This window comes from Streptomyces litchfieldiae (genome assembly GCF_031845365.1).
Classification (GTDB): Bacteria; Actinomycetota; Actinomycetes; order Streptomycetales; family Streptomycetaceae; genus Streptomyces; species Streptomyces litchfieldiae.
This window is the reverse complement of the sequence record NZ_JAVREL010000023.1, coordinates 56,366-111,390: the sequence shown is the minus strand read 5'-3', so window position 1 is coordinate 111,390 and position 55,025 is coordinate 56,366. Positions and strand designations below refer to the sequence as shown.

Annotated in this window: 63 protein-coding genes and 1 tRNA gene (1 of these 64 cut by a window edge); 43 read left to right on the top strand and 21 right to left on the bottom strand. The window is 71.2% G+C overall.

What is annotated here, in order from left to right:
- Nucleotides 1-276 precede the first annotated feature (276 nt).
- The 20 genes from RM590_RS29940 (at nt 277) to RM590_RS29845 (ending at nt 18,287) form a co-directional block, all read left to right on the top strand.
- Nucleotides 277-726 (top strand): helix-turn-helix domain-containing protein, encoded by a 450-nt coding sequence (locus tag RM590_RS29940; protein WP_311707888.1) that lies wholly within the window; start codon nt 277-279, stop codon nt 724-726.
- 2 nt (nt 727-728) lie between these two features.
- Complete coding sequence (locus RM590_RS29935) at nt 729-2,000, top strand: PBSX family phage terminase large subunit (protein ID WP_311707887.1); 1,272 nt, start codon at nt 729-731, stop codon at nt 1,998-2,000.
- Nucleotides 1,987-3,465, top strand: coding sequence for a phage portal protein (locus RM590_RS29930; protein WP_311707886.1), 1,479 nt, complete (start codon nt 1,987-1,989; stop codon nt 3,463-3,465). The genes RM590_RS29935 and RM590_RS29930 overlap by 14 nt, the downstream gene beginning before the upstream one ends.
- A gap of 61 nt (nt 3,466-3,526) precedes the next feature.
- The gene (locus RM590_RS29925) at nt 3,527-4,342 is read left to right on the top strand and encodes an alpha/beta fold hydrolase (protein WP_311707885.1); all 816 of its coding nucleotides are present in this window, start codon (nt 3,527-3,529) and stop codon (nt 4,340-4,342) included.
- Nucleotides 4,343-4,791: 449 nt separating this feature from the next.
- Nucleotides 4,792-7,083 (top strand): phage minor capsid protein, encoded by a 2,292-nt coding sequence (locus RM590_RS29920; protein WP_311707884.1) that lies wholly within the window; start codon nt 4,792-4,794, stop codon nt 7,081-7,083.
- 13 nt (nt 7,084-7,096) lie between these two features.
- Nucleotides 7,097-7,324 carry an Rmf/CrpP fold protein gene (locus tag RM590_RS29915; RefSeq protein WP_311707883.1) on the top strand — a complete coding sequence of 76 codons (228 nt, stop codon included), beginning with the start codon at nt 7,097-7,099 and terminating at the stop codon, nt 7,322-7,324.
- A 632-nt stretch (nt 7,325-7,956) separates the two neighbouring features.
- Entirely contained in the window at nt 7,957-8,559 is a 603-nt protein-coding gene (locus RM590_RS29910; protein WP_311707882.1) for a hypothetical protein, read from the top strand.
- Between the two features lie 24 nt (nt 8,560-8,583).
- A complete protein-coding gene (locus tag RM590_RS29905; protein WP_311707881.1) occupies nt 8,584-9,582 on the top strand; it encodes a major capsid protein in 999 nt (332 codons plus the stop codon).
- Between the two features lie 5 nt (nt 9,583-9,587).
- The gene (locus RM590_RS29900; protein WP_311707880.1) at nt 9,588-9,836 is read left to right on the top strand and encodes a hypothetical protein; all 249 of its coding nucleotides are present in this window, start codon (nt 9,588-9,590) and stop codon (nt 9,834-9,836) included.
- Between the two features lie 3 nt (nt 9,837-9,839).
- A complete protein-coding gene (locus tag RM590_RS29895; RefSeq protein WP_311707879.1) occupies nt 9,840-10,244 on the top strand; it encodes a hypothetical protein in 405 nt (134 codons plus the stop codon).
- A complete protein-coding gene (locus RM590_RS29890) occupies nt 10,238-10,561 on the top strand; it encodes a hypothetical protein (RefSeq protein WP_311707878.1) in 324 nt (107 codons plus the stop codon). Before RM590_RS29895 ends, RM590_RS29890 begins: the two co-directional genes overlap by 7 nt.
- The gene (locus RM590_RS29885) at nt 10,558-10,914 is read left to right on the top strand and encodes a hypothetical protein (RefSeq protein ID WP_311707877.1); all 357 of its coding nucleotides are present in this window, start codon (nt 10,558-10,560) and stop codon (nt 10,912-10,914) included. Before RM590_RS29890 ends, RM590_RS29885 begins: the two co-directional genes overlap by 4 nt.
- The gene (locus tag RM590_RS29880; protein ID WP_311707876.1) at nt 10,911-11,342 is read left to right on the top strand and encodes a minor capsid protein; all 432 of its coding nucleotides are present in this window, start codon (nt 10,911-10,913) and stop codon (nt 11,340-11,342) included. Before RM590_RS29885 ends, RM590_RS29880 begins: the two co-directional genes overlap by 4 nt.
- A gap of 14 nt (nt 11,343-11,356) precedes the next feature.
- On the top strand, nt 11,357-11,959 hold the full coding sequence (locus RM590_RS29875; protein ID WP_311707875.1) for a phage tail tube protein: 603 nt from the start codon (nt 11,357-11,359) through the stop codon (nt 11,957-11,959).
- Nucleotides 11,959-12,453, top strand: coding sequence for a DUF7426 family protein (locus RM590_RS29870; RefSeq protein ID WP_311707874.1), 495 nt, complete (start codon nt 11,959-11,961; stop codon nt 12,451-12,453). Before RM590_RS29875 ends, RM590_RS29870 begins: the two co-directional genes overlap by 1 nt.
- Before the next feature lie 237 nt (nt 12,454-12,690).
- Complete coding sequence (locus RM590_RS29865) at nt 12,691-15,117, top strand: phage tail tape measure protein (protein ID WP_311707873.1); 2,427 nt, start codon at nt 12,691-12,693, stop codon at nt 15,115-15,117.
- Nucleotide 15,118: 1 nt separating this feature from the next.
- On the top strand, nt 15,119-16,027 hold the full coding sequence (locus RM590_RS29860; protein ID WP_311707872.1) for a phage distal tail protein: 909 nt from the start codon (nt 15,119-15,121) through the stop codon (nt 16,025-16,027).
- A 14-nt stretch (nt 16,028-16,041) separates the two neighbouring features.
- Complete coding sequence (locus tag RM590_RS29855) at nt 16,042-17,163, top strand: hypothetical protein (RefSeq protein ID WP_311707871.1); 1,122 nt, start codon at nt 16,042-16,044, stop codon at nt 17,161-17,163.
- Nucleotides 17,144-17,986, top strand: coding sequence for a hypothetical protein (locus RM590_RS29850; RefSeq protein ID WP_311707870.1), 843 nt, complete (start codon nt 17,144-17,146; stop codon nt 17,984-17,986). The genes RM590_RS29855 and RM590_RS29850 overlap by 20 nt, the downstream gene beginning before the upstream one ends.
- 22 nt (nt 17,987-18,008) lie before the next feature.
- Entirely contained in the window at nt 18,009-18,287 is a 279-nt protein-coding gene (locus RM590_RS29845; protein WP_311707869.1) for a hypothetical protein, read from the top strand.
- A gap of 83 nt (nt 18,288-18,370) precedes the next feature.
- On the opposite strand, the gene RM590_RS29840 is transcribed toward RM590_RS29845, so the two are convergent.
- Both RM590_RS29840 and RM590_RS29835 read right to left on the bottom strand, forming a co-directional pair.
- Entirely contained in the window at nt 18,371-18,628 is a 258-nt protein-coding gene (locus RM590_RS29840; RefSeq protein WP_311707868.1) for a DUF397 domain-containing protein, read from the bottom strand.
- On the bottom strand, nt 18,615-19,502 hold the full coding sequence (locus RM590_RS29835) for a helix-turn-helix domain-containing protein (protein WP_311707867.1): 888 nt from the start codon (nt 19,500-19,502) through the stop codon (nt 18,615-18,617). Before RM590_RS29835 ends, RM590_RS29840 begins: the two co-directional genes overlap by 14 nt.
- 274 nt (nt 19,503-19,776) lie before the next feature.
- Between RM590_RS29835 and RM590_RS29830 the strand changes: the two genes are divergently transcribed.
- The 6 genes from RM590_RS29830 to RM590_RS29805 all read left to right on the top strand — a co-directional run bounded on the left by RM590_RS29830 (nt 19,777) and on the right by RM590_RS29805 (nt 23,938).
- Entirely contained in the window at nt 19,777-19,920 is a 144-nt protein-coding gene (locus RM590_RS29830) for a hypothetical protein (RefSeq protein ID WP_311707866.1), read from the top strand.
- Nucleotides 19,917-20,177, top strand: coding sequence for a hypothetical protein (locus RM590_RS29825; RefSeq protein WP_311707865.1), 261 nt, complete (start codon nt 19,917-19,919; stop codon nt 20,175-20,177). Before RM590_RS29830 ends, RM590_RS29825 begins: the two co-directional genes overlap by 4 nt.
- Entirely contained in the window at nt 20,174-20,608 is a 435-nt protein-coding gene (locus RM590_RS29820; RefSeq protein WP_311707864.1) for a hypothetical protein, read from the top strand. The genes RM590_RS29825 and RM590_RS29820 overlap by 4 nt, the downstream gene beginning before the upstream one ends.
- Nucleotides 20,609-20,835: 227 nt before the next feature.
- Nucleotides 20,836-21,735: an endonuclease/exonuclease/phosphatase family protein gene (locus RM590_RS29815; RefSeq protein WP_311707903.1), complete on the top strand. Its 900-nt coding sequence runs from the start codon at nt 20,836-20,838 to the stop codon at nt 21,733-21,735.
- A gap of 170 nt (nt 21,736-21,905) precedes the next feature.
- Nucleotides 21,906-22,802: a radical SAM protein gene (locus tag RM590_RS29810; protein WP_311707863.1), complete on the top strand. Its 897-nt coding sequence runs from the start codon at nt 21,906-21,908 to the stop codon at nt 22,800-22,802.
- Nucleotides 22,799-23,938, top strand: a complete 1,140-nt coding sequence (locus RM590_RS29805; protein WP_311707862.1) for a methyltransferase domain-containing protein — start codon at nt 22,799-22,801, stop codon at nt 23,936-23,938. Before RM590_RS29810 ends, RM590_RS29805 begins: the two co-directional genes overlap by 4 nt.
- 45 nt (nt 23,939-23,983) lie before the next feature.
- On the opposite strand, the gene RM590_RS29800 is transcribed toward RM590_RS29805, so the two are convergent.
- Nucleotides 23,984-24,268: a winged helix-turn-helix domain-containing protein gene (locus RM590_RS29800; protein WP_311707861.1), complete on the bottom strand. Its 285-nt coding sequence runs from the start codon at nt 24,266-24,268 to the stop codon at nt 23,984-23,986.
- A gap of 335 nt (nt 24,269-24,603) precedes the next feature.
- Between RM590_RS29800 and RM590_RS29795 the strand changes: the two genes are divergently transcribed.
- On the top strand, nt 24,604-24,843 hold the full coding sequence (locus tag RM590_RS29795) for a hypothetical protein (protein ID WP_311707860.1): 240 nt from the start codon (nt 24,604-24,606) through the stop codon (nt 24,841-24,843).
- Nucleotides 24,840-25,013: a hypothetical protein gene (locus RM590_RS29790; RefSeq protein ID WP_311707859.1), complete on the top strand. Its 174-nt coding sequence runs from the start codon at nt 24,840-24,842 to the stop codon at nt 25,011-25,013. The genes RM590_RS29795 and RM590_RS29790 overlap by 4 nt, the downstream gene beginning before the upstream one ends.
- Before the next feature lie 376 nt (nt 25,014-25,389).
- Here RM590_RS29790 and RM590_RS29785 read toward each other — a convergent pair whose 3' ends face one another.
- A complete protein-coding gene (locus RM590_RS29785; RefSeq protein WP_311707858.1) occupies nt 25,390-25,653 on the bottom strand; it encodes an integrase in 264 nt (87 codons plus the stop codon).
- Nucleotides 25,654-25,919: 266 nt separating this feature from the next.
- Here RM590_RS29785 and RM590_RS29780 point away from each other — a divergent pair, with 266 nt between their 5' ends.
- Nucleotides 25,920-26,471: a hypothetical protein gene (locus RM590_RS29780; RefSeq protein ID WP_311707857.1), complete on the top strand. Its 552-nt coding sequence runs from the start codon at nt 25,920-25,922 to the stop codon at nt 26,469-26,471.
- Nucleotides 26,468-28,096: a tyrosine-type recombinase/integrase gene (locus RM590_RS29775; protein ID WP_311707856.1), complete on the top strand. Its 1,629-nt coding sequence runs from the start codon at nt 26,468-26,470 to the stop codon at nt 28,094-28,096. Before RM590_RS29780 ends, RM590_RS29775 begins: the two co-directional genes overlap by 4 nt.
- A gap of 9 nt (nt 28,097-28,105) precedes the next feature.
- Here RM590_RS29775 and RM590_RS29770 read toward each other — a convergent pair.
- Nucleotides 28,106-28,187 (bottom strand) — tRNA-Tyr (locus RM590_RS29770).
- A gap of 135 nt (nt 28,188-28,322) precedes the next feature.
- Between RM590_RS29770 and RM590_RS29765 the strand changes: the two genes are divergently transcribed.
- The 3 genes from RM590_RS29765 to RM590_RS29755 all read left to right on the top strand — a co-directional run bounded on the left by RM590_RS29765 (nt 28,323) and on the right by RM590_RS29755 (nt 30,708).
- Nucleotides 28,323-28,811, top strand: coding sequence for a YajQ family cyclic di-GMP-binding protein (locus tag RM590_RS29765; RefSeq protein WP_311707855.1), 489 nt, complete (start codon nt 28,323-28,325; stop codon nt 28,809-28,811).
- 22 nt (nt 28,812-28,833) lie between these two features.
- Nucleotides 28,834-29,964, top strand: a complete 1,131-nt coding sequence (locus RM590_RS29760; protein WP_311707902.1) for a magnesium and cobalt transport protein CorA — start codon at nt 28,834-28,836, stop codon at nt 29,962-29,964.
- Nucleotides 29,965-30,078: 114 nt separating this feature from the next.
- Nucleotides 30,079-30,708, top strand: coding sequence for a DedA family protein (locus tag RM590_RS29755; RefSeq protein ID WP_311707854.1), 630 nt, complete (start codon nt 30,079-30,081; stop codon nt 30,706-30,708).
- Nucleotides 30,709-30,826: 118 nt separating this feature from the next.
- Here RM590_RS29755 and RM590_RS29750 read toward each other — a convergent pair whose 3' ends face one another.
- The 12 genes from RM590_RS29750 to RM590_RS29695 form a co-directional block, all read right to left on the bottom strand.
- Entirely contained in the window at nt 30,827-31,228 is a 402-nt protein-coding gene (locus tag RM590_RS29750; RefSeq protein ID WP_311707853.1) for a YccF domain-containing protein, read from the bottom strand.
- A 133-nt stretch (nt 31,229-31,361) separates the two neighbouring features.
- The gene (gene htpX, locus RM590_RS29745; protein ID WP_311707852.1) at nt 31,362-32,225 is read right to left on the bottom strand and encodes a zinc metalloprotease HtpX; all 864 of its coding nucleotides are present in this window, start codon (nt 32,223-32,225) and stop codon (nt 31,362-31,364) included.
- A 149-nt stretch (nt 32,226-32,374) separates the two neighbouring features.
- On the bottom strand, nt 32,375-33,943 hold the full coding sequence (locus RM590_RS29740) for an NADH-quinone oxidoreductase subunit N (RefSeq protein WP_311707851.1): 1,569 nt from the start codon (nt 33,941-33,943) through the stop codon (nt 32,375-32,377).
- A complete protein-coding gene (locus tag RM590_RS29735; protein ID WP_311707850.1) occupies nt 33,940-35,493 on the bottom strand; it encodes a complex I subunit 4 family protein in 1,554 nt (517 codons plus the stop codon). The genes RM590_RS29740 and RM590_RS29735 overlap by 4 nt, the downstream gene beginning before the upstream one ends.
- Nucleotides 35,494-35,496: 3 nt before the next feature.
- Complete coding sequence (locus RM590_RS29730) at nt 35,497-37,401, bottom strand: NADH-quinone oxidoreductase subunit 5 family protein (protein WP_311707849.1); 1,905 nt, start codon at nt 37,399-37,401, stop codon at nt 35,497-35,499.
- A complete protein-coding gene (gene nuoK, locus RM590_RS29725; RefSeq protein WP_311707848.1) occupies nt 37,398-37,742 on the bottom strand; it encodes an NADH-quinone oxidoreductase subunit NuoK in 345 nt (114 codons plus the stop codon). Before nuoK ends, RM590_RS29730 begins: the two co-directional genes overlap by 4 nt.
- Entirely contained in the window at nt 37,742-38,275 is a 534-nt protein-coding gene (locus RM590_RS29720; protein ID WP_311707847.1) for an NADH-quinone oxidoreductase subunit J family protein, read from the bottom strand. The genes nuoK and RM590_RS29720 overlap by 1 nt, the downstream gene beginning before the upstream one ends.
- Complete coding sequence (locus RM590_RS29715) at nt 38,272-38,787, bottom strand: NuoI/complex I 23 kDa subunit family protein (RefSeq protein ID WP_311707846.1); 516 nt, start codon at nt 38,785-38,787, stop codon at nt 38,272-38,274. Before RM590_RS29715 ends, RM590_RS29720 begins: the two co-directional genes overlap by 4 nt.
- Nucleotides 38,784-39,743, bottom strand: a complete 960-nt coding sequence (locus RM590_RS29710) for a complex I subunit 1/NuoH family protein (protein ID WP_311707845.1) — start codon at nt 39,741-39,743, stop codon at nt 38,784-38,786. The genes RM590_RS29715 and RM590_RS29710 overlap by 4 nt, the downstream gene beginning before the upstream one ends.
- Entirely contained in the window at nt 39,743-40,552 is an 810-nt protein-coding gene (locus RM590_RS29705) for an NADH-quinone oxidoreductase subunit C (protein ID WP_311707844.1), read from the bottom strand. Before RM590_RS29705 ends, RM590_RS29710 begins: the two co-directional genes overlap by 1 nt.
- Nucleotides 40,549-41,091, bottom strand: coding sequence for an NADH-quinone oxidoreductase subunit B (locus tag RM590_RS29700; RefSeq protein ID WP_311707843.1), 543 nt, complete (start codon nt 41,089-41,091; stop codon nt 40,549-40,551). The genes RM590_RS29705 and RM590_RS29700 overlap by 4 nt, the downstream gene beginning before the upstream one ends.
- Entirely contained in the window at nt 41,082-41,453 is a 372-nt protein-coding gene (locus RM590_RS29695; protein ID WP_311707842.1) for an NADH-quinone oxidoreductase subunit A, read from the bottom strand. The genes RM590_RS29700 and RM590_RS29695 overlap by 10 nt, the downstream gene beginning before the upstream one ends.
- A gap of 185 nt (nt 41,454-41,638) precedes the next feature.
- Here RM590_RS29695 and RM590_RS29690 point away from each other — a divergent pair, with 185 nt between their 5' ends.
- From RM590_RS29690 to RM590_RS29650, 9 genes are all read left to right on the top strand, one after another.
- Nucleotides 41,639-42,817, top strand: coding sequence for a sensor histidine kinase (locus RM590_RS29690; protein WP_311707841.1), 1,179 nt, complete (start codon nt 41,639-41,641; stop codon nt 42,815-42,817).
- Nucleotides 42,814-44,121: a sensor histidine kinase gene (locus tag RM590_RS29685; RefSeq protein ID WP_311707840.1), complete on the top strand. Its 1,308-nt coding sequence runs from the start codon at nt 42,814-42,816 to the stop codon at nt 44,119-44,121. Before RM590_RS29690 ends, RM590_RS29685 begins: the two co-directional genes overlap by 4 nt.
- 54 nt (nt 44,122-44,175) lie before the next feature.
- Complete coding sequence (locus RM590_RS29680; RefSeq protein ID WP_311707901.1) at nt 44,176-44,835, top strand: response regulator transcription factor; 660 nt, start codon at nt 44,176-44,178, stop codon at nt 44,833-44,835.
- 195 nt (nt 44,836-45,030) lie between these two features.
- Nucleotides 45,031-46,926, top strand: a complete 1,896-nt coding sequence (locus RM590_RS29675; RefSeq protein ID WP_311707839.1) for a 2-oxoacid:acceptor oxidoreductase subunit alpha — start codon at nt 45,031-45,033, stop codon at nt 46,924-46,926.
- Complete coding sequence (locus tag RM590_RS29670) at nt 46,916-48,004, top strand: 2-oxoacid:ferredoxin oxidoreductase subunit beta (RefSeq protein ID WP_311707838.1); 1,089 nt, start codon at nt 46,916-46,918, stop codon at nt 48,002-48,004. Before RM590_RS29675 ends, RM590_RS29670 begins: the two co-directional genes overlap by 11 nt.
- Nucleotides 48,005-48,090: 86 nt before the next feature.
- Nucleotides 48,091-49,047: an EamA family transporter RarD gene (gene rarD, locus RM590_RS29665; protein WP_311707837.1), complete on the top strand. Its 957-nt coding sequence runs from the start codon at nt 48,091-48,093 to the stop codon at nt 49,045-49,047.
- 156 nt (nt 49,048-49,203) lie between these two features.
- Complete coding sequence (locus RM590_RS29660) at nt 49,204-49,785, top strand: TetR/AcrR family transcriptional regulator (RefSeq protein ID WP_311707836.1); 582 nt, start codon at nt 49,204-49,206, stop codon at nt 49,783-49,785.
- A 15-nt stretch (nt 49,786-49,800) separates the two neighbouring features.
- Entirely contained in the window at nt 49,801-51,312 is a 1,512-nt protein-coding gene (locus RM590_RS29655) for an MFS transporter (protein ID WP_311707835.1), read from the top strand.
- 71 nt (nt 51,313-51,383) lie between these two features.
- Complete coding sequence (locus RM590_RS29650; RefSeq protein WP_311707834.1) at nt 51,384-51,794, top strand: four-helix bundle copper-binding protein; 411 nt, start codon at nt 51,384-51,386, stop codon at nt 51,792-51,794.
- Between the two features lie 12 nt (nt 51,795-51,806).
- Here RM590_RS29650 and RM590_RS29645 read toward each other — a convergent pair whose 3' ends face one another.
- Both RM590_RS29645 and RM590_RS29640 read right to left on the bottom strand, forming a co-directional pair.
- Entirely contained in the window at nt 51,807-52,196 is a 390-nt protein-coding gene (locus tag RM590_RS29645; protein ID WP_311707833.1) for an SRPBCC family protein, read from the bottom strand.
- A gap of 2 nt (nt 52,197-52,198) precedes the next feature.
- Nucleotides 52,199-52,801 carry a CGNR zinc finger domain-containing protein gene (locus tag RM590_RS29640; protein WP_311707832.1) on the bottom strand — a complete coding sequence of 201 codons (603 nt, stop codon included), beginning with the start codon at nt 52,799-52,801 and terminating at the stop codon, nt 52,199-52,201.
- Nucleotides 52,802-52,822: 21 nt separating this feature from the next.
- Between RM590_RS29640 and RM590_RS29635 the strand changes: the two genes are divergently transcribed.
- Nucleotides 52,823-53,275, top strand: coding sequence for a VOC family protein (locus tag RM590_RS29635; protein WP_311707831.1), 453 nt, complete (start codon nt 52,823-52,825; stop codon nt 53,273-53,275).
- Between the two features lie 102 nt (nt 53,276-53,377).
- On the opposite strand, the gene RM590_RS29630 is transcribed toward RM590_RS29635, so the two are convergent.
- Together RM590_RS29630 and RM590_RS29625 are read right to left on the bottom strand one after the other, a co-directional pair.
- A complete protein-coding gene (locus RM590_RS29630; protein ID WP_311707830.1) occupies nt 53,378-54,247 on the bottom strand; it encodes a LolA family protein in 870 nt (289 codons plus the stop codon).
- Between the two features lie 174 nt (nt 54,248-54,421).
- Nucleotides 54,422-55,025, bottom strand: the 3' portion of a protein-coding gene (locus tag RM590_RS29625; RefSeq protein ID WP_311707829.1) for a polyprenyl synthetase family protein. The gene runs 407 nt beyond the window's last position; only the last 604 of its 1,011 coding nucleotides appear in the window; its start codon lies beyond the right edge, outside the window — the gene reads right to left on this strand; it ends in the stop codon at nt 54,422-54,424.

Here is a 55,025-nt window from a genome sequence, read left to right as displayed (position 1 = left end):
GTACTGCATGGACTTGCGAGCTACTCAAGCGAATGCAGCACCACTCCTGCGTCTAGGCGACCGATGTACTGAGCATCGGTCGCCCGCGCTCAGCAGTATGTACCGAGATGGGGGAGGCCACAAAACGAGACTTGCCTCGTTACCGTTTCGTGATCTAAAGTGGTTGGCGCCTCCGGCGTGCCCGGAGCACCACGACGAACAACCCCCGCGCGCCCCGCGGCCGAATCCCCCTCGGCCGCGGGGCGCTTGCTATGCCCGCCGCCGGGAGGTGAGATCGTGGCCGACCCGATCACCCCCGCGGAACGGGCCGAGGTGCGCCACCGGCACGCCGCCGGCGAGAGCCGCAACGCCATTGCCCGCGCCATCGGCCGCGCGCCGGCGAGCGTGTCGAAGATCGCCACGCAGGAAGGCTTGCGGTTCGAGGGCGGCGCGCGCGTCGCGCCGGCCACCGAGGCGCGCCGCGCCGATGCCGCCGCCCGCCGCGAGCAGCTCGCCGCCGACGCCCTCGACGCCGCCCTCGCCCAGGTCGCCCGCGCCGATGGGTCCGACACGGCGCGCGATGCGCGCGACCACGCCACGGCCGCCCGCGCGCTCACGGAGGTGCACGCGCGCGTCACGGAGCTCGCCCGCGGCACCGGCCACGGCAGCCGCGGCGCGTCGATGCTCGACCGCCTCGCCGATGCGCTGCTCGGCCCGAACGGCGAGGAGACCAGCGGGGAGGGGTGAGCATGACGGCCGCGCCCCCGCTGTCCGAGAAGCAGATCCGTTCGATTCGCGAGGCGGCCGACGCGCGTATCTCCGTGTGGCACGGCGCCGTACGTTCCGGCAAAACCATTGCATCCCTGGTTGGGTTCCTGCTGGCCGTGCGGCGCGCGCCGGCGTCCGGGCTGCTGCTCGTCTGTGGCCGCAGCCTTCAGACGATCGAGCGCAACGTGCTTGAGCCGTTGCAAGACCCGTCTCTGTTCGGGGACGTGGCCGAGGAGGTGCACCACACCCGCGGCGCCACGGTCGCAACCGTGCTCGGCCGGACCGTCCATCTGATCGGCGCCTCGGATGCGCGGGCGGAGGGCAGGCTGCGCGGGCTCACGGCGTCGCTCGCGTACGTGGATGAGCTGACGTTGTTGCCCGAGGCGTTCTTCGTGCAGCTCCTCGCCCGCCTGTCTGTTCCGGGCGCTCGCGTGTTGGCGACCACGAACCCCGACGGCCCGCGGCACTGGCTCAAGGCGAGCTACCTCGACCGCGCCGAGCAGCTCGACCTGGCCGCGTTCCACTTCCGCCTGGACGACAACCCCAGCCTTTCGCCGGCGTACGTTTCCGCGCTGCGCGCCGAGTACGTCGGGCTATGGCGCCGGAGGTTCATTGACGGGGCGTGGGTGGCCGCGGAGGGCGCCGTCTACGACATGTACGACGAGGCACGGCACGTCGTCGGCGACCTCCCACCGATGCGCCGTTACTGGCTGGGGATCGACTACGGCACCACCAACGCCACCTCGGCCGTACTGCTCGGACTCGGCGATGACGACCACCTGTACGCCGCGGCCGAATGGCGCTGGGACTCCCGCACGAGGCACCAGCAACTCACCGACGCGCAGTACAGCGCCCGTATCCGGGCATGGCTCGACGCCCTCGACATCGTGCCCGCATGGACGTTCGTAGACCCCTCGGCCGCGAGCTTCATCACGCAACTGTGGGCCGACGGACACCCCAACATCGCCCGCGCCCGCTCCGACGTCCTCGACGGCATCCGCACCGTGTCAACCGCGCTCGGCGCCGGCGTGCTGCGCGTGCACCGCTCCTGTACCGGGCTGCTCGACGAACTACCCGGCTACGCAGGGGACCCGAAAGCCAGCGAAGCCGGCGAAGACCGGCCGCTCAAGCGCGACGACCACTCATGCGACGCACTGCGCTACGCCCTCCACTCCACCGCACACGAGTGGCGCCACCTGATCCCCGCACCCACCGCCGATACCGCCGAGGGGGTGAGCCGTGCCCCTGCCTGACAACGGCACCCCGTGGCCACCACCGGCGTTCGCACCCGAGTACCGCGACATGCGCCGTGATGACGCTTGGTACGCCGGCGACCGGCGACGGCTGGCCGAGGCGTACGCACGCGAGCCGCACCGCGCGGACGGACGCCGCCGGCTGTGGGGACGCCGCCCGCCCCAGCCGGGCCACCGTGACGAACGGCTGCACATCCCGTTGCCCGCGGACATCGCGCACGCCTCGGCCGCGCTGCTGTTCTCCGAACCCCCGACGTTCACCGTCGCCGACCCGGGCGCCCAGGCCCGCCTCGACGAGCTCGCCGACGCCGGCGGCGTGGCAAACACGCTGCTGGAAGCCGCCGAGATCGCCGCGGCATTGGGTGGGGCGTTCCTACGCGTGACGTGGGACGCCGAGCTCGCGCCGCGCCCGCTGCTGACGTCCGTACACCCCGATGCCGCCGTGCCCGAATTCCGGTTCGGCGTCTTGTCGGCCGTGACGTGCTGGCGCGAGCTGTCGAGCGACTCGGCGACGGTATGGCGTCACCTCGAACGCCACGAACCCGGCGCCATCCTGCACGGGCTCTACCAGGGCGACCGCGACCGCCTCGGCGTGCGCGTGCCGCTGACCGACCACCCCGACGTCGCCGAGCTCGCCGACTCCCTCACCACCGGCGACACCATCACCACCGGCATCGATCAACTCACCGCCGCCTACGTGCCCAACATCCGCCCCAACCGGAAGCGCCGCGGCTCGCCACTGGGCCGCAGCGACTACCAGGGCACACACGATCTGTTCGACGCCCTCGACACCACATGGTCATCGTGGCTGCGCGACATCCGCCTCGCCCGCGCCCGGCTGATCGTGCCCGCCGGATACCTCACGGACAACGGCCCCGGCCGCGGCGCCACGTGGGACGACGACCGCGAGGTGTGGCAGGCGCTCAACATCCCGCCCACCGAGACCGGCGGCGCCGGCATCACGTTGAGCCAGTTCGCGATCCGCGTGGAGGAGCACCGGGCCACGGCCGAGGCGCTCACGCGGCAGGCGGTCGAGTCCGCCGGCTACTCCGCGGCCACGTTCGGACTCGGCAGCGAGGGCGGGCCGGCCGTGACCGCTACCGAAGTCACCGCCCGCGAACGCCGCAGCATGATCACGCGCGACGTCAAGGCGCGTTACTGGTCGCCGGCGCTCGCCGACATGCTGCAGGTCATGCTCCGGCTGGACCGCGTCTTGGGGTTCTCCCGCGTCGCCGCCGAGGAACGCCCGCGTATCCGGTTCGGCGACGCCGTCAGCGAGGACCCCCGCGCCACGGCGGAAACCCTCTCACTGCTCGCACAGGCCCAGGCTGCCAGCGTCGCAACGCGCGTGCGTCTCCTGCACCCCGAGTGGGATGACACGGCCGTCGCCGAGGAAGTCGAGCGTATCCAGGTGGAAACCGGCGCCACGGTGCCCGACCCCATGCAGGCCGACGCACTTCCGTAAAGGGCCGCCGCCTCCCGAGATGACATGACAACGCCGCCCCTTTTGGAGTTGAGAAGTGAACATGCGAAAGAGAATTGCCGCTCTCGCGGTTGCGGCCGTGCTCGCCGGAACCCTCACGACGGCCGCCCATGCGCACGCCCCGACCCGGGAAAGGGCCGAGAGGGAATCGCGGGATTCCGCCCCGACGATTGTCCTGATGCATGGGGCGTTCGAGGACGCCACGGCATGGGCCGGCGTGACCCGCCGCCTTCAGAGTGCCGGATACCGCGTGATCGCTCCTGCCGTACCCCTGCGTGGCATCAGCGCCGATGTTGCCTACCTCGACAGCGTCATGCGGACCGTTCAGGGGCCCGTCGTGCTGGCCGGGCACTCCTACGGTGGCGTCATCATCAGCAGCCTTGCGGCACGCTATCCGGCCCGGGTGGCGGCGCTGGTCTACGTGGCCGCCCTCATCCCGCAGACCGGCGACACCATCAACGAACTACAGGTCCAGTTCCCTGGCACCACACTCGGCCCGGACACCACATACACGGCCGACTATCCGGGCGGCACCGACATGTACGTGCGCCCGGAGTCGTACCGGAGCGTGCTCGCCGGCGACCGCACAGCGTCGGATGCCGCAGTGGCCGCCGCCACGCAGCGGCCGTTGAACACCGCGGTATTCACCGAGGAGACAACGACCCAGGCACCCGCCGACATTCCAAAGTTCGCCATGATCGCGACGCGTGACCGTGCTGTGGTCCCCGCGGCCCAGCAGTTCCAGGCAGAGCGCGCGGGCGCCCGGATCTATCCCGTCTGCTCCGCTCACGACATGCCGGTGTCGCACCCGTCAGCGGTCGCGAGCGTGATCGAGGAAGCGGCGGCCGGGGCAGGGTGACGTGACGGGAATTCACTCATTGCTGCGCGCGGAAAATGATTCGCAATACCCGCTCGGCGCGCCTGCGAATCTCTTCACTTCTATGCCCCAAGCATAGGAAAACAACGACTGCGACGGTTAATGCGAAGAGCAGCGCCGCCCAGGCAGCCGCGCTATACAGGTTTGCCATGGCTAGGACGATACCCCGAACTCCGACCACCTAGGATAAACACCTAGACTTGCGCAATTCTATGTGTGTATGTAGAGTTGCACGGCGCGTGTGCTGGTCAGCGCACGATTCGAGGGATGGATTCCCGTAGTTGCAGGCCAGCGCAACGGGGTAGCAGTGATCGGTTTCTCAATTCGATCACGGCTCGAACTGCTGTAGTTTCTCCTCCTTTGCCCCGGTTACCTCGGCTGAGGTTTCCCTGACGTCGTTGTGGCGATTACGTCTTTGCCGGGGGTGGGTCATGCCGATTCATCCGGGCATGGTCGAGGACTTGTCGGCCGGCGTCGCCACCCTGTACGCCGACGCCGAGCAGCGCCTGCTCGCCGTCGTGGCCCGACAGCTCGCCGACGGGCTCGACGCACCGGGGTGGGCGGTGAACAAGCTCCGGGACATCGCACCGCTACGCCGCGCCGCGGCCGGCATCGTCGAGGCCCTCGCCACCGCCACCGAGCTGGAGGTCTTCGACGTCGTAGCCGAGGCGTTCAACACCGGGGCGCGCGCCGGCGTCGCCGAGCTCGGCGCCCTGGCCGACGACGACGCCCGGCGCATCGCCGAGACCACCCCCAACACGCGCGCGGTTGACCGGCTGGCGATGGAGACGGTTCAACTCGTCACCGCCACGCACCGCGGCATCCTGCGAGGAGTCGAGGACGGTTACCGGCAAGTGGTCGCGGAGTCGTCCGCAACGCCGCTGCTCGGCATCGACACCCGCCGGCAGGCCACACAAGCGGCCATGTCCAGGTTCGCCGACCGCGGTCTGCGCACGTTCGTCGATATTTCCGGCCGCGCGTGGCAGATGACGAGCTATGCCGAGATGGCCACACGTACGGCCGTCGGGCGGGCCGCGGTCGAGGGGCACGCCGACCGGCTGCGCGCTGCCGGCTTGTCGTTGGTGATCGTCTCCAACGCGCCGCACGAATGCCCGCTGTGCCGGCCGTTCGAGGGTGAGGTGCTGGCCCTCGACGGGCCCGGCGGCGCCCGCACCATCGAGGCCGAGCACGCGACCGAGGACGGCCGCACGGTCGAGGTTCGGATCGCCGGCAGCGTCGAGGAAGCGCGCCAGCGCGGTTTCCAGCACCCGAACTGTAGGCACTCCCTGTCGGCATATCTGCCCGGGGTGACCACGCGCCCGGTTGAGCACAGCAGCGACCCCGACGGGTACGAAGCCACTCAACGGCAACGCGCGATTGAACGCGGTATCAGGCGATGGAAGAACCGCGCTGCCGCGAGCCTGACCCCGGAAGGCCGGCGCGCGGCCGAGGCCCGCGTGCGCGACTGGCAAGGCAAGATGCGTGACCACCTGGCCGAGCACCCCGAGCTCATCCGCCGCCGCGAACGCGAACGCATCGGCGCCGGCAACCTCCCCTCGACCGCGCCGCCCCCGCCGACCGAGGCGATACAGGCCGCCCGCGTGCGCGCCAGCGACGCGCAGACCCTACGCGAGATGAGCGACGAGCACCTCGCCGCCGCCACCCGCCCCGGCGCCCTCGACGAACGCGACCTGGATCGGATCGCCGGCGAGGCCGACCGGCGCGATACGGCCGCGCTGCTTGACCGCATCCGCCCCGGCGGCGCCCTCGCCGAGGACCTCACGCCGTTCAGCGACGACGAACTCGCCGCCGTCTTCCCGCACCTGAACGACGGCGAGTTGCTGCGCGCGATGACCGAGCTCGACCGGCGCGACCTCGACGCGGGAATGCCCGGCGCCCGGCGCGACCTGATCGGCATGTCCGACGCCCAGCTCGCCGAACGCGCCCGCGAGCACGCCCGCCGCGGCAACGATGCCGAGCTCGCCGCCATCGCCGCCGAGGCCGACCGCCGACAGCTCCTCGCCGAGGTGTTCCCCGGCGGGCAACTCGCCGCGAACCTCGCCGAGCTCGGCGACGAGGTACTCGGCTGGGCCGTGCGCTACGCGACGCCGGACCAGGCCGGGCGGATCGCCGCCGAGTTCGACCGCCGATACCCGCCCGACCCGCCGCCGGCCGCCACGCCGAGCACCCCGCCGCCGACGCCGCCCGGCACGCCGGGCGCGCCCACGGTCGCCGGGCTGCTCGATGACCGGGCCGCCCTCGACGAGCAGCTCGCGCCGATGCCCGACCCGGACGGGTGGGGTTACTGGGCCCTGTCGGAGGAGGAAGCGCGCGAGCGCGACCGGTTCGCCGGCATGTCCGCGATCGAGCGGCGGCTCGCCGAGCAGGAAGAGGCGCAGCAGTCCGCCCAAGCTGCCTACACTCGCGCGCAAATACGCCAGATGTACGAGGACCACATCTATCGGCAGTACCTCGCCGCCGAGGACGAGCTCAGGGGCGAGCTGCTGTCGCGTCGGGCCGAGGCGGACGGCGTTGACCCGATGAGCTTGTTCAGCGGGCCCGCGCACATCGCCTACGCCCGCGCGTCCGAGGAACTGCAACGGTGGTGGCAGGACAACCCGCGGGTTACCTTGGTGGAGTTCACCGAGCAGGTAACCGGGCAGGCCAGCAGCGCGGCGGAGACCGCGCGCCGCTCCCGGAACCAGCAGAACTACCGGCTCTGACAGGGGGTGTGCGATGGGTCCGCGTGAGCCGCTGGTGCGCGCTCTGGCCGAGGGCAACGTCGCCGGCCGCGAGGACCGCGCCGCCGGCCAGCCGCCCCGCCCGGCGTGTCCCTATCCGCGCGGGGATCTACGCCGCGCCGCCTGGACGCGCGGCTACATCAAGGCCAACCCCCCGACCATCCACGACGACGGGATGCCCCCCGCGACTACAGCTCAGAAGCTGCCGAACCCCACGCCGTAACTGCTGTGGTGGGACGTACCGCGCGGCTTCTCGTCGCCATCTGACGACGGGTATGGATCACTGGATGGGAAAGGATCATCGTAGTGATCCGGTGCGTTCGAGGACTCTTGTTCGCGCCGCCGCTCTTCCTCCCTGCGCCATCGTTCCTCTTCCTGGCGCCGTCGTTCCTGTTTCTGAGCAGCCAGCCGTGACTCGATCTCTTCGAACACTGGCCTGTATGCCTCGGTCACCTCTCGACAACGGTGCTCAGCCTTTTTAAGGCGACGGGTCGAGCCAGGTATCAACCGTCGCCACGTGCGGCGCCTCTCGCGCAACAGCCTCAGCTCCGCTTCTGCCGACCAAGCGGCGGCTTCGAATCGTCGTGTCGCTGTCCTCCACCTGTCCCGTTCGGCGTCGGTGCCCGGTACGTCCAATGCCTCCCAGGACGAAATGCCAATTCCACTTAGCAAGGTCCGATAGCTTTCCGACATAGCGGCTCGCCTCCTTCATGCCTACTCCGTTCCCTTCCCTCTTTCATGGACGAGGCACCACTCGATCGCGATCCATTGCCAAAGATCATTTGACGACTATCCGTACTGGCCCGCCATGGTGCGGGCCGTTTTCATGCCCGAACACGGACCGGAGGCACCGCCATGCCCGACGACACCATCGCCGCAGACAGCACCGCGACCGGCACCGGGACGACCCCGGACACGATCAACAACACCGCCACCGACACCGGCGGCCGGCCGGCCGCCGACCCGAACGACCCGAAGCTCGCCGCCGCCGAGCAGCGCGCCGAGGAGACCGCCGAGGAGCGCGACCAGTTGCGCGCCGCCCTCGACGCCGTGCAGAAGGCGCTCAACCCTGATGCCGAGGGCGAGCAGGACCCCGCGGCGCTGGCTGCCGCCGTCGAGCAGCGCGACGCGCAGATTGCCGACCTGACGGTGCAGCTCCGCACGGCCCGCGTGGAGCTGGCCGCCTACCAGGCCGCCGCCGGCATGGGGGCGCGCGCCGACCGGCTGCTCAACTCCCGGGCGTTCGTTGAGCAGCTCGCCCGCCTGGACCCGGCCGCGGCGACGTTCGCCGATCAGTTGGGCGATGCCATCAAGGCTGCCGTCGAGGGCGACCCGGAGCTGTACCGCGCCGGCCCCGGCGGGCCGCCGCGCGGCGGCGCGGAGTTCAACGGCCCGCCCGCCGGCGACAAGAGGCCAGCCACCCTTCACGACGCCATCGCCGCCCGTATGAGCGGCTGACCCCAGATCAGGAGAGATCCGCCCATGGCTATCACTTTGGCCGATGCCCGGCTGAACACCCTCGACGACATCGAAATGCAGGTCATCGACGAGTTCCGCAAGAGCAGTTGGTTGCTGGACAACCTGACGTTCGACGACTGCGTATCGCCGGCCGGCGGGGGCGCAACCCTGACCTACGGGTACACGCGGCTGGTGACCGAGCGGGGCGCCGGCTTCCGCAAGTTCAACGAGGAGTACCCCAAGGAGCAGGCGAAGCGGCAGCGCTACACCGTCGATCTCGGCCCCCTCGGCGGCGCGTTCGAGGTCGATCGCGTGCTCGCCACCCTCGGCCCGGCCGCCACGAACGAGACGACGTTCCAGATGACGCAGACGATCAAGAGCGCTCGGGCGTTCTTCTCCGATCAGGTCATCAACGGCGAGCGCGTCACCACCCCGAACGAAGAGGAAGGGTTCGACGGGCTCGACGTGGCGCTGGCCGGCTCAACGACCGAGATGAACGCCGGCTCGTCGCTGGACTGGACCGGCGCCGCCCTCGGGGATGACCGCGGCGCGGCAAACGACGCGCTCGACGTCCTCGACGAGTTCCTCAGCCTGCTCGACGGCACCCCCGCGGCGCTGCTCGGCAACAAGAAGACGATCGCCCGGGTTCGGTCGCTGGCGCGGCGCGCCGGCTACTACGACCGCACGCAGGATGCGTTCGGGCAGAACGTCGAGAGCTACAACGGGATCGCGCTCGTGGACCTCGGCGCCAAGGCCGGCAGCGAGGCGCCCGTCATCCCCGTTGAGGCGCGCGAACTCGACGGCGGGAGCGTGACCGGGGTGTCGGACCTGTACGCCGTCAGGCTGGGGCTGGACGGCTTCCACGGGGTGTCCACCGTCGGCGGGCAGCTCGTGCGGCAGTGGCTGCCGGACTTCTCCACCGCCGGCGCGGTGAAAACGGGCGAGGTCGAAATGGGGCCCGTGGCCGTGGCGCTCAAGGCCACCAAGGCGGCGGCCGTGCTGCGCAACATCAAGGTTCAGTGATCGCCATGCGCTATCGGATCACCTCCCCCACCCCGGGGGCGCGCGGCAGGGTCGCCGGCGTTGCGTTCACCGACGGCCGCGCCACCATCGACGACCCCCCGGCCGGCGCGCTGCTGTACTTCCGCCGCCGCGGCTACACCGTCGAGCAGCTCGACGACACCGGACCGCCCGGCACCCGCAAGACCGCCACCGACGACGGCCCACCCGGCACCAAGCCGGCGGGCCGTTCTCCTGCCCGCACTCGCAGGGGGTGAGCCATGGCCGGCCGCGTGTACGCCACGCCCGAGCAGCTCGCCGCGTGGACCGGCCAGCCGCCGCCGGATGCCGGCCGGTTGCTGGCGCGCGCGTCCGAGGACATCGACAGTGCGCTGCTGACCGCGGTCTATGCCGCCGACCCTTCCGGCTACCCCACCCGGGCGCGCGTGCGCGATGCTCTCGCCGACGCCACGTGCGCCCAGGTCGAGCAGTGGCTCGCCACCGGATCGGACGGCGTCACGACGGCCGAAGCGTGGGACTCCGTTTCGATCGGGCCCGTGTCGCTGTCCGGGCGCAGCAGCACCACGCCGCCCACGGCCACGGTTGCCGGCGTCGAGCTCGCCCCGCGCGCCTACCGGGCGTTGCACCGCGCCGGGCTGTTGCCGGGCGAGGTGACCACGTGGTGACCCGCGTACCGGGGTGGTTGCTGCGCCACCGGATCACCGTGGAGCCCTACCTGGGGGACTCCGCCCACGGCCCGCGCTACGGGCCGGCCGTCGAGGGGATACCCGCGCTGGTCGCCGCCACGCATCGGCAGCTCACCGACACCGACGGGCGCGAGGTCATCGCCACGGCACAGATCATCGCCGCCCCCGGGCTGCACTGCCCGCCCGGTTCCCGCGTCACGTTGCCTGACGGCCGCGCCACGCGCGCGCTCTCCGTCGGCGACCACTCCGCGCCCGGCCTACCCGTCCCGGCATCGGTGGAGGTGATGTGTCAATGAGCCCTCAGCGTGCCCGCCTCGACTGGAACGGCGAGGCCGTCGTCGACGCCGTGCGCGAGGCCGCCGCCCGCGGGCTGCTGCTCGGCGCCGAGCACATCCTTACCGAGGCGCGCCGGGTCGTGCCCATCGCCGAGGGCACCCTGGAACGGAGCGGCGCCGCGAGCGTGGACGAGCAGCAGCTCGCCGCCGCCGTCTCCTTCGACACCCCGTACGCCGTCCGGGTGCATGAGGACATGACCGCCCGGCACTCCCCCGGCCGCACCGCCAAGTACCTGGAGCGGCCGGCGGTCGAGCAGGCCGCTGTCTTCCGCGCCCTGGTCGCCGCTGAGGTGAGGCGGGCGCTGCGCGGATGAGGTACTCCGTCGATCTCCTCGACGGTCTCGCCCGCCTCCTCGATGCCGCCGGCGTCGGGACCTACCGGCCGGCCAGCGTCTACACCGCGGGCGAGACCGCAATCACCATCGCCGCCGCCCCACCCGAACCCGAGCGCGTCATCGTCCTCACGGCCTACCCCGTGGCCGAGTCGCCCGCGCTGACGGACACCACCACCGGCGTGCAGGTGCGCACCCGCGCCGGCACCGACCCGCGCGACGTCGAGGCCCTCGACGAGGCCGTCTTCGACGTGCTGCACGCCGCCGGCCCCTTCACGTTCGGCACGGCGCGCGTCCAGCTCATCTACCGCACGTCGGGCGCGCTGCTCGGCCCCGACGCGAACGGCCGCATGGAGCGGACCGCCAACTACTACGCCCGCGCCCACCGGGCGCACCCCCGCCTCGAATGACTGGAGGAACGTTCATGTACCCGTGGCACAAGCCCACCCCGCCGACGCCGGACCGGCCGGAGCAGCCGGCCGAGACCGTCACCGCCCTCGCCCGCCGGTACCGCCTTGAGGTGGACATGGTCCCCACCGGCAGCGCCACCGCCCCCCGCTGGACGCTGGTCCCGGGGATCACCGAGTTCACGCCGACGGCCGAGCCGACCATTCAGGACGTGTCCACGTACGACACGGATGGCTGGGCGGAGCAGGCAAAGACCATGCTCACGTGGCAGATCGAAATGACCCTCGCCCATCGCGCCCACCCCCGAACCGGGCAGTTCAACGGCGCGCAGGAGTTCCTGCGGCGCGCGGCGCTCGCGTTCGGCGCCGCGTCCTACGTGCACGTCAGGTTCTACGACCGGTTCGGCGCGCAGGACGCGCACGAGGGATCGGCGCTGGTGACGTGGGAGCCGGAAGGCGGCGGGCCGGATGAGGTGGACACCATCAGCGTGACCCTGTCCGGTTCCGGCCCGCTGGTGCCCATCGCCAACCCCGCCGGCGTCGTCACGCTGCGCCCGAACACCGAGCCGACGTTCGCCGGCGACGACGACGGCCCCGAGGTGCCAGGGGTGGCCGGCTGATGGCGACGTTCGAGGCGCTCGGCGAGCTGCTCGACGAAACCCTCACGCTGCCCGTCGCCGGCAGCACGTACACGATTCCGGCGCCGAGCGCCGAGGTAGGTCTGCGGACACAGGCGATCATCCAGGCCGCCGCCAAGGCCGCCCAGGGCGGCGAGGCCGACGCCGAGCTGCTCGACGACGCCGCCGAGCGCGATCTGTTCGCCGAGGTGCTCGGCGAGACGTACCCGCGGATGATCGCCGACGGCGTCTCATGGCCGGCGCTCAAACACTGCGCGCTCACGGCGATGATCTGGATCGCGTCCGGCACCGAGCAGGCCGAAACCTACTGGCGCACCGGCGGCGACCCTTCCCGGGCAGCCCCGCCCAACCGAGCCACGCGCAGGGCGCTGGCCCGATCGGGCGGGGCGAACGCGACGAAGTCTCGGGCCTCTACGAGTGGTACGAGTACCCGCCCGGCACCCACCCCCGCCACGCACGCGCCGCCGACGGGCTGAGCTGGGTCACGCTGCTCGACCACTGGCCGCTGATCGAGGCCGATCTACACGAACACTTCGGGCTCGACGTCGGCGACCGCGAGCTACTGCGCGCCCGTACCTGGCGCTGGCTGCGCGTGCGGATTCTCGCGCTGCTCTCGACGGATTCTCGGCTCACGCGCGCCACCGCGCCACCCCCCAAACGCACACGCCAGCACTGACCGCGCCGTCGGCGCACGGGAGGGGGGTGGGCCGCCCGTGGCGCTCAACGTCGGCGAGCTCGTCGCCACCCTCACCGTCGATGACGACGGGTTCGCCTCTGGTCTGGCCGGCATCCGGGATCAGCTCTCCGGGTTCGGCGCCGCCGCTCTGGGCGCCGGCATCGGCGCCGCCCTGGTGGACGGCATCACGCAGGCGCTCGAACAAGAGGTAGTCGGCGATGTGCTGCAGGCGCAGCTCGGCGCGACCGGCCCCATGGCCGCGGTCGCCGGCGACGCCGCCGGCGAGCTGTACGCCTCGGCGATCGTCGATTCCGTACAGGCCGGCGCCGACGTCATCCGCGGCATCGCGCAGAACGGGCTGCTGCCCCCCGAGGCGACGCAAGCCCAGATACAGCAGCTCGGCACCCGCGTTGCCGACACGGCCACGCTCATGGGCGAGGACGTCGTGGCCGTCTCGCGCGCCGTCGGGCAGATGCTGCGCACCGGCGTCGCCGACTCCGCCTCTCAGGCCCTCGACGTCCTCGTAGCCGGAACACAGCGAGGCGTCAACGCGAGCGAGGATCTCCTCGACACCTTCACGGAGTACAGCACCCAATTCCGGTCCATGGGTCTGGACGCGCAGACGTCCATGGGCTTGCTGCAACAGGGGCTGCAAGGCGGCGCGCGCGATGCGGATATCGTCGCCGACGCCATCAAAGAATTCAGCATTGAGGCTGTCGCCGGCGGCGACCGGGTGCGCGGCGGTTTCGAGGCCCTCGGGCTGAACGCTGATGAGATGTTCGCCGCATTCGGCCGCGGCGGCACCAGCGCCACCACCGCGTTCGATACGGTTCTCGACTCCCTGCGAGGAATTGAGGACCCAACTAGGCGCAACGCCATTGCGATTCAGCTATTCGGAACTCAAGCGGAGGATCTAGGGCAAGCTCTCTATTCGCTCGACCCGTCCAGCGCAGTCAATGCGTTGGGCAGCGTGCGCGGCGCGGCCGATGCCGCGGGAACCGCGATGCGCGACAACGCCGCAACGCAAGTCACCGCGTTCACTCGCTCGCTTCGGCAGGGATTCGTCGAAGTCGTCGCAGCCTACGTCATCCCCGCATCAATAGGGCTGGTGGGCGCGCTGCGCACCGTCGGCGGGGCGTTCGGCACCGCGGCGGGTTTCGTCTCGCAGAATCGCGGCGCGTTCACCGCCGTCGCCACCGTCATTACGGTGCTGCTGCTGCCGACCCTGGTACGGCTCGCCGTCCAAGCCGGCGTCACCACCGCCGCCACGGTCACCGGGTGGGCCGCGCAGAGCGCCGCCGCGGCGACGAGCGCCGGCGCGTTCCTGGCAGCGAACGCGATCATCCTTGCCGGTTGGGTGCGCGCCGGCGCCATGGCCACGGCCACCGCCGCGCGCGTGGTCGCCGCATGGGTCGTCATGGGCGCCACCGCCACGGCGCGGGCCGCCATGATGGCCGCAGCGTGGCTCATCTCGATGGGCCCAATCCCGCTGATCATCGCGGCCGTTGTCGGCTTGGTCGCGCTGATCGTCGCCAACTGGGACACCATCAAGGCGGCTACGCTCGCCGTCTGGAACTGGATCTGGGACAAGATCAAATGGGCCGCCGATCTCGCGGTCGATCTTTTCCTGAACTTCACCCTTCCCGGGCTGATCATCCAGCATTGGGACACCATCAGGAACGCCACAACCCGCGCGTGGAATTGGTTCTGGGAAAAGATCAAGTGGGCCGCCGACAAGGCCATTGACGTGTTCCTCACGTTCACACTGGTTGGCCTGATAATCAGCCATTGGGGCACGATCCGCCGGGCAACAACCCGCGCGTGGAACGCCATCGTTGATTTCATTCGCGGCATCCCCGGAACTGTCGCGGATTTCTTCCTGAACTGGACTTTGGTCGGGCGGATTATTCAGCACTGGGAGGACATCCGCTCTGGCGTGCGCGACAAGGCAGGCCAGATGCTCGACTACGTGCGCGGCCTTCCCGGGCGCATAACAGGGTTCTTCGACGGACTCGGCGACGACCTATACGGCATCGGCGAGGACGTCGTGCGCGGCCTGTGGAACGGAATTCGGGACATGGGCGGATGGCTGCGCGATCAGATCACGGGATGGGTCGATGACGTCATACCCGGGCCCGTTCGCGACGTGCTCGGAATCTTCTCGCCAAGCCGTGTGATGCGCGACGACATCGGCCGCATGATCCCCGCCGGACTCGTCGAGGGCATCCAGCGCGGCGCGCCGCTGGTCGATCGCGCGATGCGCCGCCTCGTCGAGGCTCCCGCCGTCCCCTTTCCCGCCCTCGCCGCTCCTGCCGCGCCGGCCACGACGCCGGCCGACGTCGAGCGCTGGCAGCCCCGCACCCGCGCCCGCGCCGCGCTGCACGTCGAGCACTGGCACGCCGGCACCGCCACCCCCGAGCAAACCGCCGCCGCCCTCGCGTGGCGCATGAAAGCGAGAGGATGACATGACCTCTACCCCTCCCCTGGACGTGGCCGAGGACGCCGCAGCGCTCGCCCCCGGGCAAATCCGGTACGGCGCGCTGCTCCTCGGACGCGCCACCCCGTACAGGTGGACCACCCTTACCGGGTGGGAAGCCCTTCCCGGGCTGGACTCCGGAACGGTGCTGCGCTCCGGCGCGCACGGTGCCCACCCCGGCGCGCTGCTGGCACAGACCCGCATCGTCGGCCTGGAGGACATCGTCATACGGGCCGAGCCCGGACACGCCGGCGAGGCCGTGCGGCAGATGCGCGCACACCTCGCCGTCACCACCGACGAGCAGCCCCTGCTCGTCCGCCTCGACCGCCGCGGCCCGCTGCTGGCATGGGTCCGGCCCGTCCGGCTCGACATCCCCATTACCCCGCCGTTCGCCGTCGGCATCGCCACCGGCGGCGCCATCGAGTTCGAGGCGTCCGACCCGCGCCGGTACACCCCCGCCGAGCAGACGACGGCAACCGGACTCCCGGAACCCTGCCTCGACTGGCACCTCATCCCCGGCACCACCGAACTCCGCGGCACGCCGGCCAGCACCGGCTACACCACCGCCACCAACGCCGGCGACGCCCCCACCCATCCCGTGATCACGCTGCGCGGGCCGGTTGACACGCCGTCCCTGACGCACACCGGCACGGGCGCTGTTCTGGAGTACCGGCTCACCCTCGACCCGGGCGAATGTCTCGTGATCGACACCTACGCCGGCACCGTCACCACGGGCGACGGCACCAACGCCCTCGACACGGCGTCGCCCCGCAGCCACCCCGAACACGCCTTCACCCTCGCCCCCGGCGAGAACGTGCTCGCGTTCCGGGCCAACCCCGAGGCCACCCCCGACCCGCGCGCCGCCGCCGATCTTCGCTGGCGCTCCGCCCACTGGTGACAGGAGGCACCCCCATGCCCGCGACTTCTCCATATCGGGTGTTGCTGTGCGACCTGCGAACCGACCGGCTGCTGGCCACCCTCCCGTTGAACGACGTCAGCATTGACGACTACATCGGCCAAGCCGGCAGCCTCTCCGGAACCCTGCCCGTCCCCAACCGGCAGATAGCCGAGCAGTTGCGGCCCATCGTCCAAGCCGGCCGGACGGCCGTATGGGTCGAGCGTGACCGCGCGATCTGGTGGGGCGGCGTGCTGTGGACCGTTACACCCACCATCGATGAACGCGGGTCCGCCACCGTCGCCCTGCAAGCCGGCACGTTCGACACCTACCTCGATCACCGCATGGTGCGCGACACCTACCGCGCGACGGACGTGGATCAACTCGACATCGCCCGCGACCTCATCGAGGCCGTACAGCAGCAGCGCGGCGGCGACATCGGCATCGAGTACGGCACCACCACCTCCGGCGTGCTGCGCTCACGCACCTATGACCGCCATGACCAGCCCATCGTGCGCGAGCTGCTCGACGAACTCGCCGATGTCGCCGACGGGTTCGAGTGGCGCATAGCGTGCCGGCGCGACCCGGACACCGGCCGCCGCGTGAAGCAGCTCGACCTCGGATACCCCCGCCTCGACCGCGGCCCCGCCGACCTGGTGCTCACCCACCCCGGGCCCGTTCAGTCCTACAGCCTCCCGGACGACGGCACCCTGCGCGCGAACGTCTGGCAGAGCAGGGGCGGCACGGCCAACGACAACGCCGCGGCCGAGTCCCGCCCGCTGCTCTCTCGGCTGTTCGTGGACGACGACGCCCTCGCCGCCGGCTGGCCGCGGCTCGACGGGTCCAGCGACTACAACACCATCCGCCCCGACGTCCTCGACGACCACGCCCTCGCCGACTTCCAAGCCGCGCGCCGCTCCCAGGTCATCCCCGAGGTAACCGTGCTCCTCGGCCAGGACGTGACGCCCAATCTCCTCGGCCGCACCGTCCGCCTACGGCTGCATGACCTCTGGCACCCCGACGGCTACGACCGCCGGCACCGCGTCGTCGGCATCTCCGTGACCCCGCCCGAACGCGGACGCCCCGAAACCGCCGATCTCACCCTGGAGGCCGCTTCTCATGGCAACGATCCCCGCTGATCTCCTCGACCGTATCCGCGCGCTTGAACGCGCCGTGCGCGACCTCGCCGGCCGCGCGTCCACCCGCCCCGCCCTCACCCGCGTTGCCGATGGCACGGTGCGCGTCGAGGACGGCGGGCAACTTGTCGTGACGCCGGCCGGCGCCGACTTCGCCACGTTCGCCGTAGGCCAGTGGCCCGATGGTGCGTTCGGCACCGTGCTACGCCGCGCCGACGGCACATACGCCCTCACCGTCGAGGGCAGCAACGCCGACCGCGGCACGTGGCGCCTGTGGAACCGCGACACCGCCGAGGCCGAGCGCGTACTCCTCGGCGACGACCGGCACAGCGGGCGATTCCTCGGCCGGCCGCACATGCCGCTCTACCTCTACCCCACCGCCGAGCAGCGCAGCACGTCGCAGGAGTGGGCCAACGCCTGGACCGGCATAGGCCCGGCCCACAACGCGGTCGCCGTCATCAAGGTCAGCAGCTACGCCGAGGACGGCGGCAGGGTCCGCGTACGCACCCGCCACAGCGCCGCCGAGGAGGCCGCCGTCATCGATGAATGGGACGTGCCCGCCGACGCATGGACCAACAGGACCATCACGCGCCCGCTGCACGGCGTCGGGTACCTCGGCGACCTCGCCGTGCAGATCGAACACCGCACCAGCGGCCGGCACCCCATCGAAACCCGGCTGTTCGCCGCCTACACCCGCGGCACCCTCACGCCGGACGAGGCGCCCGACCCGCCCGCCGGCCGCTCCCCTGACGCCACCACCACGACCGACCCCCGCCTCGATGTCGAGACCGACGACGCCGGCGACACCACCACCCCCACCACCTGACCGAAGAGGAGAACACCACCCCATGAACGACGCCACCCGCCGCACCCTGCGCACCATCCTGCAGACCTTGCTCGGCCTCGCCGCCGCCCTCCCCGCCATCATCGATGCCGCCGGCATCCCCCGCACCGCCGCCTGGGCCGCCGCCGCCCTCGCCGTCGCCGCCGGCGTCACCGCCGTCATGTCCCTCGACAGCGTGCAGCGGCTCTTGCCTTCCTGGCTCCGCGTCACCCCGCCCGACGAGCCGCCCACGTACCCCCTGCCCACGCCCGTCGAGGAACCTCGCGACGGCGGAACCCTGTAACCCCGCCGCACCGAGCAGCAGCGCGCCCCCGCACCGGCCAACAGGCCCGGTGCGGGGGCGCGTTCTGCTTTGTCAGAGACTGCTTACACCTGACCGAACCGGTCGTTGACCACACCGGCAATGAATGCCCGCCACTCCTCGACAGTGGTGGTCAATACGGGGCCTGTCTTGTCCTTGCTGTCTCGCATGGCGATCGCGTCACCGAGGGCGGCCACCTCGACGCACTGCCCGCCATTTGCGCTGTAGCTGGAACGGACGAACGCCACCTCGACGCAAGATCCGTTGCCGTTGCTGTAACTCGACGTGAACCACTTCGCGTGGTCGAGATCATCCCTGTTCATAGCTCCTTGCCACCTCAGCGAGCAGGCGTCGCGACGCCTGCTCATCGAGCGATGCCTCCCAGATTTCCTGAAACGCCGCGTCGTACTGTTCCACCTCCCTCGGCTTGTCGAGGTAGAGGCCCCCCGTGTAGCCGTCCGCGTAAACCGTGGGCGGCTCCGTATCGATCCCGTCGCCGTTGACCGGAAACCGCAGGATCTCGAACGGACCGCTGATGACCCCGGCGTGCTCGCCTGCCGCGAACGGCACGACGCGAAGCGAGATGTTCGCCAGTTCGGAGACGTAGACGAGGTGTGCCAACTGCTCCACCATCACCTCGGGCCCGCCGATGGGACGGCGCAGCACCGTCTCGCTCAGCGCCACGCGCAGTGGTAGCGGGTCCGTGACGCGGGTCAGAATCGTCTGCCGCTCGACCCGCAGCCGCACCCGCCCGTCGAGCTCCTCCTCGCCGATGTCGCGGATGTGGGCGCGGATGATGGCGCGGGCGTAGCCCTCGGTCTGGAGCAGCCCTGGCACAACCTCGCTCTCGTACCAGCTCAGGCTCGCCGCTGCCTCCTCCAACCCGACGTAGACGTCGAAGCCTTCCGGGATGACGTCGCCGTATGCGTGCCACCACCCGCGCGCCTTGGTCTCCTTCGCTAGCCCCATCAACGCCTCGGTGAGCTCCTCCGACGCGCCGTAGACCGTGCACATCGCCTGAACGTCAAGACTGCGCATCGGGGTCTGCCCTGTCTCGATACGCCACATCTTGGCCTCTGACCACTCAAGTTTCTTCGCAGCGGCCCGGACGGTCAGCCGTGCCTGGTTGCGCAAGTCCCGTAGGTGCCGCCCGAGCTGGCGACGCGGCACGGTCGATCCGGTAGCCCCAGCCACCATGTTCCCGCCTCTCTCACCCAGTATGAAGGACTTCTCTCGCGCACGATGAAAGCAACCAAGTACCCGTCACGCAATGCCAGTCGTGAGTTCGAATCTCAATTGACGGGACATCGCCGTGAAGTCTTGCACGAGACATCGCGTGAAGGCACTCTGAGGTAACCGGTAGCCCGGCGTACGAACTCGGCCACTGTCGGTGGGGGTTGGCGTTTGCCATCGGCCGTCCGTAGCGCCGGGAGGACTCACCGGACAGCAACGAGCGGCAGGTGAACCCCCCATGACCACACCGCAGCAACCCACGCCGCTCCCTGTGAGCGACCACACGAGCGACGACAGCGACAGCGACGACGACCTCATGGCCAAAGCTGAGGCGCTCTTCAAGCTGATTGACGACCACTTGGAAGGCAAGGGGTGCCAGTGAACGCGCTTGATGTGCTCGGCAAGGTGGTCGGGGCGCTGCTGTGGCCCGTGGTACCGCCGCCGACCGGCCAGCGCCGAGCCACCCGCAGCAAGACGCGCGCCGCCGCGCCGCCCGCGGATACGGCAACGGTGGTACTGCCGCGCGTGGTTGACGCGCCTACCCGCCCGCCGGTGGCCGAGGCCGAGCCGTGCCAGTCTCAGCAGCTCGGCGTCGTGTTGACGGTCGGCGAGGCGCGATGGCAGGAGGCGACGCCGTGAGCATCCCCGCGCCCCCGTACGACCAGGCCGCCGTCCTCCGGGTGATACGCGAGGCGGAAATCGAGTTAGACGCGATGCCGTTGCTTCCTGGACCGGAGCGCGACCTCCACGCCACGGCCCGCACCCTGGCCGAGGTCCTCGCGCGCGCCGCCGCCCGCGTTCGCGACGGGCTCGACACTGACGACGACAGCCGGCGCAGGAACGCCGGGAGTCTGGCGACCGCGGCGGCCGATTTCGCCGAGTTGGTGACCGTGGATCTGGCGCGGCTGACCCCGATGCAGCGCATCGGGGCGGCGTGCGTGCGGTGCGACTACTACCTGTGCGGTCCGGGCCGGACTCTTGGCCCGCCGCTGTACTGGAACGGCCGCCCCGTTCACCTCGCCGTCTGCAAGCCGTCATGCCACGCGCAACGGGCCAGCCCTGTCCCCTAGACCCCCTCGCCGCGCAGTTGGAATCCGGTCCTGTGACCCCCACCCGCCGGATTCCTTCTCTCCGCCCCCCGGAAAGGCGCGGCGAGGGCTCCGGGCCCGCCCTCGCTCTGCTCTGGGTCGAGGGCGGGCCCTCCACCCCATCCACGCGGCCACGGGGGAAGCCGCGTTACACCACGACACGAGAGGGAGTTGCGTTGAGGGACACATTGACCGTCGCTACCTGGAACGTGGAGCGCAACGGGCTCGATGCCGGCTCGCGCCGTCGCCGCGACGTTGCGCTGGAAGTCATGGAGCACTTGCAGCCGGACATCCTGTTCCGGCAGGAGGAGAGCGCGTACGACGAGGAGGGGCGGCTGCGCGACGAGGAGGCCCACCGGTTGGGCATGGAGTCGTACGTCTCGCCGCTCAGCCGGGAGCGGAACAGCCCCACCGCCACGTTGATTCGTCCCGGGCTCTTCCAGTTGGAGGGGGAGCAGGATTGGCACGGTGGTGTGTCGAAGCCGGTCAAGATCCTCACCGTGCGGATGCGGGGCACCACGCGGCCGTTGAAGCTGACGAGCCTTCATCTGTGGTGGTGCGACCCGATCCTGCGGGCCACGACCGCCCGTCGGGTTACGTCCCTTGCCGACAAGGGCGAGGCTGCGGTTCTGTTCGGGGGCGACATGAACAGCTACCCGCACCGCGACCCCGCCGACATCACGCCGCTCCCCAACTGGGACGAGGTCCCGGACCGAGTCCACTACGAGCACCGCACCATCGAACGCGACGGCGAGCGCGTGTCCGACACCCTGCCGGACGAGATCCTCACCGGCCGTGGGGTCTTCGTCGAACTCGGCCACTACGCCTACACCGAGCTGCGCCGCCCTGAGGCCCTGGCGCCGACGGCGACGCTATGGCGCACGGACCAGGGGCCCGGCCGGCGTATCGACCGGCTGTACGCCTCGCCCGACCTCGCCCCTGCCCTGCTCAGTCTCGAAGTGATCGACAACAAAATGGTTCGGTTCGCATCGGATCACGCTCTCGTCGTCGCGAGCTTCGACCTCGACACGTTCCGCGGCGCCCTGACCGAGGCACCGCGCCACACCACGGACGGCGCCGAGCGGCTCGCCCCGGCCCCGGCCGCGTAACTCCCCCAAGCGCCCACCCTGCCGAGGGGACTGGAAGAGGTGAAGCGCCCACCGGCAGGGGCAGGGCAACCGGCCCCACGGGTGCACGTTTCCCGACGTGATGGCCGCCGCCCGTGGGGCCGGCTCACCAAGAACTGGCAACCCCTCCACACACCCCGAGGAGACGAACGGTGACCACATCCACCCCCGTCACTCCGGCGCCGGCGGACGGCATCCGCTCGGTTGAACTGGAGCTGACCGGCGCCTGCAACCTGGCATGTACGCACTGCTGCACCGACAGCAGCCCGCAGGCCAACGCCGGCGCAATGACCCTGATCGACTGGCAGCGCGTCATCAACGACATCGCGCACGCGCGCATCCCCGCCGTGCAGTTCATCGGCGGCGAACCGACCCTCTCACCCCACCTGCCCGCGCTCATCGACCACGCCCTGAGCCGCGGTCTGGGCGTGGAGGTGTACAGCAATCTCGTCCACATCCGCCCTTCGCTGTGGGGCCGCTTCGAGCGCGACGGCGTGCGCCTGGCGACCTCCTACTACAGCGACGACCCGACCCAACACGAGCAGATCACGGGCGGGCGCGGCAGCCACGGCCGCACTCTGGCCAACATCCGCGAGGCACTCGCGCGCGGTATCCCGCTGCGCGTGGGCATCGTCCGCGTGATCGAGGGGCAGCGCGTCGAGCAGGCCGAGGCCGAGCTGCGCCGCCTCGGGGTGGACAACATCCGCATCGACCGCACGCGGAAGGTGGGCCGCGCCGCCGAGAACGGCGCGCCGGCCGGCATGGAGGAGCTGTGCGGGCGCTGCTACCACCAGCGCGCCGCCGTCGGCCCCGACGGCGAGGTGTACGGCTGCATTCTCTCGCGCGACTTCCCCACCGGGAACGTGCGCGAGGAGCGCCTGCCCGACATCTTCGCCGGTACTCGGTGGGTGGAGACCGCGGCTAAGGTGCCCATGGCCGCCGACGCCTGCCCGCCGGACGATTCCGGCGACTGCGACCCGGCCAACACCGAGGCGTGCGACCCGGCATACGACGTGGCCCCGCCCCCGTCTCTGGGAGTTGTTGCGTGAATTGGGAGCAACCGGCCGCCGCCTTGGCGGCGGCCGTCACCCACCCCGCGTCACGCTGGCGCGGGCCGGTCGCCGGCATCCCCCGGCACCGCTTCGTACCGCGCTGGTGGCACCGCGGCCCCGACGGCTGGACACGGCACGACGGCCGCGCCGACCCCGAGCAGTGGCAGGCCGCGGCCTACGCCGATCGATCGGTGATCACCTCTGTCGCCGGGCAGCACGCGGACCTCGCCGAGGACGACGACCACCCCACCGGGAGGCCGACGTCATCGGCCACCCTGCCGAGCCTGGTCGTGCGCATGTTCCAGCACGCCCGCCTCGGCGACGATGACGAGCTGCTCGACGTCGGCACCGGTTCGGGCTACGGCGCGGCGCTGGCCGCCTACCGCCTCGGCGAACGGCAGGTGACGAGCGTGGACGTGGACCCCTACCTCGTCGATGCCGCCCGCGAACGCCTCGCCGGCATCTGCCTGTCCCCGCGGCTGGAAACGGTGGATGCAACCGGCGAGCTGCCCGGCACGTTCGATCGCATCGTCGCCACCGTGGCCGTGCGCCCCATTCCCGCAAGCTGGCTCGCCGCGCTGCGCACGGGCGGCCGACTGGTCACCACCCTCGCCGGAACCTCCCTCATCGTCACCGCCGAGAAGCAACCGGACGGCGGCGCCAAGGGAGTCATCGAGTGGGACCGCGCCGGTTTCATGCACGCCCGCCACGACGCCGGCGACTACCCGCCCGGCGTCGGCGAGCTGCTCGACGCCGCCCGCGACGCCGTCAGTGACGACGTGACGATCAGTCCCTACCCGGTCGTCGATGTCGCCAACGCATGGGACCTCGCCTCGATGCTCGACCTCGCCGCCCCCGGCATCGAACACCACTACAGCGAGGACGGCGAGCACCGCGTCGCCCTCATGGCCCACCCGGACGGTTCATGGGCCCGCGCCAGCGGGCGCGGCGACCGACTGCCCACCGTGTACCAAGGGGGACCCCGCCGACTGTGGGCGCTGCTGGACGACGTGCGCGGCTACTGGCTCCACCACGGCGAGCTGCCCGTACGCGGCTCCCGCGTCTTCATCAAGCCCGACGGCACCACCACCCTCGCCCGGGGGAAATGGCACGTACGCCTCACACCCACCTAGCGATCCCATCCCGCCTGTGCCCCGCCCAACCGGCGGGGCACACCGCTACTCAGGGCCCGCAGCGTCGGGCGCCTCACCGCCGGTTGATGGCCGCTGGGCGACGTAGGTTCCGCGCTGCGGCACGGTGAAGACGTATCCCTGCTCGCGCAGGTGCCGCACCGCGTTCCGCGCGGTATCGCGGGCGACGCCGAAGCGTTTCACGAGATCGGACTCTGAGGGGATCTTGCGGTTCACCTTCAGGTCGCCGCGCTCGATGTCGGCGATGAGGAGCGCCGCAATCTGCCGATAGACCGGCGTCGGCGACCCGTGATCGATCTCTCCCGCAGCCATACCCGCAACCGTAGACGTGCGCGCCTGTACACCCTCCGCGCCATATGTATATAGACGAGGGTAGACAAGTTCGCCTATCGTCGAACCCAACACGAAAGCCCCGACCACGGCAGGCAGGCCGTCGGCCGGGGCACAGCCCATCAGCTAATAGGGAGCTGACGAACGTGACAGACCTTATCGTGTGCGCCGTTACATGGCTGTGCTCGTTACTTCGCCGCGGACTCCAAACCCGCCGCGCATCCCTGCTGCACAAAGGCCACAGGGAGCACCGCCCCACCCCCGCCCCTGCACAGTCCGCCATCCCCGCACTTCGCCGCCGCCCACTACCAGAACACATGGGCCCCGAGGCCCGCGAAGTCGCCGAGCGGCAGCCTTTCACGGTCACGCTCAACCCGGTACGCCCCTACCTCACCGCGCCCCGCCGGCACTCCGACGACGCCGAGCACCTCGCACAGGCCGAACGCCGCTGGGCACTTGAGATGGCACTGCGCGGTATCGACGTGGGCCCAACCACGATTCACGGCGTGCACGTCCGCCCCGACAGCCGCACACCACCCGTGGCGGTCGGAGCATGACCACCGCTATCTGTTGCCGCTGCAAGCGGGAGACACGCGCCCCGGTCGAAGTTCGCCGCATCAAGCAGGCGAGCGACCCCGAGGTGACGCTGTACGCCTGCCCCGACTGCGCCCCCAATCTCAACCACGGCCCCCACCCGCACGACCTCACACCACCCACCGAACAGTGACACCGCGCACCCGCCCGAGGCTCCCCAACGGGCACGGCCCCCTGGGCAGGCACCGCCCGACAGACGTCACGGGCACAAGCGGTTGGCATATTCCTGACAGGATAGGTTTTCGGCCACTACCCAAGGGTAAGAAGTGATCACCCCGCGCCCCGGACGCTCCATCGCAAAGGCCGCCCGGGGCGTGGGGCCGACCCTGCTGCACGGCGTCGAAGCCCAGCGAGTTGACATTCATTGGTCGTTTATCGCCACTCGGTTAACTGTCGTCTCGTCTGTGACGGCGGCTCCATCGCATGAGCCAGGCCGAGGCGGGCGCGCCCGTGGCCCCGACCCCCGCCACAGCGGGAACCAGGGCCACGGGCGGAAGCGCTCAACGGCCCTACTGCTTGGCTGTTTCCGTTCGCTCGACTCCCTCGACGTCGTCAACCAGGACCCCGAGATAGCGCAGCAAGTCGTACCGCGTGCATCGGTACTGCCTGCCCAACCGCAGTACGCGAATGGGGTACTGACCCTGCTTGGCCAGGGCGAACCCCGTGGTTCGCCCCAGACTCAGGGCCCGGTTGGCGACGTCGAGCGAGAAGCTCACCGGTAGGGCCAGCAGTTCAGCGTGGGTCATCTCGCGGGGCGCTTCCGCCTCCTTCATGGGACGAGTCATCGACGCAATGCACCTCCGGACTCTGGCCGACTCTCCCACCACCGTACTCCGATCCGTGCCATAACGTATCAATCACGATGATATATTGTGCTGCTGTGACACAAGACTCGCCGGAAGAATGGCCTGCCCGCCTCTGCCGCGGCATCGCGTCAGAAGTCCGCACCTGGCGCCTCAGCCGCGGACTGAGCGCACAGCAACTCTCCGACCGATGCGCGCAACTGGGCCTGCCCATCGCCCGCGCCGTCATCGCCAACATGGAGACCGGCCGCCGCCATACCCTGACCGTGCCCGAGCTGCTCGTCCTCGCTCGCGCGCTGGACCTCTCACCGGTCACGCTGCTGTTCCGCCTCGGCAGTACCCCCACCGCCGAGCCCCTGCCCGGACGGACGACCCCCGCCTGGGACGCCGTCAAGTGGGCCACCGGCGAGAGCCCATTCCCCGGCGAGGCCCCGAGCGAATCCGTCACGCCGACCGCGTTCTACGACACCGAGTACGGCCAGCGGATCTACGCCACCAGCCAAGACCCCGCCGGCGCCTTCCGCGTCCATGACGAGCTGATCGCGGATGTCCTCCGCACGCGCAACAGCGCCGCACGCCTTCGCGCCCGAGCCAGTGCGGCAGCCACCGACGGCGACGCCCAGTCATGGCAACGCGCGGCGGAAGCCGAGGACCGCAAGGCCGAGGAACTCGCCCGCGCCGTCCGCGCCGCGCGCCAAGAGTTCCGCCGGGGCGGCATCACGCCGCCGACTCTCCCGGCGGATCTGCAACACCTCGATAACCCACAACCACGAAGGGAAGACGATTGAAGGGCTCAACATTCCGGCGCTGTGCCTGCCGCGACCCCGAGACCGGGAAGCAGTACGGCCAGTCGTGCCCCAAGCTCACGAGCCGACGGCACGGTGTGTGGAACGTCCGGCAGGAGCTACCGCCCCGCGGAGACGGCACGCGCCGCACCTTCCGCCGAGGCGGGTACGAGAACACCACCACGGCGCAGGCAGACCTCGACAAGGTGCGCGCGCTGCTCAGCATCCCCGGCCAGGACGACCACGAGGGACGTACGCGCATCGGCGATCTCCTCGAAACCGTCTCCTCGCAGAAGGAACCGATACCCGACTACGACGAGACGGCACGCCGGTTCCGCTCCCATCAGTCCCTCACCGCGCGACTGACCGTCGGCGAGTGGCTCGACCAGTGGCTCGCCGGCAAGAAGACCCGCGAGAACACCAACCGCACCTACGAATCGCACGTGCGCTACCACCTCAAACCCCGCATCGGTCACGTGCGCCTCGACCGGCTGCACATCGGCAACCTGTCCGAGATGTTCGAAGCCATCAAGGATGAAAACGAGGTCATCGAGTCGCAGAACGCCGCGAGGCGCGAGCAGGTTGAGCGCTGCAAGTGGCGCGGTAAGGGCAGGCCGCCGGCCGCCGAGCGCGAACGCCTGGCCGCCGAGCGGGCGAAGCTCGCCGAGATGGAGCCGTTCAGGAAGACCACCGAGGCAGGGACGCGGCAGCGCATCAGGGCCACGCTGCGCACCGCGTTAAACACCGCCATCCGGCACCAGCTCATCACGTTCAACCCCGCCACGTACGTCGAGCTCGACAGCGGGAAGCGGCCTAAGCCGCTGCTGTGGACCGCCGAGCGTGTGCGGCGCTGGGAAGAGACTGGCGAGATACCCGGCCCGGTGATGGTGTGGACGCCCGCCCAGTTCGGGGCGTTCCTCGACGAGGCAGAGGGCGAGCGCCTATACGCCCTGTTCCACCTCATCGGCTTCCGCGGCCCGCGCCGCGGCGAAGCTGTCGGGGCGGACGAGGCAAACATCGACCTCGACGAGGGACTGTTCACCCCCGCGAAAGAGCTCGTCGTCTTCCGGGGCGAGGTGCACGAGACCAAGCCCAAGACGGACGGCAGCGCCGCAACGATCGGGCTCGACAGCGTCACCGTGAGCGTGCTCCGCGCCTTCAAGGCACGCAAGGCACGGGAACGGCTGGAGTGGGGCGAGGCGTGGCAGGACACGGGGAAGTTCTTCACGAAGGAAGACGGGTCCTGGTTGCACCCCGACGCGGTCTCCGACCTCTTCGACCGCATCGCCCAGCGCGCCGGGTTGCCGCCCATCAACCTCCGCGATCTCCGGCACGTGACCGCCACCGTCCTGCATCGCGCCGGCGCCGACATTCACGCGATCAAGGAGGTTCTTAGGTACTCCACGATCGCGCTCACGTCGGACACGTACACCAGCCTCCTCCCGGAGGTAGATCGCGAGATCGCCGAGAAGGCCGCCGGCGTCGTCCCGCGGGGGCGCACGCGGACGGACGACGGACCGTCGGGCTCACCTCGGGCTCACACGGACCCAGAAAACGAAAAGCGCCCCGCGCCGTCTGATGAAGATGATGACGACGGGGACGCTACTCCGCAGGTCAGGGCCGCTTAGGCCCGTCTGTGGCGGCGCCAGGATTCGAACCTGGGAAGGCTGAGCCGGCAGATTTACAGTCTGCTCCCTTTGGCCACTCGGGCACACCGCCTGGCAACGCGGTAAACCATACCCGATCCTGGGGGGTGGTCCGCCACTCGGTTGTGCGGGGTTGATCCTCGTTGCGGGTGGCTAGGCTGTGCGCCGACCCAGCCCGACGAGCAATCCGTGAGGAGCCTGACACACCATGGCCGACTCCAGTTTCGACATCGTCTCGAAGGTCGACCGGCAGGAGGTCGACAACGCCCTCAACCAGGCGTCCAAGGAGATCTCGCAGCGCTACGACTTCCGTGGCGTCGGCGCCTCGATCGAGTGGTCCGGGGAGCGGATCGAGATCCGGGCCAATGCCGAGGAGCGGGCCCGGGCCGTACTCGACATCTTCCAGTCGAAGCTCGTCAAGCGCGGCATCTCCCTCAAGGCCCTGGACTCGGGGGAGCCGCAGGCGTCCGGCAAGGAGTTCAAGTTGTTCTCCACCATCAAGGAGGGCATCTCCGCGGACGACGCCAAGAAGGTGGCCAAGCTGATCCGGGACGAGGGGCCCAAGGGCGTGAAGGCCCAGGTTCAAGGCGACGAGCTGCGAGTGACCTCCAAGAGCAGGGACGCGTTGCAGGAGGTGCAGCGGCTGGTGCGCGAGAAGGACTTCGACTTCGCCGTGCAGTTCGTCAACTACCGCTGAGCCACGGGAGCCCCACGTGTCCATGATCCGCAACCTCCGCAAGGCGGTCCGTCGCGCCCAGGGGCGCCCGCGTGGCGGGGCGGGGGACGGGACGGGTGGGACGGCCGCCAAGGTGGATCTCTCGCATCCGGCGCGTTCCCCGCTGGGCAGCGCCGTGGTGAACTGCGCCGTCTACCGGGACGGCGTGCGGCAGGAGGGCAAGCGGGGGGCGGAGGAGGCGATCGGTTACGTTCGCCGGCGGCCCGGGCGCGGGTTCGTGTGGATCGGGCTGCACGAGCCGAGCGAGGAGGAGTTCTCCGTGGTGGCGGAGCTCTTCGGGCTGCACCCGCTCGCCGTGGAGGACGCCGTCCACGCCCATCAGCGGCCGAAGCTGGAGCGGTACGACGACACGCTGTTCACCGTGCTCAAGACGGTGCGGTACGTCGAGCACGACCGGCTCACCGCGACCAGCGAGGTGGTGGAGACGGGCGAGATCATGGTCTTCACCGGGCGGGACTTCGTGGTGACCGTGCGGCACGGCGGGCATGGCTCCCTGGGGCCGCTGCGCGAGGACCTGGAGGCGCAGCCCGACCATCTGGCCAAGGGGCCGTCCGCCGTGCTGCACGCGATCGCCGACCACGTGGTGGACCACTATCTCGATGTCGCGGCGGCCGTGCGCGACGACATCGACGAGGTGGAGGAGGCGGTCTTCGCGGAGAGCCGGGGGCGCGGGGGCGACCCCGGGCAGATCTATCAGCTCAAACGGGAACTGATGGAGCTCAAGCGCGCCGTGGCCCCGCTGGACCGGCCGCTCCAGCAGCTCTCGGAGCACCCGCTGCCCATGGTGGACCCGGACATCCGCAGGTATTTCCGCGATGTCGCGGACCATCTCACGCGGGTGTCCGACCAGGTCACGGGCTATGACTCGCTGATCGACTCGATTCTCCAGGCCAATCTGGCTCAGGTGACCGTCACGCAGAACGAGGACATGCGCAAGATCACGGCCTGGGCCGCGATCATCGCGGTGCCCACCATGGTGTGCGGGGTGTACGGCATGAATTTCGACCACATGCCCGAGTTGCGGTGGACGTTCGGCTATCCGCTCGTGCTGTGTGTCATCGCCACTGCCTGCCTTCTGCTGCACCGGGGATTCCGCCGCAACGGCTGGCTCTGAGGCGGTTCCGGGGCGGCCCCGGCCGGCTCCGGGACAAGAACATGACGAAAGTAAGACGGACCGTTGCCGAAGGGCAGGTCCGCGATCTCTGGGTAATTGCCTAGGCTTAGCTTCGTGGATAACGCGATCCTCCAGGCAATCGAAGGCTTTGTCGCCACCCCCTGGGTGTACTTGGCACTATTCGCCGTCGCAAAGTTGGACGGCTTCTTCCCCGTGGTGCCCAGCGAGACCCTGGTGGTCACCCTGGGGGTCTTCGCGGCGGCCGACGGCAACCCGAATCTGTTTCTCATCATCGTCGTGGCGGCGCTCGGCGCCTTCGCCGGCGACCACATCTCCTACTACATAGGGCGCAAATCCGGTGCCCGCATCTATGCCCGGCTGAAGCCGGGCAGCCGCACACAGAAGGCATACGACCGGGTCGGGGACATGCTGGAGAAGCGCGGCGGCGTCATGCTGATCATCGCCCGCTACATCCCCGGCGGCCGTACCGCCGCCACGCTCACCACGGGGGCGACGAAGTATCCGCTGAAGTCCTTCTCGCGCTACGACGCCGTCGCGGCGCTGAGCTGGGCGATCTACTCGGCAGGGATCGGCTTCGTCGGCGGCTCGGCCTTCGAGCACAACCCGCTGCTGGGGGTCGCCATGGGCCTCGGCCTCGCGCTGACGATAGCCGCCGTGCACGAGGGCGTCCGTATTCTCCGCGAGCGCCGCGCGGCCTCCCGGGCGGGGACCGCCGAGCAGTAACGGCGCGGCGGCCGGTGCGCTTAACGGTTGGATCGCGAGCGCAAATGACCGGCCGCCGATCACGGTCCGGGGCGTCCCTGGGGGGACGGCCCGGACGGCATCGGGGTCCGGTCGGGGGTCAACGCCAGCGGTAGCCGGGGTAGGCGGCGGCCGTCGGCACGATCTCGCGGCCCAGCGGCATCAGCGAGACCGGGACCATCTTGAAGTGCGCGATGCCGAACGGGATGCCGATGATCGTCACACAGAAGCCGATGCCCGCCAGGATGTGGCCGATCGTGATCCAGATGCCCGCGACGATCAGCCAGATCACGTTCCCCACGCCGGAGGCCAGGCCCGCGTCGCGCCGCTCGGTCACCGTGTGGCCGAAGGGCCACAGGCCATAGCGGGCTATGCGGAAGCAGGCGATGCCGAAGGGGATGGTGACGACCAGCGCGAAGCAGACCAGGCCGGCCAGGGCGTAGCCGAGCGCCATCCACAGCCCCGAGAAGATCAGCCAGATGACGTTGAGGAGTGTCTTCACCTCTCCAGCATGACCACGCCCGGGTGGGGGCCGCATCCTCCGGCCGGGGGAGCACCGGCCCGGGGTTTTCCCCGATGGGCACCGCCCGGATGGACACCGGCCCGCTCGGGGTCAACCCGGCGGCGCCGGTGCCTCAGTAACGGCCGCCGGCCATCCGCTCCAGGCGGGCGATGCGCTCGGCCATCGGCGGGTGGGTGGAGAACATGCGGGCGTGACCCTCGCCCCTGCGGAACGGGTTGGCGATCATCATGTGGCTGGTCGTCTCCAACTGTGGCTCCGGCCGCAGCGGACGGCGCTGGGTGCCCGCTTCCAGCTTGCGCAGGGCGCTGGCCAGCGCGAGCGGGTCGCCGGTGAGCTGGGCGCCGGAGGCGTCCGCCTCGTACTCCCGGGAGCGGCTGATGGCGAGCTGGATGAGCCCGGCGGCGACCGGGCCGAGGATCAGCAGCAGCAGCATCCCCACGATGCCGGGACCGCCCTCGTCGTCGTCGCGGCCGAAGGGGATGAGCCAGGCGAAGTTCACCAGGAACATGATCACCGAGGCCATGGCGCCCGCGACCGAGGAGATCAGGATGTCCCGGTTGTACACGTGGCTGAGCTCATGGCCGAGGACGCCGCGCAGCTCGCGCTCGTCGAGCAGGCGGAGGATGCCCTCGGTGCAGCACACGGCGGCGTTGCGCGGGTTGCGTCCGGTGGCGAACGCGTTGGGCGCCTCGGTCGGGGAGATGTACAGCCGGGGCATGGGCTGCCGGGCCTGCCCGGCCAGCTCCCGGACCATGCGGTAGAGCTCCGGCGCCTCGAACTCGCCGACCGGCCGGGCGCGCATGGAACGGAGCGCGAGCTTGTCGCTGTTCCAGTAGGCGTAGCCGTTGGTCGCGAGGGCGATCAGCAGGGCGATGACCAACCCGGTCCGGCCGAAGAAGCTGCCGATGATCAAGATCAACGCGGACATGCCGCCGAGCAGGGCGGCCGTCTTCAGTCCATTGTGCCGGCGGTGCACGGTGTGCCCTCCAGGTAGCGCAGTGTGGGGGTGCCCGGATGGACCCGGATGTCGGAGTTTCTCCACTAACAGTGGACACTCCCGAAGTGCACAACGCCATTCGAGGGAATTCCGTTCCCCGTGTCAGGCAGACCCCGGCCTTCCTGCGTCTACAACAAGGTGCCCGACACGAAAGTGAGCACGAGCTGCGGGGCGCCGGACAGCGCGAGACCCGCGCCGGCCGCCAGGACGATCGCCCCCATCAGCGGCAGCGGCACCGCCGGCCGGGTGGCCACGGCCGCTCCCCCCTCGGTCACGAGCCCCGGCCCGGCCTCGGCGACGGCCTCCCCGGCCGGCTCCCCCGCCGCCTCCTCACCGCCCGTGAAGAGCACGGCCGCCCAGCGCAGGTAGTAGTAGAGGGCGATGACCACGTTGACCGCCATCACCACGGCCAGCACCCCGAGGTCACCGGCCACGGCCGTCTCGAAGACGGCCACCTTGGCGAACAGCCCGATCACGCCCGGCGGCAGCCCCGCCAGGCACAGCAGGAAGAACGCCAGGGCGAGCGCGGCCAGCGGCTGCCGCGCCCACAGCCCCCGGTAGTCCGCGATCCGGTGCGCCGCCCGGTGCCGGGCGACATACGCGGCCACGGCGAAGGCGCCCAGGTTCACCGCGCCGTACATCAGCGCGTACGCGACGGTCGTGCCCACCGTGTCCTCGGCGTACGCCGCCGCCGCGATCGGCACCAGCAGATACCCCGCCTGCCCGATCGAGGACCAGGCCAGCAGCCGGACGGCGCTGCCCGGCGCCGCCGGATCGGTGCGCAGCGCGGCGACGTTCCCCGCGGTCATGGTGAGCCCGGCCAGCACCGCCAGCGCCGGCCCCCACAGGTCGCCATAGCCCGGGAACGCCTCGGCGGTGACCAGGATGAGCCCGGCCAGCCCCGCCGTCTTGCCGACCACCGACAGATAGCCGGCCACCGGCAGCGGCGCGCCGAGATACGTCTCCGGGACCCAGAAGTGGAACGGCACGGCCGCCGTCTTGAACGCGAACGCGACCAGGGTCAGCACGACCCCGGCTTCCGCGAGGGTGGCCAGCCGGGGATCGGCCTCCGGCAACCCCTCGGCGATCTCGGCCAGATAGAGGCTGCCCGCCGCGGCGTACACGAAGCTGACGCCGAGCAGCCCCACCGCCGTCGCGGTGACCGACGACAGGAAGAACTTCAGCGCCGCCTCGGGCCCGGTGCCGCTGCGCCGGAGCGCGACGAGCGCGTACGCCGGGAGCGTGGTCACCTCCAGCGCGATGATCAGGGTCGCGAGGTCGCGCGCGGCGGGCAGCAGCGCCGCGCCGGAGGCGGAGGACAGCAGCAGGAACCAGAACTCCCCGCCGGGCAGCGGCTTCCCGTCGCCCCCCGCCGCTCCGCCCGTCTCCGGGACGGAGAGCAGCGCGACGAGGAACGCGCCGCCGAGGACGAGGAGTTGGACGATGACGGCGAACCGGTCGGCCGCGTACGAGCACAGCGCCGGGTCGTCCGGCAGGCAGAACGTGGCCCGGTCTCCCGCGCGCAGCGGCAGCAGCGCGAGCGCGGCCAGCGCCAGCCCGCCCGCGGCGAGCCAGCCCAGCACCGCCTTGCGCCCCTCGGGCAGGAACAGGTCGGCGACGAGAACGGCCACCGCGGCGACGGCGGCGATCAGCGGGGGCGCGACGACGGCCCATTCGACGGACTGGACGAGGTTCATCGGACGGCTCCCGGCAGGAGGTTCTGCACGGCGGGATCGGTGAGGTCGAGCAGCACGGCCGGCCACAGCCCGGCCAGCACGGTGAGCACCACCAGCGGGGCGAACGCGGCGTACTCGAAGCCCCGCAGATCGGGCAGGCGCTGCCCCTCCCCCGGGGTGTCGCCCATGCAGACGCGGCGGACGACGAGCAGCAGATAGGCGGCGGTGAGCAGCGTGCCGAACGCGGCGACCGCGAGGAAGGTGAGGAACGCCGGCCGGCTGAGCCCGTCGGCCGGGTGGAACGCGCCGAGCAACGCGAGCAGTTCGCCCCAGAACCCGGCGAGCCCCGGCAGCCCCAGCGAGGCCACGGCGGCGAAGACGAGCACGCCGCCGAACCGCGGCGCCCGCCCGTACAGCGCGGCGCCGCCCGCCCCGGCGAGCGTGTCCAGGTCGGTGGAGCCGGTGCGTTCCTTCAGGGCCCCGACGAGGAAGAACAGCAGGCCGGTGACCAGGCCGTGGGCGATGTTGGCGAACAGCGCGCCGTTCACGCCGGTGTGCGTCAGCGTGGCGATGCCCAGCAGCACGAAGCCCATGTGCCCCACGGACGAGTACGCGATGAGCCGCTTGAGGTCGCCGCCCGCGCCCGGCCGCCCCAGCGCCAGACAGGCCAGCGAGCCGTAGACGATGCCGGCCACGGCGAACGCCCCGAGATAGGGCGCGAACGTCTCCATGCCCTCCGGCGCCATCGGCAGCGCGATCCGGACCAGGCCGTAGGTACCCATCTTCAGCAGCACGCCGGCCAGCAGCACCGACCCGGTGGTGGGGGCGGCGGTGTGCGCGTCCGGCAGCCAACTGTGCAGCGGCCACATCGGCGTCTTGACGGCGAATCCGATGCCCAGCGCCAGCACCGCCAGCACCTGGGTGCCGTGGCCGAGGCCGGCGCCGTGCGCCTCGGCGAGTTCCACCATGTCGAACGTGCCGCCGCCGATGCCGATGACGAGCAGGCCCAGCAGCATCACCACCGAGCCGAGCACCGTGTAGAGGATGAACCGCCACGCCGCCGGCCCGCGCCCCTCCCCGCCCCAGCGGGCGATGAGGAAGTACATGGGGATGAGCACCATCTCGAAGGCGAGGAAGAACAGCACCAGGTCGAGCACGGCGAACGTGGCCAGCGTGCCGGCCTCCAGCAGCAGCAGGAACGACACGAAGACCGCGGGCCGCGGGCCGGCCGGCGGCCGGGCCCGGGTGTGCAGCGCGCACAGGAACGTCAGCAGCGCGGTCAGCACGAGCAGCGGCAGGGAGATCCCGTCCACCCCGAAGTGCAGCCGCACGTCCAGGGCCGGGATCCAGCTCACGTCGCTCTCGGCCTGGATGGTCCCGGGGTTGTCGTGGTCGAACCCGGCGGCCAGCAGCAGCGTGGCGACGAGCACCGCGCCGGTGACGCCGACGCCCAGCCACTGGCCGAGCCACCGGGGCGCCCGGGGCAGCAGGGCGGCGCCCGAGCCGAGCAGGGGCAGCACGAGGGCGGCGAGCAGGAGCAGTTGCGTCGTGGTGTCGTTCAGCGGGATCACGGGTCACTCCCCGGCGACGAGGACGGCGGCGACGGCGAGCACCAGGGACCCGGCGGCCAGCGCGCTCAGATAGGTCTGCACGTTGCCGGTCTGGGCGCGGCGGGTGAGGGCGCCGAGCAGCCCGGGGGCGGCGGCGGTGCCGCGCACATAGGTGTCGATGACGGCCGCGTCCAGGAAGCGCACCAGCCGGGCGGCGGCGCGCACCGGCCGGACGAACGCGGCGGCGTACGCGTTGTCGAGGTGGAACCCGGCCACCGCGTGCCGGTGCAGCGGCCCGAGCAGTCCGGGCGCCGGGTCGACGAGGCCGTCGCCCTCGTAGGCGCGGCGCCAGGCGGCGTAGCAGACGATCCCGCCGGTCAGGGCGGCGCCGGTGGCCAGCACCGAGGTGGTGAGGGTGGGCGCCAGATCGCCCCCGTCGAACCAGTCCGGCAGCGTCCCGTAGGCCAGGCCCAGCAGCAGGGCGGGCAGCGCGAGCAGCCACAGCACGGCGGTCATCACGGGGCTCGCGCTCTCGTGGACGGGCGTCGGGTCGGGGCGGGCGCCGACCGGGTCGTGGAAGGCGACCAGCCACATCCGGGCGGCGTAGGCGGCGGTGAGCAGCGCGGTGGTCAGGCCGGCCACCAGCACGATCCAGCCCGCCGAGGCGGGGACGCCGTGTTCCGGTTCCAGGGCGGCGTGCTCGGCGGCGCCTATCACGGCTTCCTTGGAGAAGAACCCGGAGAACGGCGGGATGGCGGCCAGCGCCAGCAGCCCGATCGTCATCGTCCAATAGGCGTCGGGCGCGCGCCGTTTGAGGCCGCGCATGCGCGACATGGCGGCGAGCGAGGCGGTGCCGGCGGTGTGGATGAGCACCCCGGCGGCCAGGAAGAGGAGCGCCTTGAACGCGCCGTGCGTGAGCAGGTGGAAGACGGCCGCCTCGCGGTCGGCGACGGCCAGCGCGCCGGTCATGAAGCCGAGCTGCCCGATCGTCGAGTAGGCCAGCAGGCGTTTGACGTCGTCCTGGGCGAGGGCGGCGAGCGCCGAGCCGAGCATGGTGAGCGCCGCGACGACCGCGAGCACGACGAGGGCGGCGGCGGAGGCGGCGAAGACGGGCAGCAGCCGGGCGACGAGGAAGACGCCCGCGGCGACCATGGTGGCGGCGTGGATGAGCGCCGAGACGGGGGTGGGGCCGGCCATGGCGTCGGGCAGCCAGGTGTGCAGCGGCACCTGCGCGGACTTGCCGGCCACCCCGGCGAGCAGCAGCAGCGCGATGAGCGTGGGGTGGTCCAGCTCGAAGTCCGACAGCGGGGAGGTGAGCCGAGTGACGATGGTGCTCACCCGGAACGTGCCGGCCTCGCTCGCCAGCGCCAGGATGCCGATGAGGAACGGCACATCGCCGAGCTTGGTCACCAGGAACGCCTTGAACGAGGCGGACCGGGCCGCGGCGGTCTCCCAGTAGTGGCCGACCAGGAAGTAGGAGCAGATGCCCATCACCTCCCAGCCGACGAGCAGCACGATCAGGTCGTCGGTGTAGACGACCAGCAGCATCGCGGCGGTGAAGAGGGAGACGAGGGCGGCGTAGGAGGGGTAGCGGGGGTCGCCGCGCAGATAGCCGGTGGAGTAGAGCTGGACGCAGCTCGCGACGACCGTGACGAGGACGGCGACCAGGACGGCGAACCCGTCGAGGCGCAGGGCCAGTTCGATCGGCAGCGCGTCGTTGCCGGTGCGGGTGAGGCGGGTGGCGGCGCCGATCGGCTCGTCGCCGCCCTGCCGCAGCGCGACGAAGACGGCGAGTCCCGCGGCGGTGAGGGTGGGCAGCACGGCGAGCGGGCGGACGTAGCCGGGGGCGCGGCGGCCGGTGAGCAGGATCAGCGCCGCCGCGGCGAAGGGCAGCAGCGGCACGAGAACGGCGGCGGTCGTGGTGTTCACGAGGTGGTGTTCTCCCGGCTGTCGACGTCCCCTCTCGGCTCCCTCAGCTCCCTGAGCCGGTCGATGGCGGAGGTGCCGCGGTTGCGGTAAACGAGGAGCACGATGGCGAGGCCGATGCCGATCTCGGCGGCGGCGAGAGCGATCAGGAAGAGCGTGAAGACCTGTCCGGAGTGCACCTCGTCGCGCAGCCAGACGTCGAAGGCGACGAGGTTGAGACTGACGGCGGCGAGCATCAGTTCGACCGACATCAGCAGCAGGATGGCGTTCCTGCGGGCGAGCACGCCGTACAGGCCGACGCAGAAGAGCAGCGCGGACAGCACGGCGGGATAGACGAGGTGCATCAGGACTCACCGTCCCGTTTGCGGGAGATGACGATGGCGCCGACGAGCGCGGCGAGCAGCAGCACGGACAGCGCCTCGAACGGCAGCACCCAGACCCGGAAGAGGCTGTCCCCGATCTGTTCCGACTCGCCGTGCGGGGTGTCCAGGTCGATCCAGGCGGTGCGGAAGGCGTCCACGACGAGGGTGACGAGCGTGCCTGCGGCGGCCAGCGCGACGGCGAGCGCCACGGGCCGGTTGCGGGAGTCGGCGTCCGGGGACGGCCCGATGGGCGCCTTGGTGAGCATCAGGCCGAACAGCAGCAGCACCACGACCGAGCCGAGGTAGATCAGCACCTGCACCCAGGCCACGAACTCGGCGGTGAGCAGCAGGTAGTGCACGGCGAGGCCGCCGAGCGCGACGACCAGCCACAGCGCGGCGTGCACGAGCTGCTTGCTGGTCACGCACAGCACGGCGGCGCCGAGCACAACGAGGCCGACCAGCACGAAGACGATCTCCTGGCCGGACGGCGAGAGATACCCGTTCCCCCCGGTCACGCGCCCTCCCGCTGGGCCGCCTTGCGCGCCGCGGCGATCTCCTTGGGCTCCTCGGCGGCCGGGTCGAGCGGCGGCGGCTCCGGAACGGTCCACATCCACTCGCGCAGCCGGTCGCGTTCATGGGTGAGCTCACGGATGTCCGTTTCCGCGTACTCGAACTCCGGCGACCAGAACAGCGCGTCGAACGGGCAGACTTCGACACAGATTCCGCAGTACATGCACAGCGCGAAGTCGATGGCGAAACGGTCGAGCACGTTCCGGCTGCGCTCCCGGCCGCCGGGGGCGGCGGGCGGCAGCGTCTCCTTGTGCGAGTCGATGTAGATGCACCAGTCGGGGCACTCGCGGGCGCACAGCATGCAGACGGTGCAGTTCTCCTCGAACAGCCCGATGACCCCCCGGCTGCGCGGCGGCAACGAGGGCTGCGTCTCCGGGTACTGCTGGGTGACCGCCCGCCGTGTCATGGCGCGGAACGTGACGGCCAGGCCCTTGGCGAGCCCGGACCCGAGGCTCATGAGATCACCACCTTGACGACTCCGGTGAGCGCGATCTGCGCGAGGGCGAGCGGAACGAGCACGGTCCAGGCGAACTTCTGGATCTGGTCGGCGCGCAGCCGGGGCCAGGCGACGCGCGCCCAGATGACGAGGAAGCACAAGCCGGCCGTCTTGAGCAGCATCCACAGCCAGCCCAACTGGTCGGCCAGCGGGCCGTGCCAGCCGCCGAGGAAGAGCACGGCGGTCAGCGCGCAGACGACCACGATGCCCGCGTACTCGGCGAGGAGGAACAGCGCGAACCGCAGCCCCGAGTACTCGGTGTACGCGCCGAACACGATCTCCTCGGCGGCGATCGGCGCGTCGAACGGCGGCCGTTGCAGCTCGGCGAGCCCGGCGGTGAAGAAGACCAGGCCGCCCATGAGCTGCCAGGGCACCCACCACCACTCGAACTCGCCGAGGATGCCGGTGAGGCTGAGCGTTCCGGCGGCCATGGCGACGGAGGCGGCCGAGAGCAGGAGCGGCAGCTCGTAGGCCATGAGCTGGGCGGCGGTGCGCAGGCCGCCGAGCAGCGAGTACTTGTTGGCGGACGCCCAGCCGCCCATGAGGGAGCCGAGCACGCCGACGCCGAGGACGGCGAGGACGAAGAAGATCCCGGCGTCCAGGACCTGTCCGACCATGCCGTCGGGGCCGATCGGGATGGCGATGAGGACGATGAGGTACGGGATCAGCGCGACGGCCGGCGCGAGCTGGAACACCCGCCGGTCGGCGCCGGCCGGCACCGTGTCCTCCTTCTGCGCGAACTTCACGCCGTCGGCGACGAGTTGGGCCCAGCCGTGGAAACCGCCGGCGTGCATGGGCCCGACGCGGCCCTGCATATGGGCCATGACCTTGTGCTCGCTCTGTCCGACGAGGAGCGGCAGCAGGAGGAACGCGAGCAGCACGGCGAGCAGCCGCGCGCCGACGTCGAGCACGTCCATCAGCCGTCCCCTCCCCCGCCCTCGCTGCCGTTCCCGCTCCCGTTCCCGTCCGGTTGGGCCGGGCCCTCCTCCGCGCGGCGCTGGCTGGCGGAGCCGCCGCTCGCCGAGCGGTTGCGCCGGGGCGGGCGCCGGGGCGTCTCCGGTCCCGGTTCGCGCCAGGGCGCGTCGGTGCCCGGGCGCCGGCCGGCCGCCCGCGGCCCGCCCTCCGTGGCGCGCGCCCGGCGCGCGGGGGCCGCGGGCAACTGCCCCTTCAGCGGACCCCACTCGTTCGGGTCGGGCACGCCGGGCGGCAGCATCTGGCGGCGCTTGGGGCCGCCGTGGCCGGACTCGCCCGGCTCCTTGGCGCCGGGCCACGCCTTCACCACGCGGGCGGCCAGCACGAAGTCCTTGCGCAGCGGATGCCCCTCGAAGCTGTCCGGCAGCAGCAGCGGCGTCAGCCCGGGGTGGCCGGGGAAGTCGATGCCGAACATCTCGCGCGTCTCCCGCTCGTGCCACGCCGCGCCGGCGTATACGCCGGTGGCCGTCGGCAGCGCCGCGCCCTCGTGCGGCACCGTGGTGCGCAGCAGCAGCCGGCGCGGCGGGGTGCCGACGGCCACCACGTGCGCGCAGACCAGGAAGCCGGTGCCGGGCTCGTCCACCGCGCTGAGCCAGTCGAAATAGGTGCAGCCCAGCTCGTCGCGGGCCGCGGTCAGCGCCGCCGTCCAGCCCGCCGGGGGCACGTCGACGGTCAGCACGCCGTACGCCTCGCCCGCCTCCGCGCCCGCGCCGAACAGTTCCCCGGCCTCCCGGGGCAGCCAGCCGGCCGTCACCGTCCGCCCTCCTCCGCCGCCGGGGGGCGCGCCGCCTCGTACCGGCCGGACACCGACTCCTGCGCGATCTTCTCCTGGAGCTTGAGGATCCCCTGGAGCAGCGCCTCGGGCCGGGGCGGGCAACCGGGCACGTACACGTCGACCGGGATGATCTGGTCCACGCCCTTGGTGACCGCGTAGGAGTCCCAGTACGGGCCGCCGCAGTTCGAGCAGGCGCCGAAGGAGATGACGTACTTCGGCTCGGGCATCTGCTCGTACAGCCGCTTGACGGCGGGCGCCATCTTGTCGGTGACCGTGCCGGAGACCACCATCAGGTCGGCCTGCCGGGGGCCGGGCGCGAACGGGATCACGCCCAGCCGGATGAAGTCGTGCCGCGCCATGGAGGCGGCGATGAACTCGATGGCGCAGCAGGCGAGTCCGAAGTTGAACACCCAGAGGCTGTAGCGGCGGCCCCAGTTGAGGACGACCTTCATCGGCTCGGGCGCCAGCCGTGCCAGCGGGCCGAGCGACGGCCGCGCGCCGGACGGTTTCACGTCCATGTCAGCACCCCCTTCTTCCAGGCGTAGAGCAGTCCGACGGTGAGGAAGCCGAGGAAGATGAACATCTCCACCAGCGTCGTGGCGCCGAACCCGTCCGCGGCGAAGACGGTGGCCCAGGGAAAGAGGAACACCGCGTCCACGGCGAAGATCACGTACAGGAACGCGTAGATGTAGTACCGCACCTGCGTATGGGCCCAGCCCTCGCCGACCGGGTCCACGCCGCACTCATAGGTCAGCAGCTTCTCCGGCGTGGGCACGACGGGCCGCAGCAGTCGCCCGGCCCCGAACGCGACCGCGACGAACAGCACGCCGACCACCGCGACCAGACCGACGACCGTGTAGCCGTGGAAATAGTCGGGCACGTTCGGCCTCCGACGACCAGGGGAGAGGGAGCAGCAGTGGGGGATGACGACTGACACGGGAGTCTAGGGGGTGCCGGCCGGGTTGTGACCCCCGCTCGGAGAGGAGGGGCGGTAGGGATAGCCCCACCGTCGTTCACCGACCCACCCCATGGCGGCCGTATCCCCCGCCGGGCAGTCTGGGGATCATGACCAGCAGTACCTCCGAGGCGGCCGGGCCGCTGCCGCCACCGCGCGCCCCGCTGGGCCCGCAGACGTGGCGGGAGTGCGGCTACCTGCTGTCGAGCTGGCCGCTCGACCTCGTCGCGTTCGTCTACGTGGTGACGTGGATCTGGGTGGGCGCCCTGTCGTCGCTGACGGTCATCGGCCTGCCGGTGCTGGCCCTCGGCCTGGTGGGCTGCCGCCGGTTCGGTGCCTGGGAACGGGCGCGCGCCCGGTCACTCCTGAAGCTGCGGATCGACGAGCCCAGCAAACTGCCCCTGCGCCGGGGCGCCGGCTTCCTCGCCTGGCTCTGGTCCAGCCTGCGCGACCCGGTGGGCTGGCGCACGGCGCTGTTCTTCGTCGTCCGGCTGCCCTGGACGACGATCACCTGCTGGCTGACCGTCGTCTCGTTCTTCGTCGCCTGGCCGGCGCTGCCCTGGCTGGCCCGCTGGATGACCAACGTGGACCGCGCGCTGGTGCGCGGGCTGCTGTCCCCGTCGGACGAGCTGGAGCGGCGCATCGCGGAGCTGGAGTCCGACCGGGCGGCGGTCACCGACACGGCCAGCGCCGATCTGCGGCGGATCGAGCGGGATCTGCACGACGGCGCGCAGGCGCGGCTGGTGGCGCTGGCCATGGATCTCGGTCTGGCCAAGGAGAAGCTGACCGAGGACCCCCAGGCCGCGGCCCGCATGGTCGACGAGGCCCACGGCGAGGTCAAGCTCGCCCTCCAGGAGCTGCGCGACCTCGCCCGCGGCATCCACCCCGCGATCCTCACCGACCGGGGCCTCGGCCCCGCCCTGTCCAACGTCGCCGCCCGCTGCGCCGTCCCGGTGCGGGTCACGGTCGACCTGGCCGAGCGGCCCGCGCCCGCCATCGAGGGCATCGCCTACTTCACCGCGTCCGAGCTGCTGCAGAACGTCAGCAAGCACAGCGGCGCCCGGCACGCACAGGTCGACGTCTGGCGGGCGGACGACCGGCTGATGCTCCAGGTCACCGACGACGGCCACGGCGGCGCCGACCTCACCGCCGGCTCGGGCCTGGCCGGGCTGGCCGAACGCCTCGACTCCGTCGACGGCGTCCTCGCGATCACCTCCCCCGCCGGGGGACCGACCACTGTCAACGCCGAACTGCCCTGGCGGGACCGCCGGAAAGGGACCTCCCGATGAACGTGCTGCTCCTGCCCTTCCGCGCCCGTACCTGGCGGGAGGGGCTGTACTCCCTGCTCAACCTCCCGGTGGCACTCGCCGGGTTCGTCTTCGCCGCCGCGGGCCTGGCGACCAGCGCCGGGCTGCTGATCACGTTCGTCGGGCTGCCGCTGATGGCGCTCGTGCTGCTGGTCCTGCGGATGTTCGGGCGGCTGGAGCGGGCGCGGGCCCGCCTGCTGCTGCGCCTGGAGGTCGCCGAGCCGGAGCGGCTGCGGCTCACCGAGGGCCGCTCCGGCCCGCTGGCCTGGATGGGCGCGGTGCTGCGCAGCAACGTGTCGTGGCGCTCGGCCGCGTACGCGCTGCTGCACATGCCCTGGGCGGTCTTCACCTTCGGCGCGGTGACCGCCCTGTGGTCGGCTGGCTGGTCGATGCTGACGTTCCCGCTGTGGTTCTGGACGATCCCCGCGTTCACCGACGAGCCGGGGGTGGGGGTGAACACCGGCGGCGACCCGGACGAGGCGTGGATCTGGGACGGGCCGTTCGAGGTGGTGATGGCGGTGGTGCTCGGCCTGCTGCTGCTGCTGGTCGCCGCGTGGCTGATCCGCGGCATGGCGGCCGTCGACCGGCTGCTGGTCTCCAGCCTGCTGGGCCCGTCCGCGGCGGCGGCCCGGATGTGGCAGCTCGAGTCGGACCGGTCCGTCGTGGTGGACACCTCGGCCGCCGATCTGCGGCGGATCGAGCGGGATCTGCACGACGGCGCGCAGGCGCGGCTGGTGGCGCTGGCCATGGATCTCGGTCTGGCCAAGGAGAAGCTGACCGAGGACCCCCAGGCCGCGGCCCGCATGGTCGACGAGGCCCACGGCGAGGTCAAGCTCGCCCTCCAGGAGCTGCGCGACCTCGCCCGCGGCATCCACCCCGCGATCCTCACCGACCGGGGCCTCGGCCCCGCCCTGTCCAACGTCGCCGCCCGCTGCACCGTCCCGGTGACCGTGGACGTGGAGCTGCCGTTCCGGCCGGCCGAGGCGATCGAGGGCATCGCCTACTTCACGGTCTGCGAGCTGCTCCAGAACGTCAGCAAGCACAGCGGCGCCCGGCACGCACAGGTCGACGTCTGGCGGGCGGACGACCGGCTGATGCTCCAGGTCACCGACGACGGCCACGGCGGCGCCGACCTCACCGCCGGCTCGGGCCTGGCCGGGCTGGCCGAACGCCTCGCCGCGGTGGACGGCCTGCTGGCGCTGGACTCCCCCGCCGGCGGGCCCACGACGATCTCGGCCGCGCTGCCCTGGCGCGACCGGACGGCCTCGCACGCGCCGGCGAGGTGAGATCCTGCGGGGGGACGGCAGGCAAGGGCGTGCCATGGTGAACGGGGAGTGGACGTGCGGGTAGTCATCGCCGAGGACTCGGTGCTGCTGCGAGAGGGGCTGACCCGGCTGCTGAACGACCGGGGGCACGAGGTGGTCGCCGGGGTCGGGGACGGGGAGGCGCTGATCGCGGCGGTGCGGGAGCTGGCCGACGCCGGGGAGCCGCCGGATGTGGTGGTGGCCGATGTGCGGATGCCGCCGACGCACACCGACGAGGGCGTGCGGGCGGCGGTCCGGCTGCGGGAGCGCTACCCGAAGCTCGGGGTGCTGGTGCTGTCCCAGTATGTGGAGGAGCAGTACGCCACCGAGCTGATCGCGGGGTCCAGCCGGGGCATCGGCTATTTGCTGAAGGACCGGGTCGCGGATGTCAGCGAGTTCGTCGAGGCGGTGGCCCGGGTGGCCGCGGGCGGTACCGCGCTCGACCCGGAGGTTGTCGCACAGTTGCTCGGTCGCAGCCGGAAACAGGACGTTCTCGCGGGCCTCACGCCACGGGAAAGGGAAGTCCTAGGACTAATGGCGGAGGGGCGCACGAACTCCGCCATCGCCCAGCAACTCGTGGTGAGCCACGGGGCGGTCGAAAAACACGTCAGCAACATCTTTATGAAGCTCGGCTTGGCGCAGAGTGACACAGATCACCGGCGGGTTCTGGCGGTTCTGACCTATCTCAATTCCTAGGCGGCCCTGACAGGCTGGAACTGGGGCTTCGGGCGGCGCGCTGTCGGGACTTTAGGGCAGCTTCAGAAGGGTTCAAGGACGCTGCGGGACCGTGACACAGCGCTACCCGCGTCCATCATGTGATCACCTTCAGGAAGGTAAACCTTACCCGCGTACCATGGCTGACAAGAGCCGCCTCGAAGGAGGGCTACAGCAGTGACCACTGAGGTCGACCAGGCGAGCCAGGACAATAAGGACGTCAGGCGTCTGGACCGGGTGATCATCCGGTTCGCGGGGGATTCCGGCGACGGAATGCAACTGACGGGAGACCGATTCACCTCGGAGACAGCCTCCTTGGGGAATGACCTGTCCACTCTGCCGAACTTCCCCGCGGAAATCCGTGCCCCGGCCGGGACGCTGCCCGGTGTCTCCTCCTTCCAGGTGCACTTCGCGGACCACGACATCCTCACGCCGGGCGACGCCCCCAATGTGCTCGTCGCGATGAACCCGGCCGCGCTCAAGGCGAATCTGCCCGACGTGCCGCGCGGCGCCGAGATCATCGTCAACACCGACGAGTTCAACTCCCGGGCGCTGGCCAAGGTCGGCTACGCGGGCAACCCGCTGGAGGACGGCTCCCTCGACGGGTTCAGCGTGCACCTGGTGCCGCTGACGACCCTGACGGTGGAGGCGCTGAAGGGCTTCGACCTGACGCGCAAGGAGGCCGGCCGCTCGAAGAACATGTTCGCGCTCGGCCTGCTGTCGTGGATGTACCACCGGCCCACCGAGGGCACGGAGAAGTTCCTGCGGTCGAAGTTCGCCAAGCGCCCGGAGATCGCGGAGGCCAACATCACGGCGTTCCGCGCCGGGTGGAACTTCGGCGAGACCACCGAGGACTTCGCCGTCTCCTACGAGGTCGCCCCGGCCTCCTCCGCGTTCCCCGCCGGCACCTACCGGAACATCTCGGGGAACCTGGCCCTCGCCTACGGCCTGGTCGCCGCCGCCGAGCGCGCCGACCTGCCGCTCTTCCTCGGCTCGTACCCGATCACGCCGGCCTCCGACGTGCTGCACGAGCTGTCCAAGCACAAGAACTTCGGGGTGCGCACCTTCCAGGCCGAGGACGAGATCGCCGGCATCGGCGCCGCCCTGGGCGCCTCGTTCGGCGGGGCGCTGGGCGTGACGACGACCTCCGGGCCGGGCGTGGCGCTGAAGTCCGAGACGATCGGGCTCGCGGTCTCCCTGGAACTGCCGCTGCTGATCATCGACATCCAGCGCGGCGGCCCCTCCACCGGGCTGCCCACCAAGACCGAGCAGGCCGACCTGCTCCAGGCCATGTACGGCCGCAACGGCGAGGCCCCGGTGCCGATCGTGGCCCCGGCCACCCCCGCCGAGTGCTTCACCGCGGCGCTGGACGCGGCGCGCATCGCGCTGACCTACCGCACGCCGGTGTTCCTGCTCTCCGACGGCTACCTGGCCAACGGCTCCGAGCCCTGGCGCGTCCCGGACGTGGAGGAGCTGCCCGACCTGCGGGTGCAGTTCGCCACCGGGCCCAACCACCAACTGGCCGACGGCACCGAGGTGTTCTGGCCGTACAAGCGCGACGAGACCACCCTGGCCCGCCCCTGGGCGGTGCCCGGCACCCCCGGCCTCGAGCACCGCATCGGCGGCATCGAGAAGCAGGACGGCACGGGCAACATCTCCTACGACCCGGCCAATCACGAGCACATGGTCCGCATCCGGCAGGCCAAGGTCGACGGGGTCAGCGTGCCGGACCTCGTGGTGGACGACCCGGGCGGCCAGGCCAAGGTGCTGGTGCTGGGCTGGGGCTCCACCTACGGGCCGATCACGGCGGCCGTCCGCCGGATCCGCCGGGCCGGCGGGCACATCGCGCAGACCCACCTGCGCAGCCTCAACCCCTTCCCGGCCAACCTCGGAGAGGTGCTGCGGGCCTACGACCGGGTCGTTGTCCCGGAGATGAACCTCGGCCAGCTCGCCACCCTGCTGCGCGCCAAGTACCTGGTCGACATCCGGTCCCTCACCCAGGTCACCGGCCTGCCCTTCAAGGCCGAGCAGCTCGCATCCGCTTTCAAGGAGGCTCTCGACGATGCCCACTGATGCGCTCACACCGGCCCGCACCGCGCTGGCACTCGTCCCCACCGCCGACAAGCCCCAGACCGCCAAGGACTTCAAGTCGGACCAGGAGGTCCGCTGGTGCCCCGGCTGCGGTGACTACGCCGTCCTGGCCGCCGTGCAGGGCTTCATGCCCGAACTCGGGCTGGCCAAGGAGAACATCGTCTTCGTCTCCGGCATCGGCTGCTCCTCCCGCTTCCCGTACTACATGAACACCTACGGGATGCACTCCATCCACGGCCGCGCCCCGGCCATCGCCACCGGCCTGGCCGCGGCCCGCCGCGACCTGTCCGTCTGGGTCGTCACGGGCGACGGCGACGCGCTGTCCATCGGCGGCAACCACCTGATCCACGCCCTGCGGCGCAATGTGAACCTGAAGATCCTGCTGTTCAACAACCGGATCTACGGCCTCACCAAGGGTCAGTACTCGCCGACCTCCGAGGCGGGCAAGATCACCAAGTCCACGCCGATGGGCTCGCTGGACACCCCGTTCAACCCGCTCTCCCTGGCGCTGGGCGCCGAGGCGTCCTTCGTCGCCCGCACGATCGACTCCGACCGCAAGCACCTCACGAGCGTGCTGCGCGCCGCCGCCGACCACCGCGGCTCGGCACTGGTGGAGATCTACCAGAACTGCAACATCTTCAACGACGGTGCCTTCGAGGCCCTGAAGGACAAGCAGCAGGCCCTGGAGGCGGTGATCCGCCTGGAGCACGGCGAGCCGATCCGCTTCGGCGCGCCGGCCGAGGACGGCCTGGGCGGCAAGGGCGTGGTGCGCGACCCGGCGACCGGTGACCTGAAGGTGATCGACGTGGCCGACGAGGGTACCGACGGCATCCTGGTGCACGACGCCCACGCGGCGTCCCCGACCACGGCGTTCGCCCTCTCCCGGCTGGCCGACCCGGACACCCTGCACCGCACACCGATCGGCGTGCTCCGCAGCGTGCCCCGGCCCGCCTACGAGGACCTGATGGCCGACCAGTTGGAGCGGGCGGTCGAGCAGCGCGGGAAGGGCGACCTCGCCGCGCTGCTGACCGGCAACGACACCTGGACCGTCGCCGGCTGACAGGACCGTAACGCAGTAACGGGAATGACAACCCGCCCGCCCGGCGCTACCGTCATCGGTGGCGTCGGCGGCAGCGGGAGGCAGTAGTGGGAACAGGCGGCGGCTCGGCGAGCCGGGCGGGACTGGCCTACGGGCTGGCCGCGTTCGGGATGTGGGGCCTGCTGCCCCTCTACTGGCACCTGCTGGACTCCACCGGCGCGTCCGAGGTCCTCGCCCACCGCATGGTGTGGTCGCTGCCCACCGCCGTGGCCCTGCTGGCGCTCGCGCGCAACTGGTCCTGGATACGGCCGCTGCTGCGCCAGCCGCGCCGCCTGGGACTGCTGGCGCTCTCCGCGTCCCTCATCTCGCTGAACTGGTGGGTCTTCATCTGGGCCGTCTCCGAGGACCGCGTCCTGGAGGCCTCCCTCGGGTACTTCATCAACCCCCTGCTCACCATCGCCATGGGCGTCGTGCTGCTCAAGGAGCGGCTGCGCACCGCGCAGTGGGCGGCCGTCGGCATCGGCGCCACCGCGGTGGCCGTGATGACCATCGCCTACGGCCAGATCCCATGGGTGTCGCTGGCGCTCAGCGTCAGCTTCGCGCTCTACGCCCTGACCAAGAAGAAGACCGACCTGGACGGTCCTGAGGGCTTCAGCGCCGACTCCGCGCTGCAGTTCCTGCCCGCGCTGGGCTTCCTGGTCGCGCTCGGCCTGCGCGGCGAGGGCTCGTTCACCGCCGAGGGCCCCGGCCACGCGCTGCTGCTGGTGGCCAGCGGACTGGCCACCGCGCTGCCCCTGATCTTCTTCGGCGCCGCCGCCGTGCGCGTGCCGCTGTCCACGATCGGGCTGATGCAGTACCTCGCCCCGACGCTGATGTTCCTGCTCGGACTGCTGGCGTTCGACGAGGAGATGCCGCCCGAGCGCTGGGCCGGGTTCCTCCTGGTCTGGGCCGCGCTGTGCGTGCTGACCTGGGACCTGCTGCGCCAGGCGCGCCGCAACCGCGGCACCGTGGCCACGCACAGCCCGGCCGCCCGCAACGAGCCGAGCGCGGCGCTCAGCGACTGACCCGCGGCGAATCCTTGGCCACTCGGACGCTCAGCGACTGAGAAGAACGGTTGCGTTTCAACGGACTCCTGGCGTACGTTATAGAACGAGACCGTCTCGTTCGATATGACGCTCGTTCCATAGGAAAACCTGGAGTTCGCCATCACCGCCACCGACATGCCCCCGGTCCGCCGGCCGCGGATGACCCCCGAGCGGGAGACCGAGGTGCTCGCGGCGGTCGTCGAGGTTCTGCGCGAGACCGGCTACGAGGCGCTGACCATGGACGCCATCGCGGCCCGGGCCCGCTGCGGCAAGGCCACGCTGTACCGGCAGTGGGGCAGCAAGCACCACCTGGTCGCCACCGCCCTGCACGCCCACCGCCCCACCCGGATCGACGAGATCGACACCGGCTCGCTCCGCGGCGACCTGCTCACCCTGTTCACCCACGTCTCCCGGCAGGCCCGGGAGGACACCGCGCTCATCGCCGGCCTCGCCCGCGCCACGCTCGACGCCCCGGAGCTCGCCCGGGCGCTGCGCGAGACCCTGGTGGAGCCGGAGATCGTGGAGCTCACCACGTTCATCGACCGCGCCATACGGCGGGGCGAACTCCAGCGGCGGCCGGACGCGATGGACTTTCTTCCGCAGATGATCTTCGCGACCGTGCTGAGCCGCCCGCTGTTCGAGGACGAGTACGCCGACGCGGACTACCTGATCCGCTTCCTCGACAGCGCCCTGTTGCCCGCCCTGCTACACAGTTGACCGGAGCCCGACGACATGTCCCAGCCACAGATCACGGCAGAAGTCCCGGAGCCGCCCGTCCTGGGCGACAAGGCCGCTGGCGAACGCCCGAACCACCGCTGGTGGGTCCTGGCGGTCATCGGCATCGCCCAGCTCATGGTGGTGCTCGACGCCACCATCGTGAACATCGCCCTGCCGTCCGCGCAGGCGGACCTGGGCTTCAGCGACGGCGACCGGCAGTGGGTGATCACCGCCTACGCGCTGGCCTTCGGCAGCCTGCTGCTGCTCGGCGGCCGGATCGCCGACCTGTTCGGCCGCAAGATCGTCTTCCTCGTCGGCACGGTGGGCTTCGCCGCCGCGTCCGCGCTGGGCGGCGCCGCCGCCAACTTCGAGGTCCTGGTGACCGCCCGCGCCCTCCAGGGCGTCTTCGGCGCCCTGCTCGCGCCGGCCGCGCTCTCCCTGCTCACCACGACGTTCACCGATGCCCGGGAACGTGCCAAGGCGTTCAGCGTCTACGGCGCCATCGCGGGCGCGGGCGGCGCCATCGGCCTGCTGCTCGGCGGCGTGCTCACCGAGTACCTGGACTGGCGCTGGACCCTCTACGTCAACCTGATCTTCGCCGTCGCCGCCTTCGCGGGTGGTGCGGCCCTGCTGGCGCACACCACCCGCAACCGCGAGGTCAAGCTCGACGTCCCCGGCACCGTGCTCGTCTCGGCCGGCCTCTTCGGCCTGGTCTACGGCTTCGCCAACGCCGAGTCCCACGACTGGGACCACCCGGCCACCTGGGGCTTCCTGGTCGCCGGCGTCGTGCTGCTGACCGCGTTCACCTGGTGGCAGACCCGGGCCGCCCACCCGCTGCTGCCGCTGCGCGTGCTGCTGGACCGCGACCGGGGCGCGTCGTTCGCCGCGGTGCTGGTAAGCGGCGCGGGGATGTTCGGTGTCTTCCTGTTCCTGACCTACTACCTCCAGGCGTCGCTCGGCTACACGCCGATCGAGACGGGCCTGGCCTTCCTGCCCATGATCGGCGGGCTGATGGTCACCGCGACCCTCTCGGCCACCACGCTGCTGCCGCGCCTGGGTGCCCGGGCGATCGTCTCCGCGGGCATGGGCATCGCCGCGGCGGGCCTGGCCTGGCTGACCGTGCTGGACCTGGACAGCGCCTACGCGGCGAACGTGATGCCGCCGCTGATCGTCTCCGGCCTCGGCATCGGCCTGGTGGTCGCCCCCGCGATGAACCTGGCCACCGCCGGCGTCTCCCCCGCCGACGCGGGCGTCGCCTCCGCGACGGTCAACACCATGCAGCAGATCGGCGGTTCCATCGGCACCGCCGTCCTCAACACCCTGGCCGCCGGGGCGGCCACCGACTATCTGGCCGGCAAGGACCCGACCGACCCGGCCGTGCTCGCCCAGGCCAGCCTGGAGAGCTACGCCACGGCCTACTGGTGGTCCGCCGCGTTCTTCCTCGCGGGCCTGGTCATCAGCGTCGTGCTCTACCGCCGCGGCGCCCCGCAGGCCGCCGCGAGCGGGGCACCCGTGGTCCACATGTGACGGCTGTTTCCCGTCCCCGCCCACGGATACCCGGGCGGGGACGGAGACCGTTCGAGCACACGGGAGCAGCCATGACGATGGCGATCGACGACATGCTGGGCGCCTACCCGGCCGATCTGGGCCGCGTGGACCGGGACCGGCTCACGCACTGCATCGAGGAGGCCACCGCCTGCGCGCAGGCGTGCACCGCGTGCGCCGACGCCTGTCTGTCCGAGGCGGACGTGTCGAACCTGGCCAAGTGCATCCGCACCAACCTGGACTGCGCGGACATCTGCCAGACCACCGCCCGGGTCCTGTCTCGGCACACGGGCTACGACGCGAACATCACCCGGGCCCAGCTCCTGGCCTGCGCCGCCGCGTGCCACGCGTGCGCCGACGAGTGCGGGCGGCAGTCCACCACGCACGAGCATTGCTGGGTGTGCGCGGAGGCGTGCCGCCGGTGCGAGCGGGCCTGCGAGGAGCTGATCAACACGCTGGGCTGAGTGCCGCCCGGCTCAGCCCAGGGCCCCGGCGACGGCGTCCAACACCCGCTGCCAGTGGGCCCGTTGACGCTCACGCTCGGCGGCGCTCGCCATCCGCTCCTGGTGGAAACGGAGCATCGCCCGCCCGCCGTCGCCCGCCGGGCGGAGGGCGACCTGCACGGTGGTGGAGCCCACGGTGACCCGGATGCGGTCCCCGGGCCGGTACCCGTGCACCTCACCGGCGGTGCCGTCGGCGGTGCGCCAGGGGGCACCGCGCTCCGGGGTCAGCTCGGCGCCGGGTCCCAGCCACAGGGCCAGCCCCTCGGGCCCGCTGATGAACTCCCAGACGACGGCGGGGGGATGCGGCAGCGTGCGCGAGACGCCGATCTGCCAGCCGGCGTCCTTGGTCAGTCCCGTGGGCATGGTCAGCCCTCCTCTCGACGGGCGCGCAGGGCCCGGGCCTTGTGGCGGTTCCCGCAGGTCTCCATGGAGCACCAGCGGCGCCGGCCGGGGCGGGAGGTGTCCACGTACATGAGGTGGCACCGCTCGGCGGAGCACATCCGGACGCGGTGGGCGAACGGGCCCGTCAGCAGCTCCACCGCGTCCCGCGCGACCGTGGCCAGCAACTGGCCGCCGGTGGCGGGCGCCGCCCAGGCCCTGGCGCCGTCCGGGCCGATGGCCGGGGCGAGCGGGGGCCGGGCGGCGGCGGCGTTGAGCACGTCGAGGTCGCCCGGGGCGGCCCGCTCGTCGGCGGTGCGGGCCCGGACCACCCGGAACAGCGCGTCCCGCAGCAGCCGGGCCTCGGCCAGCTCGGCCTCGGATATCTCCACATCGGGCGTGGGCGTGAGCCGGGAACGCTCCGCCCAGACGGCCAGGTCGGCGGGCTCGTGCAGCACCTCGTACCGGCGGAACTCGCCGGGGCCGCCGGTGGTCAGCAGCTCCAGACACAGCGCCCCGGGGTCGAACCGGTACCGGGTGCCGGTGTAGGAGCGCAGCACGATGCCCGTGGTCGTTGCGGAGGCTGCCATGTAACTACTATAACTGGTTACATGGCACGTAGCTGGAAACTGGTCATCGACACCGCGAACGCCCCCGTCCTCGCCGACTTCTGGGCCGCCGCCCTGGAGTACGAGGTAGAAGATCCGAGCGCCCTCATCGAACGACTGCTCGCCGCCGGACAGTTGGGCGAGGACGCCGTCACCGAGCACAACGGCCGCCGCGTCTTCCGCGGCTACGCGGCGATCCGGCATCCCGACGACCCCTACGACGAGGTCACCGGCGTCGGAAGGGGCCGCCGGCTGCTGTTCCAGGACGTGCCCGAGGGCAAGACCGTCAAGAACCGTCTGCACATCGACATCCACGGCGAGCAGGGCAGGCTGGAGGAGCTGGTGACCGGGCTGGAATCCCTGGGCGCCACCCGTGTCCAGGAGCACGATCAGGGCCCCGCCGGACACTGGTGGGTCATGCGGGATCCCGAGGGCAACGAATTCTGCGCGAGCTGACACCGCGCGCCCGGCCGGCCGCCCACCCACGACACGTGCGTGAGCTGACCCGGTGCCCGCCGACCGGGCGCGGCTCTTCCCGGCCGCACGGCCGGATCGGGGCTACCCCGCGAGGTCGGGCAGCAGCTCGGTCAGCGCGCCGCCGCCGAAGGGCTGGTTCGGGTCGATCTCCAGGACCTCCGCGTCGCTCGGCGGGGTGAAGTCGAAGACACCACCGGCCGGCTGGGCGAAGTCGATCTGGGAGAACGCCACGTCCAGCACCTGCCCGTCGGGGCCGTCGACGGTGACCGCGAGCGGCACACCCGTCTCGCCGTCCACGGATATCCGCGCCTCGCTGATGCCCGCCTCGGCGGCGTCCTTCGGCTCCACCACAAGCTGGTACGCGCTGCGGCCGGCCACCCGCGCGGTGCCGTCGACGGAGATGTCCGCGTGCTCCCCCGCCGCCTCCAGCAGCCGCTCGGCCGCCTGCTGCGGGGTGAGCTCACCGGCCCACTCCGGCGCCTCGGCCTCCGCGCCCGCCTCCGCCTCGGGCACCTGGGCCTCGTACACCGTGTTGCTCGCGGAGTCGTACGCCCAAAGCTGGTCGCCGTTGTGTATCAGGGTGAACTCGTCGGAGCCGTCCACCAGGCCCAGCCGCTGCCGGTCCGGGCCGTCCATGGCCACCCGCAGCGTGCTGTCCCCGGTCACCAGCCCGGCGAGCTGCCCGGCCGGGCCCCCCACCCCGCTCAGCACCCCGTCCAGCATCCCGCCCAGGTCCGGAATCCCCAGGTCGGCGTCCACCTTCACCGTGCCCGACAACTGAGCCGTGTCGGCCTCCGCCACCCGGACCAGCAGCTCCTCAGCCGTGACCTCCGGCAGATCCGGGCTGCCGTCGCTCGCCAGGGCCGGCCACAGACCGGCCCCCGCCGCGGCGATCCCCGCCACGACCGCCGTCGGCACGATCGCCCGCCGGATAGTGCTGTTCTTTGCCATCAGATGCCCCTCCACTCGGCTCTCAGCACCATCAATTGCACCAGGCCGGGGCCTTTCCGGCATCCGCCGAGGGGAGGCATCCGCATACGACCAGGGGATGAGCGCACGCGGGCGTGCACCCCCCAACCCGTAAGGGATGTACCCCGCCGAAAGACAGGGTTCACACGCCGCGAGCTACTTGGTACGGTCCGCCACCGCGTCGCACAGATCGGCCAGCGCGTCCTTCGCCGGGACGTCCGGCAGCGGCTCCAGCATCCGCCGCGCCTCCTCCGCGAACGACAGCGCGTCCTGCCGCGCCCGCTCCAGCGCCGGGTGCGCCCGCAGCCCGGCCAGCGCCTCGGCGTGCCGCGCGTCGTCCGTCAGGTCGCCGTCCAGCAGCTCGCACAGCGCCACATCCGCCGGCGCGCCGTCCTTGGCAGCCATCTCGCGCAGCCGCAGCACCGGCAGCGTGGGCACGCCCTCGCGCAGATCGGTGCCGGGCGTCTTCCCCGACTCCCGGCCGTCGCTCGCGATGTCCAGGACGTCGTCGGCCAGTTGGAAGGCGATCCCGATCCGCTCGCCGAACTGGGCGAGCACCTCCACCATGGGCTCCGACGCGCCCGACATCAGCCCGCCCATGCGCCCGGCCACCGCGATCAGCGAGCCCGTCTTGCCCGCGATCACATCCAGATAGTGCGCGACGGGGTCCTCCCCCTCGCGCGGCCCGGCCGTCTCCTGGATCTGACCGGTCACCAGGCGCTCGAACGCCTCCGCCTGGATGCGCACCGCGTCCGCCCCG

What these genes read in the sequence shown, in the direction of transcription:
- RM590_RS29785 (WP_311707858.1), bottom strand. Translation starts at nt 25,653, where the DNA reads ATGAAGGAGGCGGAAGCGCCCCGCGAGATGACCCACGCTGAACTGCTG.
- RM590_RS29905 (WP_311707881.1), top strand. Translation starts at nt 8,584, where the DNA reads ATGGCTATCACTTTGGCCGATGCCCGGCTGAACACCCTCGACGACATC.
- RM590_RS29655 (WP_311707835.1), top strand. Translation starts at nt 49,801, where the DNA reads ATGTCCCAGCCACAGATCACGGCAGAAGTCCCGGAGCCGCCCGTCCTG.
- RM590_RS29835 (WP_311707867.1), bottom strand. Translation starts at nt 19,502, where the DNA reads ATGGTGGCTGGGGCTACCGGATCGACCGTGCCGCGTCGCCAGCTCGGG.
- RM590_RS29690 (WP_311707841.1), top strand. Translation starts at nt 41,639, where the DNA reads ATGACCAGCAGTACCTCCGAGGCGGCCGGGCCGCTGCCGCCACCGCGC.
- RM590_RS29635 (WP_311707831.1), top strand. Translation starts at nt 52,823, where the DNA reads ATGGCACGTAGCTGGAAACTGGTCATCGACACCGCGAACGCCCCCGTC.
- RM590_RS29800 (WP_311707861.1), bottom strand. Translation starts at nt 24,268, where the DNA reads ATGGCTGCGGGAGAGATCGATCACGGGTCGCCGACGCCGGTCTATCGG.
- RM590_RS29935 (WP_311707887.1), top strand. Translation starts at nt 729, where the DNA reads ATGACGGCCGCGCCCCCGCTGTCCGAGAAGCAGATCCGTTCGATTCGC.
- RM590_RS29910 (WP_311707882.1), top strand. Translation starts at nt 7,957, where the DNA reads ATGCCCGACGACACCATCGCCGCAGACAGCACCGCGACCGGCACCGGG.
- RM590_RS29700 (WP_311707843.1), bottom strand. Translation starts at nt 41,091, where the DNA reads ATGGACGTGAAACCGTCCGGCGCGCGGCCGTCGCTCGGCCCGCTGGCA.
- RM590_RS29920 (WP_311707884.1), top strand. Translation starts at nt 4,792, where the DNA reads ATGCCGATTCATCCGGGCATGGTCGAGGACTTGTCGGCCGGCGTCGCC.
- RM590_RS29900 (WP_311707880.1), top strand. Translation starts at nt 9,588, where the DNA reads ATGCGCTATCGGATCACCTCCCCCACCCCGGGGGCGCGCGGCAGGGTC.
- RM590_RS29710 (WP_311707845.1), bottom strand. Translation starts at nt 39,743, where the DNA reads ATGGACGTGCTCGACGTCGGCGCGCGGCTGCTCGCCGTGCTGCTCGCG.
- RM590_RS29925 (WP_311707885.1), top strand. Translation starts at nt 3,527, where the DNA reads ATGCGAAAGAGAATTGCCGCTCTCGCGGTTGCGGCCGTGCTCGCCGGA.
- RM590_RS29715 (WP_311707846.1), bottom strand. Translation starts at nt 38,787, where the DNA reads ATGAGCCTCGGGTCCGGGCTCGCCAAGGGCCTGGCCGTCACGTTCCGC.
- RM590_RS29855 (WP_311707871.1), top strand. Translation starts at nt 16,042, where the DNA reads ATGCCCGCGACTTCTCCATATCGGGTGTTGCTGTGCGACCTGCGAACC.
- RM590_RS29885 (WP_311707877.1), top strand. Translation starts at nt 10,558, where the DNA reads ATGAGCCCTCAGCGTGCCCGCCTCGACTGGAACGGCGAGGCCGTCGTC.
- RM590_RS29660 (WP_311707836.1), top strand. Translation starts at nt 49,204, where the DNA reads ATGCCCCCGGTCCGCCGGCCGCGGATGACCCCCGAGCGGGAGACCGAG.
- RM590_RS29850 (WP_311707870.1), top strand. Translation starts at nt 17,144, where the DNA reads ATGGCAACGATCCCCGCTGATCTCCTCGACCGTATCCGCGCGCTTGAA.
- RM590_RS29780 (WP_311707857.1), top strand. Translation starts at nt 25,920, where the DNA reads ATGGAGACCGGCCGCCGCCATACCCTGACCGTGCCCGAGCTGCTCGTC.
- RM590_RS29640 (WP_311707832.1), bottom strand. Translation starts at nt 52,801, where the DNA reads ATGGCAGCCTCCGCAACGACCACGGGCATCGTGCTGCGCTCCTACACC.
- RM590_RS29760 (WP_311707902.1), top strand. Translation starts at nt 28,834, where the DNA reads ATGATCCGCAACCTCCGCAAGGCGGTCCGTCGCGCCCAGGGGCGCCCG.
- RM590_RS29740 (WP_311707851.1), bottom strand. Translation starts at nt 33,943, where the DNA reads ATGAACCTCGTCCAGTCCGTCGAATGGGCCGTCGTCGCGCCCCCGCTG.
- RM590_RS29845 (WP_311707869.1), top strand. Translation starts at nt 18,009, where the DNA reads ATGAACGACGCCACCCGCCGCACCCTGCGCACCATCCTGCAGACCTTG.
- RM590_RS29915 (WP_311707883.1), top strand. Translation starts at nt 7,097, where the DNA reads ATGGGTCCGCGTGAGCCGCTGGTGCGCGCTCTGGCCGAGGGCAACGTC.
- RM590_RS29860 (WP_311707872.1), top strand. Translation starts at nt 15,119, where the DNA reads ATGACCTCTACCCCTCCCCTGGACGTGGCCGAGGACGCCGCAGCGCTC.
- RM590_RS29650 (WP_311707834.1), top strand. Translation starts at nt 51,384, where the DNA reads ATGACGATGGCGATCGACGACATGCTGGGCGCCTACCCGGCCGATCTG.
- RM590_RS29840 (WP_311707868.1), bottom strand. Translation starts at nt 18,628, where the DNA reads ATGAACAGGGATGATCTCGACCACGCGAAGTGGTTCACGTCGAGTTAC.
- nuoK (WP_311707848.1), bottom strand. Translation starts at nt 37,742, where the DNA reads ATGCACCTCGTCTATCCCGCCGTGCTGTCCGCGCTGCTCTTCTGCGTC.
- RM590_RS29645 (WP_311707833.1), bottom strand. Translation starts at nt 52,196, where the DNA reads ATGCCCACGGGACTGACCAAGGACGCCGGCTGGCAGATCGGCGTCTCG.
- RM590_RS29630 (WP_311707830.1), bottom strand. Translation starts at nt 54,247, where the DNA reads ATGGCAAAGAACAGCACTATCCGGCGGGCGATCGTGCCGACGGCGGTC.
- RM590_RS29795 (WP_311707860.1), top strand. Translation starts at nt 24,604, where the DNA reads ATGGGCCCCGAGGCCCGCGAAGTCGCCGAGCGGCAGCCTTTCACGGTC.
- RM590_RS29895 (WP_311707879.1), top strand. Translation starts at nt 9,840, where the DNA reads ATGGCCGGCCGCGTGTACGCCACGCCCGAGCAGCTCGCCGCGTGGACC.
- RM590_RS29790 (WP_311707859.1), top strand. Translation starts at nt 24,840, where the DNA reads ATGACCACCGCTATCTGTTGCCGCTGCAAGCGGGAGACACGCGCCCCG.
- RM590_RS29830 (WP_311707866.1), top strand. Translation starts at nt 19,777, where the DNA reads ATGACCACACCGCAGCAACCCACGCCGCTCCCTGTGAGCGACCACACG.
- RM590_RS29880 (WP_311707876.1), top strand. Translation starts at nt 10,911, where the DNA reads ATGAGGTACTCCGTCGATCTCCTCGACGGTCTCGCCCGCCTCCTCGAT.
- RM590_RS29870 (WP_311707874.1), top strand. Translation starts at nt 11,959, where the DNA reads ATGGCGACGTTCGAGGCGCTCGGCGAGCTGCTCGACGAAACCCTCACG.
- RM590_RS29685 (WP_311707840.1), top strand. Translation starts at nt 42,814, where the DNA reads ATGAACGTGCTGCTCCTGCCCTTCCGCGCCCGTACCTGGCGGGAGGGG.
- RM590_RS29765 (WP_311707855.1), top strand. Translation starts at nt 28,323, where the DNA reads ATGGCCGACTCCAGTTTCGACATCGTCTCGAAGGTCGACCGGCAGGAG.
- RM590_RS29875 (WP_311707875.1), top strand. Translation starts at nt 11,357, where the DNA reads ATGTACCCGTGGCACAAGCCCACCCCGCCGACGCCGGACCGGCCGGAG.
- RM590_RS29670 (WP_311707838.1), top strand. Translation starts at nt 46,916, where the DNA reads ATGCCCACTGATGCGCTCACACCGGCCCGCACCGCGCTGGCACTCGTC.